Origin of the sequence: Blautia sp. DFI.9.10 (assembly GCF_024461705.1) — a bacterium.
Lineage (GTDB): Bacteria > Bacillota > Clostridia > Lachnospirales > Lachnospiraceae > Blautia_A > Blautia_A fusiformis.
This window is the reverse complement of the sequence record NZ_JANGAA010000018.1, coordinates 1-57,671: the sequence shown is the minus strand read 5'-3', so window position 1 is coordinate 57,671 and position 57,671 is coordinate 1. Positions and strand designations below refer to the sequence as shown.

The window sequence follows — 57,671 nt, the reverse complement described above, 5'->3', positions numbered from 1 at the left end:
CGAAGATTTGCTTCATTGCTAAGTGCAGAAAAATATTTACCAATGTCATTAAACGAATAATTTGTGCGTGCTTCTTTAAATTCTACAACTTCATTTTCAAAAGATTCTATCATGCGAACAATCTTTTCTTTTAATTGGCTATCCGTATATATCATATTCTTCCGCCTTTCAAAATTTTCTATGACTAAATTCTATGACTAATCTATGACTTTCTAGAACTAATTTTAACTGATTTTCAGACAGAACACAAGCAATAGCAAAAAAATAAAAGGCATCCCACGCGCTACGCAGGACACCCTCCATCATGTTTTGGTTCATTGGGAAGCTCATCCGCTGCTTCTTGTATTGCCTGTTCCACCTTACTTGCATTTGCTTCAATCAATATCTTTAACAGATAGTCGGCGGTTACTTCCGCTGTGTTTGGATTATGGAATCGATAATTAAGTTTTCTCTTTTTCATAGCGGAATTTCCACCTCCTCCCGTATATCCTTGTCCATAACTATGAAAATATTTTTTCAAATAGTCCTACCAAATGTCATTCCTGTTCAACTTAAATAGATGCCGGTCAAAGGGGCATCCCTGTTGTAAACCACCGCTGTAAACAAGCTCCAAAAAATCTAATTCTTTTTGTTTTTTCAGTTTTCTTTCCTCAATACCAAATTACTCTTATATATCTGTTTACTGTTTACAAATTCTACGACTCAAAGCAATAACCATAGATAAAAGCGTAAACTACACGCCAACTACCGTAAACCTGACTGGCTTTTTACCGGAAGGGTAACTCCATCTGCCGGGCTTTCTCCTCAGTAACCGGGTACCAGTCATTTTCATTTTTTAAGTCTTTTGCATCTCGTTTACAGTTTTCGTTTACACATACCCACGAACGCTGTGTACCGTAATCCTTGAATCTTGTCATCGTACCCTGTTTCCAACCCACAATGCTTGTATTCATAATTTCACAGATGCGGTCTGTCTCCGCCTTCTTCGGCTTTATATAAGGATTGTCCAGTGCCTCCTTAAACAGCATCAATGAACAGACTTTCCTATCCTCATGTTCATCCAGCCATGCCTGTATCATTCCGGCTTCCGTATCATCCGCCATGAACTCCTGCCGCAATTTATCAAGCTGTGCTTCTGTTTCCTTTGAAAACGCCAATTTAAAATTCCCATTACGGTACAACATCATTGCTTCCGCCCACACCTGATCAATATACTGTCTGGATTCCTTCTCATTTTCGAGGATATGAACCTCCATCTCTGCCCGGTTCGTCTGAACTGGAACGAATCTTCGATTTCCGGTACGGTCAAAAGGCAGGAATCGCTTTATATTGGATGTTCCTCCAAATACACATTGCCTCGGACGATCAAGAGCATATACTGCATAAGAATCCCGATAAGTCTCTTTCTGCCTGCTCAGAAAGCTCTTTGTTTCCTCAATACTCTTAGAGCGTGCCGTTGCGACCATTTCAGACATTTCAATCATCCAATGACCACGAAGCTGACAATAAACTTTTTCCGAATCCAGTTTGCCGATGTCATCGGTGAACCAGTCATCCTTTACTGCCATGAATCGAAAAAATGTAGATTTTCCTACGCCCTGACCACCGACCAGACAGAGCATATATTCAAACTTAATTCCAGGGCGGAACGCACGGGCAATAGCTCCCAGCAAAAACATTTTCATACTTTCATACGTCAACTCATCCACAGGTGCTCCCAAGAAATGATGCAGCACATAGCGGATACGCTCCTGTCCATCCCATTGCAGACTATTCAGATAATTCCGGACAGGATGATATTTGTTCCGATCTGCCTGATGGACAATACTTTTCTGCACAACCTTATCCATCGTCAAACCATACGTTTCTTCCAGATAAAGCATAATATAGTTCAAATCCATATCTGTGAATGCCGGGCTTATCCGTTCCCACCACACAGGTTTTACAAGGTCTGTCTGCTCAGTCAAAATATTATACCGGAATACACCTTTTAGCAGAGAATCATGTTCTAAAATTAGCTTACAGTTATGCCGATTGTTTTTCACAGCACCCTTCTGTGTTATTTCCAGTTGTTCTCTGATTTCCTCTACTGTCAACTCCGCTTCCATTATATCCATTACTTCGCACAATTCCTGTCGTGTCTGTGGCGTTAAAGTCCGAAATTCTCTGTTCAATCGCTGTCACCTCCTTCCCATGAGCTACCACTACGGCAACTCGTTCTTCTAATGTGCCTGATAATAATATATCCAGCAGGTACTCTATTTCTGATATTTTTTCCAATGCCTCCATAAACAACGGATGCCAGACATCTTCCATCTGTTTCGGCGGATACTCTTCTTTCCACTGTTTCAACAAATGCAGGTAATCTACCAATGCACGGAAATATCTATTTTCTGCCTGCAGATACCTCTGTTCCTGTGTTAGCTGTCGTTTGATTTGTTTTCTCTGTGGCGGGCTGTGCCCCATGTTCTCATAATATACAGAAAAATCCCTTACCAGTTTCTCTGCCGCCTCTTTCGGTTTTAAATTGTACAAGTGTGCCGTAAAATCAATCACATCCCCATCTGCCTGACATCCGAAACAATGAAAACGCCTGTCCACTTTCATGCTCGGATTCTTGTCACGGTGAAACGGGCAGACCGCCATTCCGTTCCTGTTTACCCGTATTCCATAGTATTCTGCAGCCTGCCGGGTAGTCACAGACTGTTTAACTGCTTCAAATATATTCATCCTTTTCCTCTTTCCTTTACATCACAACTCCATATCGTTTCTTCCTAATTTAATTCTTCCTTCGTGTTCCCATCGCTCCCGGTTCTCCTGTTCCGCAGTAATTTTCGCTTTTGTCAGCCTATCCAGAATGGAACTTCTGGCTTTTTTCTTAATCTGCTCGGTATTCGCCTTTTTGACTTCTGGTTTTATCAGCGTGGTCTGAATTGTTTTAACTGCTGTCTGCATAGCTTTTGTAATTTTGGTAATTACTCCATCCAATCGGCTTGCAGCATAAGTCCTTTCTTTTTGGGAAGCCTTGCGCTCAGGGGAAAGCACCCACGCCTTTGACTGTTCTACCAGACGAATGTCTTCTTTATGGGTTTCCACTCTGACCTCATCCGTCACAACCTCCACAGCTTTGTCGTAAGCAATATCTGAAACTTCATCGATCAGAGCTTCCACATCCTCAATTTTCAAAGTAAGTCTATCCAGTATTTCCGTCTGGTTTTTCATCTGTTCCTTTTGCTTAAACAGAATATAATCCTGTTTTTCAAGATAGTCACGCCCTCCATAAGACGGTTCTTCTTCCAGATGCAACCCGTATTTTCGGGTTATATCAAAAAGCATTATCCGGCAAATAGCATCAAAAGTCTGCTTTCGATTATTATTGCGGCCTTTGGGTTTATCCGGTTTTGGAAGTGGAATCCCTAATTCTTCCAGTGCTTTTTCCTGCTGAGGACAGATTTCCCCGTACTTATTCTCACAATCAAATACATGACGTTCATGGATGTGCGGTGTTCCCTCATCCAAGTGCAGTGCCCAGTCCAGAATATGTACATGAGAACCGAACCGATTTGTAAACTGCTTTGTAAAGTCCTGTACGACCGCAAGCAATATTTCATAGGAAACAGATTCTTCTACTGTTCCTATTTGAAAAATAGTTTCCTCTGGACAGGTTTTATTGTTTTTTAGTAAATCTTCCACAGATCGGTTACGCTCTGTATGACGGGTTCTTGCATTTCTTTCATTCTGCGCTTCTATATGCATTCCATAATGTTCCTGATAAAAAGTACATTCAATCTTCTCAAAACTGATATCCTGAGAATCTTCTTCCCTGCTCTGCATTGTGGTATAGCCACGGTAACAGTCCCAGTAAATATTTTTTCTGACTCTTCCAGCATCAATATGTTCACTGTTTTCCAAATCGAAACGGCGATCATTATGCCTGGGATTGTAAGTGCCATTTTTCCCGGAGCGTCCGTTGTGTCTTGTTGCTTTCAATAATTTTCTTTCCCTCCTTTTTTGCATTTTTTCTAAATTGAATAAAGCGGCGAAGCTGCAAACCTGCGTGATTTTGCGTCAGATAATACCCAGTACGAGTAGACGCACGCATCAACTCACTGGGCAATGGCTGCCGCCCTTAACCTGCACAAAAGACTGCGCTCTCCGCTCTGCTCCAGATTTAGTGACTATTTTCCGGCACCTTTCCATTTCCCTTTGCCATCCATTCGAAAAAAGCAATTTTACTAACCTTAATTAATCTGCCGCTTCGAAATGCCGGAAAACCGGGTGTATGAACCAGTTCATAAGCCGTTACTCTGGAAATCCCCATAATCCGCTGAATATCAGCCACATCCAGTACAAGAGGCAGTTCATCATAATTGTTTAATCTCTTATTTTCACTCATGTTGTTCCTCCATTTTTGATCTCATTTTTTTAGCTTCTCATTGCCGTTTTATCTTTCCTGTTTCCTGAGTCATACTGCTGTCAAGGCATACAACACGTCATCCATTCGGATGCGCTCACTTCTTTTATCGAAGATCATGGCGGTTTATCTCAGGTTAGACGGTCATAAAGTTGTCAAAGTACACTGCATAGTACGAAATTACCATGCAATCGTATCTTATCAATCTTATCTTGACTTTTCAATACTTTCGCGATACCATAAATGTAACTAATATTATATTTTTTAAAATTACCATACAAAACAGGAGCAAATAGAAATGGCTTATCAATTTATAAGGCAAGAACCTTGCTACGACCACATCCTCTTCGTTCTGGCATTGGATAGAGACAAAATGAAGGAGCGAATTTTAATCGGAACAGAACAGCAAATCCGTTTTCGACTGGACGGAAATAAAGATAACGATGTCATGCATGATATAACGCGCCCTCTCGGACGTTTTCTGATAGATTTTGAATATGATAAAGAGAAGAACTGGAATATATATGGACTCGCTCCTCTACGTGATGCATTGCACACTAACCGTTGGAAACAGCCTGCACTGGAACAGACCTCTGCTGATTTTCTGGCAAAAAAATATCTCACCGACGATCCGGTGAGAATATATGCTGCATTCCGTATTTGGAATGAATATCTTGTTACAAGGGAATATCGTGACCGTAATACTGCCTGTGATCATTTTATAGAAAAAATGCAAATTTTGACTCAGGCATTCCAAACAGAAAATGTCATGAATTTTAATTCTGATACTGGAAAACCTGAACGTTTTCATACTGGCAGTCTTTATTTCCGCAATATTCCTGCTGAAATTACCCGACTTGAGCTTTGGTTTCCGGATAATAGGCGCAGAACAGAATGTGTAGTTGCCTACAGCTCTTTTTATCCGCTTATCACTTATTACTTGAATCGACTGAATGACTGGGGCCTTTGTTTCCGTCAGTGCAAAGTCTGTGGAAAATATTTTCTGGCAAAAAGCCAGCGTTATGAACTGTGCAGTGATAAGTGCCGTAAAGCACAGGCACTTCAAAACAAAAGGGAGTTTGATGAACGAGCCAGAGAAAACAACTATGATCTGCTTTATAAAAATGAATGCCAGAATTGGCGTAATAAAATCAATAAATCCCAAAAAACTGCTAATTTTCCGATTGAACGCCTGGAAGAAATGAAAAATGCGTTTGACCTTTTTAAGAAAGAAGCTCTGCAGCGTAAGAAAGCTGTAAAGGCAGGAGCAACCAGTCCGACAGAATTCACAGACTGGTTGTATCAGCAGAGCAATATGATCTTAAAACTCAGCGAAATCTGAATCCATCCCTGTAAAGGAAAGGCAGCGAATTTACTCGCTGCCTGCCCTCTCATTAAACTTGTATCCTACACCCCAGACGGTTTGAATATATACCGGGTTGCCCGGATCATCTTCTATCTTCTCACGAATATGGCTGATATGACTCATGACAATATTGTAATCGCCAGAATAGGCTTCTTTCCAGACTACATCATAAATCTGCTCCTTACTAAATACCCTTCCTGGATTTTGTGCTAATAACTGCAGGATTTCAAACTCGGTGTAAGTTAATTCTATTTTTCTATTATCACGAACAACTTCCCTCCGTTTCAAATCAATCGCTATACCCTTATGCCTTATTTTCGATTGAAGTTGTATTTCCTGAAAAAGGAATTTTTCTCTGCCGGAATCTAACACGGAAATAACAGAATTTACCAACTCTTCCTCATCTCCCTCGAATGATACCAGCAATATTTTTCCCACTTAATCATCCTCGTTTCATTTAGCACTAACTTAATGCTTCGCCTCTGAATTATATTCCGCAAATGTTTCCGTTTCCGGATTAAATTCAGTAAATAATTCCTGCATTCTATTTTTGCTTACTTTTTGAAAGCTGCTAATCTTTCCACTTTTGTCTCTCGTTACTTCAATGTACATAGTGCCATTGCTGTTAGAAAAGATTCCCCTTCCCTCATCATATAAATCTGCTATAATCTTACCATCATAAACCCAGTTTCCTTGAGCATCACAGGATACTCCATAATCAGCATACTCCTGTGGAACAGCAATATTAAGACCTTTTCCCTCTTCACTGCTATATTCGCCCATGTCATCAGCCGCTATGTTCTCACTTCCTCCTTCTTCAAAAACAGATCCTTTCATTTCATCTGCAGTTACAGCTTCTCCGCCGGAACTTTCAACCAATGCCGCCGGTTCTGACCAAAAATCATCTGATAACGGTTCTGCCTTTACGTCTGTGATGGTGCCATAGTTTTCCCTTTGCACTTCAACTCGAAGCGTACCTCCACGTTTGGAACTTATTGTATAAGTACCCGGCTTAAACTCATCCCGGAAATATCCAATGGTCTTTCCATCATACATCAGAAATCCTGTTTCTTTCTGGTAAGTTATTCCCGCTTTTGCATATTCAGAAAGCTGTTCTTCGCTGAATACATTTTCATTACTGTCTTTATTTTCGGTGACCGTTTCTGCTTCCTGCTTCGCATATTCTATATTTTCCGGAGAATATGCCATTGTAATTCCCACTGCATCATCAGATGATTTCGACAACTTCATCCCATCTTTTATTTTTTGAAGATTATCCTCATAAAGTGCAATCGTCTCATCTACCTTTTCCTGTGTCCATACAAACCATCCGTCGCCGCCTGTATAAGCTTTTTCACCAATCATAGACTGCAGAACTTCTTTTTCCTCGTCCAGCCATTTCGCATACTCTTCTGCTGTCCACCATTCCACATCCGAACTTGAAAGTGATTCATCTTCCCGGATATTCACTTCGTTTAAAGCAACTGTTGTTTCACCGTTTTCTTGCGCTGTCTCTGTCTTTTTCTCCAAGGATGATGCGGAAGTTGCAAATCCACCTGTCACGCAAATTACCAATACTGCACTTATCATTACTGCAAACTTAGATGTCTTCTTTATCTTCATAATTGCTCTTATCCTCTCTTCAATCGCATTTTTACTGAAACTGTTACATAATGGTGTCAGTCCGCTCTTTTTTTCTTCCATAGATATTAAAGCAGTTGCATATACCGACTTTATATCCATTCCAAATCTACGGACTACGGTTTCGTCACAGGATAATTCCAAATCTCTGTTAAAAAGAATATACATTACCCACACAAGAGGATTAAACCAATGAATGCATACTGCAGCAATCATTATCAGCTTTGTAAGCATATCAAGCCGTCTGATATGCACATATTCATGTTCCAACACATAACGAAGCTGATAAATATTTTTCCATTCTGTATTTTTCGGCATTAAAATAACTGGGCGAATCACACCATAAGAAAGTGGTGCAGCTATGGTTTCTGTCTGCCGGATGGATAGACTCCTTTTTAGTGGATGTTTTTCCTTCCATGCTTCCAAAATATCATTTTCAACAGGCAGCGAAAATCGAAATTCCCGATAACATTTTATATAGGAAACCGCAAAAAATCCAAAACAAAGTAACAGACCTGCCAGCCATATTACACTCAAAATCGAAATGGATTCTGTTCTCTGTACCATAGCCTCTGATAATCCATTTGCTATCTCAGGCATATTCCCATGAATGGGTAAAAATGTTGTCGTTTGCGCCGTTCTCACTGGGTTTATATCAGAATAAATACTCTGCAACAGAGAATAAATACTTGTGACTGATTTTATGGAAAATGGAACTAATAACCGTATTAATGCAATCCACCATAAAATCAAAAATGTTTTCTTCGGTAATCTGTTGATAAGCACAGCCCTTAATACCACAATAAGTAAAATAATAACCGTTCCCAGAAAACTCATTTGCAGCAGGCTCATATACATCACCTCATTCCAATTCACTGACGATCTGCTTCAGGTTCTTAATCTGCTCCATAGAAAGTTTTTTTCTGCCAAGAAGTGCCGCAAACAACTTGTCAACAGATCCATCATATATCTTATCAATAAGTTCATCTGTTTCCAGATCCTGTACCTGTTCTTTTGCTATAAGCGCATGGCACATAAATCCCGGTTCCGTTCGTTCAATCGCGCCTTTATTGATACACCGCTTAATCAATGTATACGTTGTGTTTTTATTCCAGCCGACTTCTCTGTTTAAAGTATCTGCAACATATTTCGCTGGCACGTCACCATCCTTCCACAGAACATCCATTACCTTTAATTCCGAATCAAAAAGTTTGATATTTTCCTCTGTCACTTGTTTCGCCTCCTATAAGACTACAGTAGTCTGTTCTTGTTTTCAGACTACCACAGTCTTATAGCATTGTCAATCATTTTCTGTCGCTAGGAAAAGAAAAACAGCCAGCCTTTCGGCTGACTGCTCCATACTAAATATAAACCATTTCGTTCAGTACAATTTCTTCTGCTCTGTTTCTAATATTATTACACCGTTGTACCCAAAGCATAGCATCTTTCCGCTTCAATTCCTCCGTCACTCCCTCAGCCGCTTTCATCTGATCAACAATACACGTAAACCGTTCCTCCGCTTGTTCGTCCAAATCCTCCAGATAGCTCCAAAGTTTTCCGGTCAGCAGTAAACTGGAATATCTACCGTAGCACTGCTTTTTCAGATACTCCCTGTGCATTCGTCCCCACTTACCGATAGATCGCTTTTCCTCCGGCAGCTTCAAGTCTGGGATATAATAATCCCCGACAAGTACATAATCAATGCCATTCTCCGTAATTCTTGTTTTCAAATCCTTCATGGTTCGTTCCTCCTTGGTTTTTCTTATTCTATTACCCAAACGAACCGTTCTATATTGTTACTTCCATATGTACCGTGCTCTTACTGATCCCGAATTTCTTAGCTGCCTGCCGCACCGTAGCCTTTGTTTCAACAATATATCCTGCGATCTCAACTGCACGTTCTTCAATATAATCCTTCACTGCCAAGCCCCCGAAGACGCTTTTTTACAGTGTATGCGGAGGCTTTTTCAGGTATGAACCCTATTCTGTGCAAAGCTCCTTATAATAATTTAATTCTTTTTCGCCTGCTTATAAAGCACAAGACAGACGATCACAAACACAACCGTAACCGCTACGGTAAGCGGAAGGATCATAGAAGAGCCCGCCCCAAGCAGAAGGCCAAATCCCTGTCTCAGCGTCAGGATTCCAAAGATGGAAAAAATAACAAATGCAACTATATTGAGGATTCCCTCCGGTGCCTTGCTTTTCAGAAGATATCCGATCAGAAGTCCGATCACATCCGCTGCAAAAAGTCCCAGTGAACAGGCAAGCCATACCACAACCGCTGAACTCAGTCCCTCATTGGCACCAAATGTAATTGCGGTAAGCTGTGTCTTATCCCCCAGCTCCGCAACAAAAAATGTGCAGAATACAGACAGCGGTGCAAATCTGATCTTACGATCCTTAACATTCTCTTCCTCATCATCGTCACCCTTCAGTGTTGTCACCGCAAAAAACAGGAACGCTGCACCTGCGATCAGACGGATCAGCCAGGTAGGGACCACGGTACTGATAATACCTCCTGCAAGCACTGCCAATCCGTTGAGCACCAGGACAGCAACACCGGTTCCAAGCAAAATATCCTTCAGCTTGAACCTGGAAGTCATTGCCACCAGCATCAGCTGTGTTTTGTCACCCATTTCCGCAATAAACTGGGTAAAAAGCACTTTCATAAATAACAGCATTTTTCTTCTCCTTTGCATATTCATCCACTCCGGAGCCATAAAAAAAGACCCACGTATACTTTATCTCTGTAACAGAAATAAAATATACATGAGTCTCATTCTTTAAGATTTGCCAGGTGCATGCACCAGTATGTTGACAAACCACGTCTACACGCGAATTACTCCCTCACGGAATTGATTTTCGTCATTGTAGCAAAGTTGAGAAATTTTGTCAAGAGCATTAAAAAGCTCCGCCTGTGCTGTACAAGAGAACCGGCGATTCATGCCGACACCACTAGAAATCCCTGCCTGCACCGCCACCGCCGAAGCTTCCTCCGTCTCCGGAGTTTCCGCTGTCGTAGCTGTCATAATCATCATCTCTGTCATCGTCATTACCGGAACTTCCGCCGCTGCTTTTTCCCCCTCTTCCCAGGGTCCAGCTCAGCGGAAACAGGGAATTAAAGAGCCGATGCAGTACACTCATACGGCTGAAATTCTTTTTCCAGTAGTCTGCGGTATCCTTTCCCGACAATTTCATTATCAGGCCCTTCAGAACCAGAACTATAGTTACGATAAGAAATACAGGCAGCATCACGCACAGCAGATATGCGCCCACCATGAGCAAAACGATCATCACAAGCCCCAGTGCGATCTCCCAGACAGTTCCATCCTCCTCATCGTCGTCCACATCCTGCTGCACCTTCTCATACCTGGGAGCTGTTATCTTCTCCAGGCCGTATTCCTCACGGATCTCATTTAGCAGTGCATAATAAAGCTCCACGGTACCTTTTTCAAACTGATTGTCTTTATAGGAAGGAACTGCATATTCATCCAGAAGTCGTCCGGTCTTTGAATCAGGCAGCTTTCCCTCAAGACCGTAGCCAACAGATACCCAGACTTTACGGTCCGAAACCGAAAGGACGATCAGGACACCATTATTTTTCTTCTTTGAACCAATTCCCCATTTGCGACCGGTTTCCACTGCATAATCACTGATGTCTTCCCCATCGGTGATATCCACGGTAAGGACAACCAGCTGGGCTGTGGTATCCTCATACAGCTGCTCACCAGCCTTGCAAAGTTCTTCCTTCCAGGTATCGCTGAAAACCCCTGCATAATCATTAACATAGAATTCTTTTGTGGCAGACGGGATCTTCCCGAAGGCTGCCAGCGTACTTCCGGACAGCGTCAATACAAAAGCCAGCAGCACAGCCATCCGTCCGATCCATTTTTTCATAGGATATTCTCCCTCTATCCGTTCTTTCATTTCATCAGAACAATGGTCTGATCTTATCACTCTGCCAGCATATCCCCTACATCCGGCGTATCTGCTGCTGAATCATCGGCCTCAAAATATGACGCCTTCTCAAAGCCAAGCATGGAACCAAATACATTCCCAGGGAATTTCACAAGCCTTGTGTTATAAGCTTTCACAGCCTCATTATAATCTTTTCTCGCTACAGAGATCCGGTTTTCACTTCCGGACAGTTCATCCATCAGGCCCACATAAGTAGTATCACTTTTCAGTTCCGGATAATTTTCCACCACAACCTTCAGACCGGAAAGTGCACTGTCCATCTGCTGATCTGCCTCAGATTTCTCTTCCACAGTATCCGCATTCATCAGCTGGTCCCTCGCCGCCAGAACCCTGTCAACAACCCCCGTCTCATGCTTCGTGTAACTTTTTACCGTGCTGACGAGATTCGGGATCAGATCTGCACGTCTCTGCAACATGGTATCCACATCAGCCTCTGCAGTTTCCACAGCTTCTTTATTTCCGGCAAGCCCGTTGTAACTGAGCATAAGTCCTCCGGCAAGGACCACGATCACTGCAATAACAGCCAAAAATACTTTCTTCATCTCTTTTCCTCCCTTCCGGTATCACAGATAACCTTTCAGCCTGCGATACAGGATTTTTTATATCCCCATTGTACCAGAGCATACAGGATTCCACCAGAAAAGCTCACCTTTTCGGTCAGAATTTTTCTGCTATTTCCATAAGGCCCTGATATATTTTTTCGGAAAGCGGAATGGAAACACCAAGTCTCTTCGCTTCTTTCACAATATAGCCGCTGAAGGTTTCCAGCTCCGTCTGTTTTCTCCGGATGCGAAAATCTCTCTGCAGGGAGCTGGTTGCATTATCTGCATGTACATAGCGGAATTTATGGATCACCTCATTGATGTGCTCATCCGTCAGCGCAACCCCCTTGGCCTGACCTACACTGGCAGCTTCCCATACAAGCTTCTCATACTGCTGCGCTTTCACCGGATCTCTGCGAAGCTCCCCGATGGTATTATCATAAAAAGCAGTCATCACATTAAAGGCACAGTTGAGGATATACTTTCTCCAGATCTCCACCTCGATATCTCCCTGATCCTTATAGTCAATATCCGCACCTTTCAGGATCTCTGCCACTTCTGCAACTTTCTTCTGCTGCTGTTCATCCGCATCTTTGATTCCAATACAAAGCCACGTAAACGTATCCTGCTGGGAAATGGAAAAATCCTCATTGGCAAAAGCCACCGTATAGATCAGCGAATCCACAACCGTTCCCTTACCAACCAGACGGCGGATGTTTTCTCCCGGGTCCACACCATTCATCACAGGAATGATCACTGTGTCATCCGTGACCATGTCCCGGATACTTTCGCACACCTCAGCCAGAGAATAATTTTTTACACAGATAAAAATATAATCCTGCTGTCCCATATCCTGAATTGGAACTACCCGCTCTGGCTTTGCCACGATCTCACCTTTATAATCACTGTGGAGCACCAGGCCTTTTTTCCGGATGCTCTCTGCCCTGGCGCCACGTGCAACCATCGTCACATGAGGATACGCCTTCGCCAGCAGCCCGGCTATGTAACCACCAACACCACCAATTCCGATCACTGCGATCTTTTTCTCTTCTGTATTCATATTTTCTGTTTCCTTTCCTGCTGTTTCTCCCTGAAAACTTACCCGCCCGGGAAAATGTGGATATTCACGATTCGCATTGACAAACAGCATGGATATTCACAATCTACATTCGCTACCTGCTCATTGTATCAAATATTCCCATACATTTCTAGAAAGCAATTTTCAGTAATATCCTGTTCAAAAAATATAGAAAAATACAGAAACTTTTTATCCCGTCTTTTTTTGTCCCGGATTCTGGTGTATACTGGATATAAATTTTTTACGAAAAAAGCAAAAATGTGAGGTGACAAAAATGGATACCAAACCCGTTTTTCACGGAAGTGATATAGAAAAGATCTGCAACTACTACAATCTGAAAAAAGAAAACATCGTCAAATTCGGTGCAAATGTCAATCCTCTGGGACTTTCCCCAAAAGTCGGCAGAGCCATTGCAGAACACGTGGATATCCTTTCCTCCTACCCGGACAGAGAATACACATCCCTTCGGAATACGATTTCCAGCTACTGCAATATTCCCGCTGATTTCATCCTTCCGGGAAACGGCTCCAGCGAGCTGATCTCCCTTCTGATCCAGGAGCGTGCCCCGAAGCATACTCTGATCCTTGGACCTACCTATTCTGAATACTCCAGAGAGCTCTCTTTCTCCGGAAGTACCCAGGAATACTACCACCTTCAGGAAAGCAATGATTTCGAGCCGGACATTCCGGATCTCTGCCGGAAGCTGGAGCAGGGCTATGATTTTCTCATCCTCTGCAATCCCAACAATCCGACCTCCTCTGCCATCACCCAGGAAGAGCTTCGCAGACTTATCGGTTTCTGTGCAGAAAAAAATATCTTCGTGATGATCGACGAAACCTATGTGGAATTTGCCCCGGATATCAACGCCATCACCGCAGTTCCGCTGACACGGGAATTCACCAATCTCATGGTACTCCGCGGCGTATCCAAATTCTTCGCTGCTCCCGGAATGCGCCTGGGCTACGGCATCACCGGAAATATGGAATTTCTTGCAAAAATGCGCGAAAAACAGACACCATGGTCACTTAACAGCCTTGGTGCCTTTGCAGGAGAGATCATGCTACAGGATGAAGATTATATTAAAGAAACCAGAAATCTGATCCTTTCCGAACGCGACCGGATGATCCGGGAACTGAGGGATACAAACACCTACAAAATCTATCCCGCCTATGCAAACTTTATCCTGCTCCGGATCATGAAAAACGGACTGACCTCCTATGACGTATTTGAAGCCTGCATCAGACAAGGCATGATGATCCGTGACTGTTCTTCCTTCCAGTGCCTGGACGGGGAATTTGTACGATTCTGTATCATGATGCCGGAGGATAATTCACGGCTTGTTAAAGTGCTGAAATCGCTGTAAAAGCTGTACAATACGATCCGGGATTTCCGGATCCCCTGTTTTATGTCTCCGGTGCCTGACAGACTCGGCTCTACCTCAGTGATGGGATACATGACAAATTCTACATCAACGTAGTAGCAGTTTTCATCGATCTTCCGCCCCGCCTGTCTGGCAGGCTCCGTCCCTTCCGTTTCAAGGCAGTCCACCAGCCTGCAGAAAGCATCCCTTTCTACCCAGTCATCACTGTCCAGGATCTTCACATACTCACCGGACGCCATCATAAGACCTGTGTTGATTGCTGAACCATGACCACCATTCGCCTTATAAATGATCCGGAAGGTATCCGGATACTGCTCCACAAACTCATACGCGATCTCCGCAGAACCATCCTTGGAGCCATCCAACACCACCAGCACCTCGATCCGGTCCAGCGCCTCCCCGATCACCAGAGATTCCAGACACTGCCGGATATATTTTTCCATATTGTAGACAGGTACGATCACCGTCAGAACTTTGTCCATACTGCTATCCATCTCTCTTCCCTTACACGAACTCTGATCTGCCAGCCAGCTTCTTCAGATTCAGATCTCATCAACTCCTGAAACTGCTTTATCTGCGTATATTATCGGGATGGAAAAATTGGAATACAATGGACTTTGCGAAGGTTGAATGAAGATTTAACGTGGGGTTAACATTAAGGGGGGGGGAATGCCTCGAAGAATCTTGCTTTACACTGGTTAGTCAGCCCTCGGTTAACATTAAGGGGGGGGGGGAATGCCTATGTAAAAAATTGTTCTTAATCTTTGACACTCCATAATGTTTCTATTAATACAATCTTCCGGATTTTTTCTCCTTCTTTTTTTAGCAGCTTTACATTCCACAATGTTTCTATTAATACTCTGCTCTTCGGTCAGTTTTCTCGGGGCTCGTAAATTCTTTACATTCCACAATGTTTCTATTAATGCCAAGACCGTAACGCTTATAAATGCGATTTGCATACGCCTTTACATTCCACAATGTTTCTATTAATACTGAGTCTGATTCCAGTTTTGTGTAACCAGATGCCACTTTACATTCCACAATGTTTCTATTAATACGTACCAGGTTTCCGAATTCTGCTGTTGACTGATACACCTTTACATTCCACAATGTTTCTATTAATACCGCTGCGTCGTAAATCATTAAAGAATCCGCATCCTCCTTTACATTCCACAATGTTTCTATTAATACCAGGCAATGCTGGGCGTAGAAGCTGACGGACAGTTCTTTACATTCCACAATGTTTCTATTAATACGACTGCTCGCGTGGATTAAACCGCCGGACACAGGACTTTACATTCCACAATGTTTCTATTAATACGAAACAACGGTAAGTGTTGAATTGTAATCATTTACCTTTACATTCCACAATGTTTCTATTAATACAGAGTAAGAACAGACATCGACTGTAGAGGGCTCTGCTTTACATTCCACAATGTTTCTATTAATACCGGAGTAACCCAGGAAGCAATGCAGACCATGATCACTTTACATTCCACAATGTTTCTATTAATACAAGTAACGGTTTTGTCGTCATAAAAAATCAAAATGTTCTTTACATTCCACAATGTTTCTATTAATACAACCGTGTAACCAATGTAACCAAGGTTTTCATATCTTTACATTCCACAATGTTTCTATTAATACCTGCCGGTTCATTACATCATTAAAGGCTCTGAGCACTTTACATTCCACAATGTTTCTATTAATACCAGTGATGCCACATCAACCGCAACGGAAAAAGTCCTTTACATTCCACAATGTTTCTATTAATACTTCGTTTCATGCCATTATATCACTAATGTTTGCCCTCTTTACATTCCACAATGTTTCTATTAATACATACGACGTCTGAAGCTTCAGATAAGCATGAATCTCTTTACATTCCACAATGTTTCTATTAATACAGTTCTTCAGGATGAAGATACCTATCCCTTCTATTTCTTTACATTCCACAATGTTTCTATTAATACATGTTTCTGTCAAAGCAAAAGATGACGTTGAGCATCTTTACATTCCACAATGTTTCTATTAATACCCGTGCTCCACATTCGCCTATAATACATCGTTTATTTTACCATTTTCTGTCGACCTTGTCATTTACAATTATTTTATACACAAAATAGATATTATAACACTCTATAAAACTTCCATTTTCCTTATAAATAAAGGCTTTGTCAACCTCCCGGGATTTTTCCCGTATCGTAGGTTGACAATTACAAAATAAAACTGGTTGCATCATCTTTCCGTCCCCAGAATTCCTTATCCAACCATTTTTCCTGCCTTGATTTAAAAATAATCACAGAATCCAATTCTTTATCTATACAGAACTTAAGTTCCTGTTGTAACTTTGCCAACTGAGCCTTAGAAATTTCACCTTCAAAAACAGAATTCTGGATATGCGTTAAATACCTTTTACAAATCTTAAAAATCCTCGACCAACGCTTCGAACCATTTTCCTGCTGACTCACATCATAAACCAAAACTACATACATAATTCACCACCATATTCTGAACCCTTCATATTCTTTTTCACCAAGCAGATGCTTTATCAACTTATAGCACTCCAACCGAAGTAAATACTGATAAGAAACCTGCCTTCCCAAATTCTTGTGCATCACAGTCTTTTTAAGATTCTTTTCAAGTTCAGATACAATCAGTTTAGAAGCATCTTTTTTCAAATGAAGAAAATTTAGTTCCTTCGTAAAACTATCCTCTGTAATCTGATTTCGATTCAACAACGAGAAAATCAATCTGTCACCAATCAATGGTTTAAACACTTCCGCAATATCCAGACTCAATGAAAATCGTCTTGCTCCAGGTTCATGCAGATAACTGATCGTAGGATTCAACTGTGTATGATAAATCTCGCCAAGCACTTTCGTATAAATTAATGTATTTACAAAAGAAATCAAAGAATTGATCATGTTATCTGGTGGATGCATTACACGCTTTTCAAACTGAATCTCCTGATTAACAATCACATTCCACGCAGCATAATATCTTCTCCTGATGTTCCCCTCAATTCCCATCAGTTCTTCAATCGTTGTCACACTACTTAGCTGTTTACGAAGAGAATCCACATCTCTGAGATATTCCGACACATCTTTTCCCCGACCATTATAATACCGAAGATTCCGATAAATACTATCTGCTGCCGCCTCTATAAATTTTCTTGCAAGAACCAGCCTTTTCTCATAATCTGTATAATAGCTGACCTGTTTCACCAACAGCTGGCCCGCTAGCAGACTTTCTCTCGGATAATAACTTCCCATATAAAAATTATAATAATTGAAAAAATGCATCGGAATCCCATACTGAGATATGTAATCAATAAACTTCGTATTAAACGACATCTCAGACATAACATAAATATCTGAAATCCGCTCAATAGGAATATCCCGCTTTTCACCATCATAATTTGTAAACTGAAGCGTATTATCTTTCCGTTTCAAATCCCCGTTATTATAAACATAAAAACTTTGCTTCATGCTTTTCCCCCTATACAAATCCAAAGTTTATATAGTACATAAATCATAATAAGCACATTTTTTGCATAATTTACTATTACCAGAAACCGGCAGAATCTCCTGATGTTTAATATCTGTAATCTCAATAATAATCCGCTCCAGAATTTCCACATCTTTTTCTGACAATTCAACAATTACCGACTTCTTCAGCAACGGATAATCAATCTTCCCTTTAAGTCCGCTCACCCCTCGTTTCTGCAAATAATAAAGATAATACTTCACCTGCCAGATTCCAGCATCTTCCACAGCCTTACTCTTCTTAATCTCATGCAGTTCCTTATGCTCACTGATAAAATCAATATTTATAATATCATCGATATTTACATGTTTATCCTTTTTCTTATAACTACTCTCATCCAGAATCTTACCAAGCATTACATCTTCATTCTCCGTTTCCATCCGAATATCATGACAAAAATACCATAATTTCCGCTTACAAACGAAATAATAGTAAATCATCACACCAGTGATTCTCTCATCCATACATTTTCTCCTACATAAAATATCCACACTGCTCAAGAATCTCAGATGTCAACAATCCCTGACCTTTTCCTGTTCTGGGATCAAATTCATATTTATATTCTGTACGATGAATATCTGTAACTTTTTTGCAATCTTTAAAACCAACAGAAACTCTGTCTACATTTTCTGGAAATTTATTATTATAAATACTCAAATTTAATGTCATATCCTCCAGTTTAGATCTTATAAGACTTTTCGTTTCTTTACTTATATTAGATTTCCGCAGAAAATCTGTTCCATATTCAAACAAATCCATTTTCTCCTGATAAATGTCTTCCGGTACAACTGTTACACTATCAATTTTTCGTATTTCAGCTTCTTTCAGTTTATAATCTACAGGATGAATTTTTGAAAGTCTTTGCAGACAATCTTCTATTTCTTTATAATAGCTCGTTTTTTTTATTTTGTCCGGATCATAAACCTGATTCATATATGTCGTTTTCATTCTTTCTACAAACTCTAAATTTTCATACTGAGCAAGCAAGTCCAACGAACGATCATACATAACCGGATCATAAATGCAATTTTTCCCAACACCATTTCTATTATCATATATAAAAATATTTGCTTCTTCCGGAAAACACCTTCCTTTTCTGTTACAACGTCCCATTCTCTGCAAAAGGCTGTCTGCTGTACACATTTCAGTATGTAGTATATCAAAATCTATATCCAGACTCGCTTCCACAATCTGCGTTGTTATCCATATTCCGTTTTCTTCTGACTCAGCAAAATCCATAATCTGTTTTTCCAGAAAAGCTCTGTCTCTTCTTATGTAACGCGAATGCAACAAATAAACATTTTCTGATTTCTCTTGCATTTCTTTATAAATTTTTTGTGCCCGGGAAACTGTATTACAGATAATCAAAACCTTTTTATTTCTGCCCTGCTCTAATATTTCATCAATATCCATTTCTGATTTTCTAATCTGAATCTTATGCCTTGCGACCTGATTTGTTGAGTATTCCTCTCCTGTAAAATCCTTAAAAAGATACTGTTTATTTTCTATCAGGCCATTTTCTTCCATAAAATGTTTGAGAACGGGCGGAAATGTTGCCGTAATAATTGCAAAACGCCCGCCCATTTCCTGGATTGTTTTCAATCCATATATAATAATCGCAATAACTGAAGGTTCATAGGATTGAATTTCATCTAATATTAATTTAGAATATTTCAAAGTTGCTGCAAAAATTTCCGTTCCCAGTGCTTTATATACAAATTTAAATAGCTGATCAACCGTACAAACAGTTAATGGCTGCGCCAGCATTTTTGCACGATCATATTTTACATTGATATCCAGTTCATTTTCTTCAAACTCTTTTAAATACATTGACATGCTATCAGAATGTAACAATGCAACATTTTCATAAGAATAATTATTTTTAATACGAGAATAAATCGCATTAGAAGATACCTTCAGGGGAAGTGTATAGAATCCCTTTTCTCCATCAAGCCATAACAATGCAGCTTCTGTTTTTCCGGAACCTGTAGGTGCTACAACAACCAGATTTTCATTTTTATGTTCCATCATAAATTTCTGTGCAGGCCGCAACTCTTTGTTCTGAAGATAAGTTTCTATATTTTTCCTTAATTTTTTCTCACGCAGATCCGGCTCAATTTCTGCCCTCTCATACCCTGCACTTACTGTGTAATCAAATTTATTAAGCAAGCCTTTGATCAAAAGATACTCTTCCCAAACTTTAGGTTCAATTGGTTCTCGGCGGGCATAAGAATTATTGCGATACAATAATTTAGACTGGTTACTGCAATATAATTTCTTGATATCTCTTTTCAAATATTTCCTTATCTGTTCTATATAATACTTTTCTGCATATTTCCGAATATCATCTCCCTCATAAACATCTTCCCGATCGTGATGATGATATATTGCTGTAATAAACGGTCTGAAATCTTTTTCTGATAATAATTCTGATAATTTTTTAAATTCCTTTCCTGATATAGTAACTGCACTTAAAAATCCATGAGGAATTTGTGTAATCCGGCTTATATGCGAATATGTATCTTTTACCTGAACTGAATTTACTAATCCCTGAAAAACCAGATTTGCTTTCCCCCAGTCATGCATTCTGCAAGCTTCTATAACCAGATGTTTTTCTTTTTCTGTAAAATATTCTCCGTATTCTAAAAAAAACATCTCTGCGCATCTTACAATGTCGTCCTGATGTTCCTTTAATGTTTTCTGTTCCTCTTCTTCTATATTCTGCAAATGAGCTATATTATTTTTAATAATCTTAAGATCTGTCTCTGTAAATTCATCTTCAAGATTTATTATAAGATTTTCCAATTCAGCTCTGACTTTATCTATTTCTCTCTGAGACAAAATCTTTTTTCTGGATTTTGCATAATACTCCATAGCTTTCTCCTTCCGGAGGCAGAGTATCTACTCTGCCTCCTCATAAGCCTGTCCATAAAGCTACTGCATTGCAAAGGTAATCGTCATTTCTTATTCAATCAGCAAAATATCAACGCTGCATCTTTCTCAAAATCATCTACATATGCTCCTTCACCTATTGAAGTTTTTGCTGAACAATAATATGCCTTTACTCTTCCATTTTCTTTTTTCCAACGACGCAGACCTTGCTTCGTAATTTCATATTCTTTTGTAAGATTATATATTGTTCCACGTTTGTCTCCTAAGTCGATTCCATAGTTCACCGGTATATACATATCTCTTTTCGTTTCCACTTCATCTTCCTGATGGATATTTACAATATCCACCCGTTCAATATCCAACAGATCTTCATATCGTCCCAATGATAAATATCTTGGCGGATATTTCAGTGAATTATATACTTTCTCAAAATCATCCTCTTCTGGAATCACATGTATTACCATATCATTGTCACAAACCAGTTCAACATTGGCAATTCCCCTGAAAATTCCGTATTTATCTCCATCTTCAACACAGATCTGATGCCGTCCTTCTTCATATTTCGTACCTGCTGAAAATGAATATCTTGTATAAAGCTCCGATACCGTTCCACTGTTTGTTCCCTGTATGCAAAGCTTCATTGGATGAAACTCTGTATAACCACAGGCTGCATGGATCATTCCAAGGACTGTAGAGTATGGTGGAAGAGGAAATGTCTCTTTAATAATAAAGCTGCTTGGTTTCTTATAATTTACCAGGTTCTGAAAACACTTAATCCTGATTGCCCTCTCCATAATACTGCTCCACTTCCTCTTTCAGATGATTAAACACTGAACCTACAGATTCTGTTTTTAATGCTTCTTTTAATTTATCCTCATTATCAAAAATACCAGCTGTAACACCTGCATACGTATAATTTCTGATATTATCATCCTCAAGTAATTCCTGCAGTGTACTTACATTGATCTTATTCTCATCTACTTTTACTCTGTTCTCAAAAAATGGATTTTTTCTGCTGTATCTACCTCCAATTATAAATAATGGACTGAGATTTTCTCTTCTTCCTTTAATATCTCTGTACAAATAATGAACAGAATCCAGGAGAACTTTCACTCTTTCTGCTTTATCCTCTTCTGCAATATTGATCTCACCATCTACACCAACTCTGTCCAGATCTATCGACATAGTATAAGAATAATAAGAGCGATGGATCTCACTCTGTGCAATACCATTCTGCAGATTTCCTCTCACAGCAAGTCCCATATTGGTCAAAAATTCAAGATTTCCCTGAAATGGTTCCAACGCAATGGCATTACTGAGTCTGGCAACTGCACTTCTCGTAGAAGCTCCACCTGTCTGATCTTCTCCCTTAGAAGTTGTTTTCATATATCCAAACAGATCGATCTCCGGATAGTCTGCAATTGTTGCAGAAGGAGCAAACTGTACTACTCCACTTTTTCCATCTACAGGTGTTGTATCCCAGCTTGCCTGCTGTACCATGTTATATCTCAGTGCCTGTCTGGAAATATATGAATACTCTTCGTAATCTCCTCTGGTCATCTTTTTCAGTGATGAAATATTTCCAATTCCCTCTCCATAATTTGCGCTTTCCGCCAGAAAAATCACTGTAAATGTTAAACCTTCTCTTTTCATAGTCATGCTTCCTCCTTTTTAGGCTCATAAGATCCCACTAATCCCATTACAAACGCATATCCATATTCCGTGAATTTCTGTTTATCATTTAACATCTGAACAAATCCTGTTGGTATCAGGAGTTCATGTCCATCTTCATTTCTCCTGGAACCATATGCACTGTATAAACGCATCACAACATCCATAAATTTATTTACATTTCTCACAGCTAACGCATTTAACAGCTGATATTCAATACCTCTAAGGCCTTCACTGGAAGTCATTCCCTTTGCAGTCATGATTACTTTTCTCAAATCCGCTCCACTTTTTTTCATAGCTCCACAACTCATAGAAATCTCCTTTCTTTTACCCACATTTGCAGGATATGCAACTACAAGTTCCGTCCAAAGTTGCACCTCATATACCCAGAAAATATAAAAATTCTTTGATTCCTCTTTTATATTTTCTTTAAACAGCTGATTTAATAACTGATACTGCTCCCGGTACTGCAAAAGATTCATAACTACTGTTTCATGTACATTTATAAAATTATCTTTAACTTTAGTGATCGGAGCTTTAGCTAACGCAGTTAATGCATCAGATACTCTTTTTTCCTTGATAATTTCCACTATTCTTCTGCGAATAATACTTAATTTATACCTGTCATCTGCACCTACTCCACGCAAGATCACCTGGGCATTTGATATTTCCTGTTGCTTTTCTCTTAATAAAACATTGATTGTCTCTGCAAACCACTGAGAATATTTTTTGTTCTCAGTTTTTTCTCCTTCTTTATCAATTCTTCCTATTTTAGAATTTGTATATAATAAAGTATTAATGCTGTCATTTGTATTTACAAAAACAAATTTATTTGCATACAAACGAAATCCCAGAGGGCTTAGAGCATATATAAAAGCACAACCCGGGCAAAGAAATGCATCTACTTTACAGTCCCAAAATGCAGAACGTTTTCTTGTAAAATCATCTCCAACCTCATTCATAAATGCTATCGAAACTTTTTCTTTCGGCCCTGTTGGATTGCCACAATCAATGCAGAGATCTTTCACCTTTTTATGATCTGTATTCAAATATTTTCGGAATGGTTCGGAGAAATCTTTTTCAAATACTTCTCGCATATCTTTCTTTGCATTAGGACGTAAAAGAAAACATTTTCCATTCCAGAACCTATTTATATAAGTATATATAATACTTTTCATTGCAAAGGTTTCGCTGCATTCTGGCTGATTTATAAACTCCTGAAGTTCTTTTAACCGGGTTTTTAATTCTTCTGATGTCAGCTTATCACTGAGTTTATTTTTCTTTAGTTTCTCATATATTTCTGGATTTTCAATCCTCTTTTGAATATTTGCAAAACCAGCCTGATAGCTGTTTGATAATAGCTTATCATTTATAAATTTCAGATCTTCTTTTTCCTGTTTTCCTGAATTCCAGTTTTCACTTTCTATCTTTTCAAGACATGATTGAATTTTATCTTTAATTCCCTGATATGTGCTGAATGGTCCAAAATATCTGATAAAAGCTTTAAAATACATATCCGTCCAATCTGCATTCTGTGCATAGTCCATGCTGACCCACATTGCCTGATTATCATCGGTATATCCAAAATCAACTTCTTTCTCAGCCCCCGCAGTTTCAAGCATGTAATGAAATCCTACAATTCCAGCATTCTTCAGGAAATCACCAAGAGTAATCACATATTTTTCCATGATGGTTTACCTCCTAATATATGACTTCCCACATCCCTTTTCCAAGTGATCTTCTTGTCCCCAATCCTGCTACACGCAGAAAATTTAATAGTTCCAGATTTCCTGTTATCTTATATACTCCGATGCTTCCATCTACTAAGCGGCTCCACGTCCTTGTTACCACTTTTTTCCCCTTCAATGGAGTTATAGAAAAATCACTGATATCCATTTCCAAATTCAATTTTTCAAGAAAAATACTCAGATTTTCCTTCACCATTTCTCCAAATTCCAGATCTTTACATGTGTAATACTTATCACTATTATTTATAGAATCATGCTTACGAACAATAAGTGCACTCCTCATTTTTATAATAAGTTCTGTATCCTGTATTTCTGGAATGTTTCGTATCTTTACTGCCATCAATCGCATAGAGTTCTGATTCATAGAATATGGCTTATATTTCATAAGTATAAATGCATTATAAAATTCAATCAGTTCCCCTATGTCTGCATCTGAAAATGTCATAGTAAATCGGTTCTGGTTAAGTAATATTTTTTCCTGTGTAAATCTTGCCCCAGGCAGGTATGTTGCCCAGGTATATTTTTTTAATATGGACGAATTTTTATTATAAAGCTTTTCAAAAAGTGCCGGAGAATAATTCTCTATTGTTGCTTTCAGAAAGCTAACCAAAACCTTGTCCAGTTCTGCCGGAATTTCAGTTGTCTCCAACTGAAATTCCAATTTTAATTCATTCATCTTGTTCCTCCCTTCTATGGTAATTAATTAAATTGTTTTCCTTCTTCTAAAATATCATATATCACAGCCTAAATCAATACATAAAATAAATAACATTCTAATGGAAATAATATTTTTTTCTTTAATTTTATACTTATGTCATATATAATATATAAAGAATAGGATTATCATTTTGGAATGTAAATTTAGATTGTTAATTATTAATCTATAATTTCTATAATAGCCCCATATTGGAACCCTGACAAAAGAAATTCCCCGTGGTGGTAAACTTTCGTGTCAACCATGCGCCGCCGGTACTGACAAGAGCTTTCTTTTAAGTTCTGAGAGATGCAGGAGAATGGCACGCCTGCCGGGTGATTTCCTTGTTGATCTGAAAAGGAGTCGTTGTTAAACAGATGTTTCATCTACTATACAACGGCTCCTTCTTCATTTCATATTACTAAACTCAAATGAACATTCGGCTATTTGCTCATAACAAAGCACTTTTTCCCAAGTTTATCAAATTAAATTCAACACCTTCATCGCATTACTCTCCGTCACAGCCACAACCTCCTCGCAGCTGATTCCCTTAATCTCTGCAATGGTTTTCACAACCTCCGGCAGATACAGGGAGCTGTTTCTTTTTCCACGGTTCGGCACAGGTGCCATGTACGGGCAGTCGGTTTCCAGCAGAATCTGATTCAGCGGTGCATACTCTGCCACTTCCTTCAGCTTCCGGGAATTCTTAAAAGTAACCACTCCGCCGATTCCGAGATAAAGTCCCATATTCAGATACTCTCTTGCAATTTCTTTGCTATAGGAAAAGCAATGGATAACTCCACCATACATCCCGTCCTTCATATATTCTTTCACGATATTCAGCGTATCCTCCGCGGCGTCACGGCTATGAATGATAAACGGAAGCTGTTTCTCACGGGCAATGTCCATTTGCTGGCGAAATACCTTCTGCTGAAGAAGATGCTCCTCCTTCTCCTTATGCCAGTAATAATCCAAACCGATCTCACCTACAGCCACAGTCTTTTCCATGTCGCAATATCTGCGGATCTCATCCAGAACTGCATCATCCACCTTATCCGCATCATCCGGATGAATACCCATTGCGCCATAAATAAAAGGATACTTCTCCACCAAATCATAAACCCGGTCAAAATGTCCCACAGAAGCACACACATCCACAATATGCCCGATCCCATTCTCCTGCATGCTATCCAGCATGTCAGAACGATCCTCATCAAAAGCTTCATCATCGTAATGTGCATGAGTATCAAAAATCATAGCTTTATCCACAGTCATCTCGTCACCGACGGAAACTTTTCCACCTTTCAGCACTCTTGTAAACACACCTTCCCGGGGCATGATGCACTCACCCATCTTCTGAAAAATAGCACAGCCATTGTGGCACTCCTTTCCGATCTGAGTCAGCTCCAGCACAACCTCACCACAGCGAAATCTGGTGCCAACCGGAAGCTTTGCAAAATCAATCCCTTCCACAACCAGATTCTCACCAAAAGCACCATCCTCGACCTCTGCGCCCTTCGCACGAAACGCATCGATCTTTTCACCGGAAAGAAGACTCACCTGCCGGTGCCACTTTCCGGCATGAGCATCCCCCTCAAGCCCCCAGTCCTCCACAAAAACCGCAGACCCAACATTCTTCTTCTGTGTTCCTTTCTTCTCACTGATACAAACCGCAAGTACTTTTCCCATAGCAAACTCCTATTAATCACACATCATTACCAAATTTATTCCTATATCATACCAGCAATATTGATTTCCAAAACCTACCACATGTAACTCTCAAGCCTCAGGAATTATGAATCGCTGGAGATGAATTTTAATCATAAAACCTACCACATTCAACAACCAGCCCAACGGAGGCAGGGCCAGTGCGGTGACGTTAGCGGAGCGGCCGTCGAGAGGCGAGTATAGCTGCTGCCACCGAGCGCCCTGTTTGAATACAAGCAGCATAAGCTGCTTGTATTCATGAGGAAGTAGCGAAGCGGATTCCGAATGTCCTCTGTCTCCAGCGAGTTGGCGCGAATGGCAGCAAACCAGCGACGCAGCCGAACAGGCCGCGCAGCGTGTCACCGTACTGGCCCTGCCTCCGTTGGGCGTCCGTTCGTTAGTCTAAGTATACACCACACACTACCGTCCGCATTCTCCAGCATCGCCGGTCAAAATCTCAATCCCATGCCCCAACGCCTCAATAATAACCTCCAGGCACTCCTTGACAGCCTTAGGGCTCCCCGGCAGATTAACGATCAACGTCCCCTTCCGGATCCCGGCCGTAGCTCGGCTCAGCATCGCCCGCTTCGTAATCGTCAGACTAAACGCCCGCATCGCCTCCGGAATCCCCGGCACACGCCGCTCGATCACATCCTCCGTAGCCTCCGGTGTCACATCCCTCTGAGAAAACCCGGTACCACCCGTAGTCAGGATCAGCTCCGCAAGCCCCAAATCTGCGATCTCAGCCATCCGGCTCCCAAGCATCCCACGGTCATCCGGCAAAACATCCACAGAAACAACCTCATACCCGGCCGCCTCCATAATCTCCTTCACAGCAGGACCACTAAGATCCTCCCGCTCTCCTCTGTACCCCTTATCACTAGAAGTAATCACAGCAACTCTCTTCATCACTCAACCTCCGATCTGAGCCATACAAAGCTTCTCCGTCTTATCATCCTTCTGTTTCTCCAGGCCTACGCCAAAAGCATGCCCGTCCGGTTTCTCCGCCAAAGCCTCCAGGATCACAGCCTTCAGCACCTCATCCGAACCACCACTGCGGATCACCTCCCGAAGATCCCTTCCCGCCGCATACTGCAGACAGGTCTTCAAAAAGCCCTGAGAAGTCAGCCGGATCCGGTTACACTCCCCACAAAACTTATGGCTCACCGCGCTGATAAACCCGATCTTTCCGGAAAAACCATCCACATCATAATAATGACACGGTCCATTCCCAAGGGGCTCCCCAACATACGGCGAAAACCGCGGAAGCTTTTCCCCAAGGATCCGAAGCAGTTCCTCCTCCGACACCCCATGAAATTCTTTTCCCATCCCAATGGGCATCATCTCAATAAACCGCACATGCACCCTGTGATCCCTGGCCAAAAGCGCCACCCGGCAAAGATCCTGCTCCGGGATCCCAAGAGGCACACAATTGATCTTCAGCGAAATCTCCGGATACTTCATTGCCTCCGAAATTCCTTCCAGCGTCCGCCCCAGTTCATCCCGCCGCGTGATCCTCCTGCTGCAGGCCTCATCCAGCGTATCCAGGCTGATATTCAATCCGTCCAGCCCCGCCCGGGCAAAATCACTCATCTGATCTTTCAGAAGCACACCATTTGTAGTCAGAGTCACCTTCTCGATCCCCGGCATATTTTTCAGTTTTTCCACCAGCTGAGGCATCCGCGGCCGTACAAGCGGTTCCCCACCGGTCAGCTTGATCTTCCGGATACCCAGCTCTGCCATCACCCGGCAGATCCTCAAAATTTCCTCTTCCTGCAAAATGAGGGAGCGCTCCACATGCTGCACTCCCTCCTCCGGCATACAATAAATACACCGCAAATTACATCTGTCAGTTACGGAAATCCTGAGATAATCAATATTTCTTCCGCACCTGTCTATCATTATTTTTCCTCAAAACGGAAATCTCCGCTTTTGCCTCCTGTTTTTTCTTCCAGATGGATATCAGACATAACCATGTGCTTGTCAATTGCCTTGCACATGTCATAAATGGTAAGAAGCGCCACCTGAACACCCGTCAGCGCCTCCATCTCCACGCCTGTTTTTCCCTCTGTTTTTACCGTGCAGAATACACGGATCACTCCCGCATCCTCATCGGTCTCAAAATCCACAGAACACTTCTGGATGGGAAGTGGATGGCACATGGGGATCAGCTCAGAAGTACGCTTCACACCCATGATACCTGCCACACGGGCCACACCAAGTACATCACCCTTTTTCACATTTCCGCTTTTTACCGCGGCCATGATCTCCGGGCTTACCTGAATGGAACCCGTGGCTGTTGCCGTACGGTGAGTGACCGGTTTGTCGGACACATCCACCATAACAGCATTGCCGTTTTTATCAAAATGATTCAATTCCATATCTGTCTATACTTAACAGATCTCAGCGCCTGCAGGCATCTCTTTCTCCGGTACCATCAGGGAAAGATTTCCGTCTGCATCCTCTGCACAGAGGATCATACCCTCGCTGAGGATTCCGGCAAGCTTGGCGGGCTTCAGGTTTGTAACGACCATAACCTTTTTGCCCACCATTTCCTCTGCGGAATAATGAGCCTTGATTCCGGATACGATCTGACGAACCTGACTTCCGATCTTAACCTGAGAGCAGAGAAGCTTTCTGGATTTCTTAACCTCCTCACAGGCGATGATCTCACCAACCTGGAACTGCAGCTTCTCAAAATCATCGAAAGTGATCTCCGGCTTTGCCTCGATATCGATCACATTCTCTGTTTTCTCCTCTTCTACCTCTTCCTTCGGCTCTTCTTTCGGCTCTTCTTTCTTCGGATGAAGCTTCTCAACCTTCTCAAGAACCTCTTTCAGGTCAAGTCTCGCAAAAAGGATCTCCGGTTTGTCGGTTACGCGGTTTCCTGAAGGATAAAGACCAAACTGCTCCATCTCCTCAAGAGTTCTCTCGTTTGCGTTGAGCTGTACAAGAATACGCTCTGTTGTACGCGGCATAAAGGATTTCAGAAGAGATGCGCCGATGCAGATTCCCTCAACCAGGTTATAGAGAACGGTTGCAAGACGATCCTGCTTTGTCTCATCCTTTGCAAGTGCCCATGGCATTGTCTCGTCGATATATTTGTTGCAGCGTTTGAACAGAGAGAATACCTCTGTGATAGCATCTGCCACACGAAGCTTGTCCATTTTTGCGGAAACGTTCTTCGGAACCTGAAGGATAAAGCTCTTAAGATCCTCATCAACCGGCTCAGTAACATTCTTATTCTCAACGACTCCGTTAAAATATTTGTTGGACATGGAAATTGTACGGTTTACAAGATTTCCAAGTGTGTTTGCAAGGTCGGAATTCAGTCTCTCAACCATCAGCTCCCATGTGATCACACCGTCATTCTCAAATGGCATTTCGTGGAGTACAAAATAACGGACAGCATCTACACCGAAGAACTCAACCAGCTCATCTGCATAGATTACATTTCCTTTGGATTTACTCATTTTCCCATCGCCCTGAAGCAGCCATGGATGTCCGAATACCTGTTTCGGAAGCGGAAGATCCAGAGACATCAGGAAGATCGGCCAGTAAATGGTATGGAAACGGATGATATCTTTTCCGATCAGGTGAAGATCTGCCGGCCAGTATTTGTTGAATTTATCGCTGCTGTTTCCGTCGCAGTCATAGCCGATACCTGTGATATAGTTTGTCAGGGCATCCAGCCATACATATACAACATGCTTCGGATCGAAATCTACCGGGATTCCCCATTTAAAGGATGTTCTGGATACACAGAGATCCTGAAGTCCCGGAAGAAGGAAGTTGTTCATCATCTCATTTTTACGGGACTCCGGCTGGATGAAATCCGGATGTGTGTTGATGTAGTCAATAAGCTTGTCTGCATATTTACTCATTTTGAAGAAATATGCCTCTTCCTTGGCAGGTACGCATGGACGTCCACAGTCCGGACATTTGCCATCTACAAGCTGGGACTCTGTGAAGAAGGACTCACATGGTGTACAGTACATTCCTTCATAATGACCCTTGTAGATATCTCCCTTTGCATACATTTTTTTGAAGATTTTTTTGACCTGCTCTTCATGGTTTTTATCTGTTGTACGGATGAATTTATCATAGGATGTGTTCATCAGATCCCAGATGCGTTTGATCTCACCGGAAACGTTATCTACGAATTCCTTTGGTGTAACACCAGCCTCCTCAGCCTTCAGCTCGATCTTCTGGCCATGCTCATCAGTACCTGTCTGAAAATATACGTCATAACCCTGCTGTCTTTTAAAACGTGCGATCGCATCCGCAAGAACGACCTCATAGGTATTTCCGATATGCGGTTTACCGGATGTGTACGCAATGGCAGTGCTGATATAATATCTCTGCTTTTCCATCTTTTCTTTCCTCCATAAATATAAAAATAAATTGTGTACTTACTCATAACGGACTGAAAATATATTCCGTCAAAACAGGAAATTTCCTGTCCGGGGACATTGGAAGATTACCAAGTAATTCTCAGCGACATAAAAAAACGTCTTCTCATACCATAATGATATGAGAAGACGAGTTATTACCCGTGTTACCACTTCTTTTCGTTCCTGCCTCGCGGCAAAAACCTCATCAGGTACAGCAAGCTCTATACCCTTCCGCTATAACAGGCGGTCCTGTCACTGCCTACCGCTGTCCGTTAAATCGGGCATTCGTACTTCGCTTATCGCGTTTAAACCGGTTCAGCAATGCCTCTCCGAAGCCATCTTCCATCTGCGCCTGCACATCCCTCTCAGTCTCGGAACTCCTGCATAAAGTGAACCTTTACCATTCACTCTGCCGCAGATCTATGACATCAACTGCGTCACAGCCTGCATCTAAAAAGTCCTCCGGGGATTTCCCTGTAGTACGGTGTACACATGTACTCTCTTCTTCCATGAGTTTTCCATATGGGAAAATCGTAACACATTTCCGATGGTTTGTAAACGGGGAATTTCGATACTGTATTACATTCTCCTCTGCCTGTACATCCACCGCCACGCCATCCGGAACGCAATGGTTGTCAGCGTCATTCCTGCTGCCATGCTCACCGCAAAAAGGATCGTATAGATTCCGTCTTTCTGGAATTTTGCCCAGTCCTTCATCAACATCCAGTTCATTGTCCGGTAAAGTGCTGCTCCCGGAATCAACGGAATTGTCGCGGAAACCAGGAATACAGTTACCGGCGTTTTATGAATTCTTGCCATACATTCTGCATACAAAGTAATAGCTACTGTTGACCAGAAACCGCACGCATACGGACTTGGCGTTATGAACTCTACTGCCAGATATACAGCCCAGGACAGACATCCACCCAATGCCGCAAACCAGAGTTTTTTTCCATGGATATTAAATAATGCCGCAAAGCCGAGGGATCCTGTGAAGGATACGACCAGCTGTATGATTTCCCGCATATTTTCCTCCTGAATAAATCATAACTACTATCAAATGCTCCCATTATCTGCTGCATTTCGCTACTCCGCAATTGATACAGTATGTGAACTCCTCATTCACTGCTTATTGCTTTTCGCAACCTTCAAGAGAACTTCCCTGATTCGGTTAAAACAACAGATTCGCCACCGTAAAACCAAGGCCCACGACCAGTGCCAGCAAAAGTGCCTCCATACATCGGATCAAACCTGTAATGGTATCTCCTGAAAACATATCGCGCAATGAATTGGTAAATGCAATTCCCGGTATCAGAAGCATGATATTTCCGATACTGATCAGATCCGCATGATGTCCAAGCCCGATCAGAACTGTAAGATTAGAAAGTACTCCGCCGGCTCCGCAGCAAAGAAGCACTGTCAGCAGCGAGTTTAATGCGCCCTTTTTTACAAAAGCCTCAAACAGCTTCAGAACGATACCAATCAGCGCAGAAGCGATCATATCGTTGACATCTCCTCCGAAAAACACGGAAAAAGAACCTGAAATTACAGCATAGATCAAAATCTGCGTTTTAAAAGAATATCCTTGTTTATCCCGGATCTTTTCCAGCCCCTTCTGGATCTCCTCCGGCTTCGGCCGATACTCACAGATATATCTGGAAAGCTGATTCAGGTCATCCAGCCGCCCCAGGTCATTGGCCATTCCCGGCACACGCCGCGTCTGGGTGCAAATACCGAAATCCTCTCCATAAATAGTCGTCACAATACTGGATGTGATAGAAAAAACATCTGCCCGGGTGGCTCCATATGCCAGGCAGATCCGCCGTATGGTATCTTCCACACGTCCAACCTCTGCTCCGCAGCAAAGAAGCTGTTCACCAATTGTCATCGCATAATATAAATACTGTTCCGCTTCCTCCCGCGTCATCCGGCATCCCTCACTTTCCTGCTTTATTTCATTTTTATCTATTTTAGGACACGTAAATATTAAAATCAACAAGGATTTTTTGTCTTAATATTCATTTCTTCTATATTTCCTCAAAGTAATAAGCAGATATTTTCGCTCAAAATAAAACACCACCCGGACAAAAAAGATATCTATCCCTTCTGTCCGGATGGTGTTTGTGTTTGAAAATCCAATGCTCTGCTCAGTTTTTATTTATTTGAAATCTAATAGATCTTATGCAAGTTTTCCGCCAAGTTCACGGCAAGCTGCAAGTCCTTCATCATCAGGTGTGTTGTTTACAATGAGTCCTTCATCATCAACAAGCTCTGCGCCTGCGTCTTTTGCTCTGCCGCACCATGTTCTCATCCACTCTCCGTCGCCCCAGTCATAGGAACCGAAAAGCGCAACTTTCTTACCGGAAAGTTTACCTTCCAGATCAGAGAAGAATGGCTCGAACTCACCCTCCTCAAGCTCCTCATCCCCCATAGCCGGACAACCAAGAGCCAGAACATCAAAAGAAAGCGCTTTATCCACATCCGCATCAGCCACTTCCATAATCTCAACATCCGCACCGGCAGCCTTGGCACCTTCCTCAACAGCCTGTGCCATTGCCTCTGTGTTGCCTGTGGAAGACCAGTAAATAATTCCTACCTTGCTCATCTTAAAAACCTCCTGTTTTTAAACTTTATATTATACGCACATCTGAGATGTACAGAGATGCTTCATACCAACAACCTGCAAAATCGAATACCCCGCACGGATCTGCGCCGCAGTAAACTCCCGGCACTTATCATAGCTGTCAAAAATCCTGCGAGCCTGCTCCACATCATCATAAACCTTCCAGTAACCACACATCTTGCAGCCACTGCCTCCGAACTTCCGGAAGCCCTTCACGTCTTCAATGGGATAACCCAGGAAAAGTCCGATCTCATGAGGAAACTCCGTCTTATGAAAAAATCTCTCCTTCAAACGGGCGATCATCTCATCCAAAGAACTATCTATATTATACCCATCCTGAAGCAAAAGTTTCCTGGCTTCATCCTGCTTAAGATATTCCTGCAGCATATCCGGCCGGTACACCAGAAGAAGATAATGCTTCCTGCATCCACAGATGATCTCCATACGGATACCTTCCCGTTCAAGACTCTCCTCATAATCCGAAATGATCTCCGGCAGCTCCGGCATTTTTTCCTTGGAAAAGGAAACAAGATTCGCCGGTTTCATTCCCATTAATACAGGGGAACAATGATAACCCATGACAGATTCAAATTTTTCACAAGTCATTTGCATTCTCCTTTACGTTTTAGTTAGATTCTTCTAACTATTGTAAATATACCGCCAAAGTTAGTCTTTGTCAACTTATTTTTAAAAAATTTTCCTTGCGGACTTTTACTGATAAAATCCTATCATTAAGGGCACAATATTCCTTATAACAAACACTCTGTCAGACATCCGACTGCCAGTTCTCACCATTTAACCGAATCAAGTAAGTCCTCTGCAGGGTTGCAAATATCCCCTACACCCGCAGCGTAAAAATACTCATTTACATCCAGCTCATAAAATGAAAATATTTCAGGATAATCATATCCAAACCTCTTGACAAACTTCCCTCTGTCATATATTATAATATCAGTAATAATTACTATTACTGATAGGAGGAAACATTATGGCAGCACTTAAATACAGCCGTCAGCGAGAATCCATCAAGGAATTTCTGAGATCCAGAACAGATCATCCAACGGCAGATACAGTATACGAGAATCTTCGACAGATCTACCCGAATATCAGTCTCGGAACTGTCTACCGTAATCTTTCTCTTCTCAGTGACATCGGTGAAATCCGGAAGCTGACCAATTTCGGAAGCGCGGATCGCTACGATGGAAGGGTCGCACCACACTCACATTTCATGTGTACCAGATGCAACCGGGTGATCGATATGCAGTCAGACAGCCTTAACGGAATTCTTGAACAGGCAGCTGCAGAATTTATCCACGGAAAAGTCTTTGACGTAGATGCAAGCTTCTATGGAATCTGCAAGGAATGCCTGAAAAAAGAAGAAAAACAAGCTTGACAAAATAAAGATCACATGGTATCATAAAATAGTAATAATTACTATTATTATTTTAGAAGAAACAAAAACAAACAATATATTTCAAAAAAGAAAAGGAGATCATTACTATGGCTAAATGGGTATGTACAGTATGTGGATATGTTTATGAAGGCGAGCAGGCACCGGAAGCCTGTCCAGTATGTAAAGCACCAGCTTCTAAATTCCAGAAACAGGAAGGCGAGCTCTCATGGGCAGCTGAGCATGTTGTAGGTGTAGCTAAAGGCGTGAGCGAGGACATCCTTGCAGACCTGAGAGCGAACTTCGAGGGCGAGTGCTCCGAGGTTGGTATGTATCTTGCAATGGCTAGAGTTGCTCACAGAGAAGGATATCCGGAAGTTGGTATGTACTATGAAAAAGCAGCTTACGAGGAAGCAGAGCATGCAGCTAAATTCGCAGAGCTCCTTGGTGAGGTTGTAACAGACAGCACAGAGAAGAACCTTCAGATGCGTGTAGAGGCTGAAAACGGCGCTACAGCAGGTAAATTCGACCTTGCAAAACGTGCGAAAGCAGCTGACCTTGACGCAATCCATGACACAGTACATGAGATGGCTAAGGACGAGGCAAGACACGGCAAAGCATTCGCTGGACTGCTTAAGAGATACTTTGGTAAATAAGAAATCCGCATAAAATCGGAATTTTTACAAGAGGGAACCACGTAAAATGGTTCCCTCTTTTTTAATGTTTCTGATGGAGATGTGCAAATTAGTGTACAGATTTTTCAATCTTCCGCACACTATCTGCTCTTACCTGCTCCCGAAGCTCCGTCAGATAATCTGAGAATTTCACCTGTTCATTTCCGTAGGTCATCTGCAGGTTATATTCCAGTGGGATCCAGGTTTTGATGTCGGATTCATTGTGCTGGATCAGCGCTTCCAGTTTGTCCAAAGCTTTGTAGATTCTGGATTCCAGAGTCTGCTGTGCTTCCATTTCCTGATACAGTTCTGCCATCTCTTTATCAAATGGTTCCGGCAGAGTTTTCACCCATTCACCCAGCACATCGGCTTCTTTTTCTGAATCTTTTACTGTTTTTTCAAAAGCTGGGATATCCCCGGTAAAAGCTTCTCCCATATCATGGATCAGACACATTTTCATGATCTTCAGAAGATCTGCCTCCGGAAACTCGTCGCTGACAAAATATGCCATCAGAGAAATTCTCCAGGAATGCTCCGCAACACTCTCCCGCCTGCCTCCGGATGTATAGCAATGACGCACTGCATCTTTTAATCGTTCTGCAACAGAAAGTACTTCAATCAGTTTTTCTGGTTTCATATTCGTTCTCTCTCCTCCGTCTTTTCATAATATTTTCACTGACACCAATTCTGTTCATTACTATACCATATCTCCGGTCATGGAAAACAGATGAAAAACAGAAGATTCCATTCTGAAAAAATTTGTCTCAACTAATTTATAAAAAAAATATAAACTTTATTGCATTTTTCTCCATAATCGTCATAATGAAATTATAAACAAAAGAAAGAAGGTGATTGCCGATGGATATCACGGTGTCGGATGAGGTCTCACAGGAATATCATGCGCTTGTGAAGAACATCCTCTGTAACAGAGAGTTCCTGAAGCTGAGCCTGTACACCCACCACCAGTGGACCACACGGCTCATGCACAGTATCAATGTTTCTTACCTCTCCTGGTTCATTGCCAGGAAGCTGGGATGTGACGAGAAAGCCGCCGCAAGGGCAGGACTTCTCCACGATTTCTGTCCCTATGACTTCAGGGCGAAGACACCGACCGGTGAGCATCAGGCGTTTTATCACCCGAAGGCTGCCGCAGACAACAGTGCCGCACACTTTGATGTCACAGACAGAGAGCTGGATGCGATACTCTCACATATGTTCCCTCTGGGACCTCTTCCACGCAACAGGGAAGCCTGGATCATCAGCTTTGCCGATAAAGCCTGCGCCATCGCGGAAGGCTGCCATATCGCCATTGCACTGGCCAGACGGAACCGGATCGTCATCAATCCGGCATAATTTCCACACAAAAAACAGGGCCGTCGCCACTTCTGACGCGCCCTGTTTTTGTGTGGAAATTTATTTTATGGTAATACTTTGCAGATTACTTTCTATATCTTAGTTCTCTTTCACAACAACCTTATCCAGATGCCAGATATCATCTACATACTCCTGGATAGTTCTGTCGGATGTGAACTTACCGCTGCATGCTGTATTGAGAAGTGCCATCTTAGCCCAGCGTTTCTCATCCTTATATGCTTCCTCAACACGCTTCTGTGCCTCTGCATAGGAACGGAAGTCGCCAAGGATGAAGTACTGGTCAGGTCTCGGCATGTTGCGTTTGTCGAGAAGTGAATTGTAGATGTCACGGAACATCTCTGTATCACTGGAGAAGGTTCCGTTGATCAGCTGCATCAGTACCTGACGGATCTCCGGATCTGTGTTGTAGATGAAGTCCGGATCGTAACCGCCGTTGTTCTCATAGTTGATGATCTGGTCGGAGCTCATACCAAAGATAAATGCATTCTCCTCGCCAACCTCCTGTACGATCTCAACGTTAGCACCATCCATGGTTCCAAGTGTCGGAGCACCGTTCAGCATGAATTTCATGTTACCTGTACCGGAAGCCTCTTTACTTGCTGTGGAGATCTGCTCGGAAACATCTGCTGCCGCAAAAATGATCTCAGCGTTGGATACACGGTAGTTCTCGATGAATACAACCTTCAGCTTGCCGTTGATGGAAGCATCATTGTTTACAACATCTGCCACACAGTTGATCAGCTTGATGATCTTCTTTGCACGTGCGTAAGCTGCGGAAGCTTTTGCACCAAAGATAAATGTTCTTGGATAGAAATCCATCTCCGGATGTGCCTTGATCTGGTTGTACAGATAGATCACATGCAGGATGTTAAGAAGCTGACGTTTGTACTCATGAAGTCTCTTAACCTGGATATCGAAGATAGAGTGCGGGTCAACCTCAACACCATTGTGCTCCAGGATATATTTTGCAAGACGCTCTTTGTTCTTGAACTTGATGGTCATGAACTCCTGAAGAGCCTTCTCATCGTCTGCGTAAACTTTAAGCTTGGAAAGCTGGGAAAGATCTGTGATCCAGTCCGGTCCGATCTTGTCTGTTACCCAGTCAGCCAGAAGCGGGTTTCCATGAGCAAGGAAACGTCTCTGTGTGATACCGTTTGTTTTATTGTTGAACTTCTCAGGCATCATCTCATAGAAATCCTTCAGCTCCTGATTCTTGAGGATCTCGGTATGAAGGCGTGCAACACCGTTTACAGAGTAGCCTGCAACGATCGCAAGGTGAGCCATCTTAACCTGTCCGTCATAGATGATCGCCATCTTCTTGATCTTCTCGAAGTTTCCAGGATATTTCTGCTGGATCTCAAGAATGAAACGACGGTTGATCTCCTCGATGATCTGGTATACACGCGGAAGCAGTCTGGAGAACAGCTCGATCGGCCATTTCTCAAGTGCCTCGGACATGATGGTGTGGTTGGTGTAAGCACAGCATTTTGTTGTGATATCCCATGCCTGATCCCAGCCAAGACCTTCCTCATCGATAAGAATACGCATCAACTCTGCAACTGCAACTGTCGGATGAGTATCATTCATCTGGAATACAACCTTCTCATGAAGCTTGGTAATGTCGTCGTGTGTTTTTTTGTATTTGGCAATCGCTGCCTGAAGGCTGGCAGATACGAAGAAGTACTGCTGTTTCAGACGAAGCTCTTTACCTGCCATATGGTTATCATTCGGATAAAGCACCTCTACGATAGTACGTGCAAGGTTCTCCTGCTCTACTGCGTTGTGATAATCACCCTTGTCAAAAGAGTCAAGGTTGAAGTCTACGATCGGCTCTGCATCCCAGATACGAAGTGTGTTTACAACATCGTTGTTATAACCTGTGATCGGCATATCGTAAGGAACAGCCTTAACTGCCTGATATCCTTCATGGATGAATTTATTCTCGTTCTTCACCGGATCCCACTCAACGCGTACATATCCGCCGAAATGAACCTCTTTTGCATACTCCGGACGACGGAGCTCGAAAGGATAGCCGTTCTTCAGCCAGTTATCCGGTGCCTCTACCTGATAACCGTCACGGATCTCCTGCTTGAACATACCATAACGGTAACGGATTCCGCATCCGTATGCACAGTAGTTGAGAGTTGCAAGAGAATCCAGGAAGCATGCTGCCAGTCTTCCAAGTCCACCGTTTCCAAGAGCCGGATCCGGCTCCTGGTCTTCGATGCAGTTAATGTCAAGTCCAAGCTCCTCAAGAGCCTCCTTAACCTCGCCGTATGCACCAAGGTTGATCAGGTTGTTTCCAAGGGCACGGCCCATAAGGAACTCCATGGACATATAATATACGATCTTCGGATCCTGTTTTTCATACGCCTTCTGGCTCTTGAGCCAGTTGTCAATGATCACGTCCTTCACAGTGTAGCTTACAGCCTGAAAGATCTGCTCCTGTGTAGCCTCTTCCAGTGTTTTTCGATAAAGGAATTTTACGTTTTCTTTTACACTTTTTTTGAATTCCTCTTTCTCAAACTGCTTGTCAATCATTAGTTTTCCTCCTGTACTTTGGATACTCCCAGTGTTACAGCCTCTTTATTGATGTTCCACTCCTTGGTGTAACCCTCTGCTTCTCCCAGAATAATGTTTTCTGCCAGTACTTCACGTTTGATCTCATCCTGGTTTGCTTTCATGATATCCATGATCTTATCGTTATCTTTTGCATAGACAATGATCTTGTCCATGACTTCGAAACCAGCCTCTTTACGCATGGTCTGAACCTTGCTGATGATCTCGCGGACAAAGCCCTCCTGGATCAGTTCGGGTGTAAGGTTTGTATCAAGGACAACGGATGTCTCACCGTCTGTCTCTGTCACATAGCCCTCGCTCTGGGCTGTTTCGATCAATAAGTCTTCCTCTGCAAGCTCGACTCTGTTTCCGTCAATGTCAAGAACGAGAACACCATTATCTCTCAGCTCTTTCATTGCTGCGGTTCCGTCGATCTCGGAGAGTGCGGTACGGATGCCGTTCAGAAGCTTGCCGTATTTCGGTCCTACTGTACGAAGCTGCGGCTTGAAGCTGTAGGAAATGAAGGACTCTACATCATCTGCGAATTTCACTTCTTTTACGTTAAGCTCATCTGCGATGATATCTGTGTAGAATTTATCCATAGCTTTCTCAGCTTTTACATACATGGTTCCGATCGGCTGACGGTTCTTAATGTTTGCGGTATTTCTGCATGCACGTCCGAGAACAACGATCTCAAGAAGCTCTTCCATGTTTGCCTCAAGATCCTTGTCGATCCATGCCTCGTTTACCTCCGGGTAATCGCAAAGATGGATACTCTCCGGAGCATCTGCATCAATGCTTCTTACAAGATTCTGGTAGATATCCTCAGTCATGAACGGGATCATCGGAGCTGCAGCCTTGGCAACTGTTACCAGTGCTGTGTAAAGTGTCATGTAAGCATTGATCTTATCCTGCTCCATGCCCTTTGCCCAAAAACGCTCACGGCTTCTTCTTACATACCAGTTACTCATATCGTCAACAAATTCCTGGAGTGCTCTTGCAGCCTCCGGAATCTTGTAGGAATCAAGATCCGCATCGACAGTCTTCACCATGGTATTCAGCTTGCTGAGCAGCCATTTATCCATAACCGGAAGCTTATCGTAATTTAAAGTATATTTAGTCGCATCAAAATTGTCAATGTTCGCATACAGTACGAAGAATGCGTAGGTGTTCCACAGAGTGCTCATGAACTTTCTCTGTCCCTCTACAACTGCCTTGCCATGGAAACGGTTCGGGAGCCACGGAGCACTGTTGATGTAGAAATACCAGCGGATTGCATCTGCGCCGTATTTGTTCAGTGCATCAAACGGATCTACTGCATTTCCCTTGGACTTACTCATCTTCTGTCCGTTCTCATCCTGTACATGTCCCAGAACGATTACATTCTTATACGGAGCCTTATTGAAAAGCAGTGTGGACTCAGCAAGAAGGGAGTAGAACCATCCTCTTGTCTGGTCAACAGCCTCGGAGATGAAGTCTGCCGGGAACTGCTGCTCGAACAGGTCTTTATTCTCAAATGGATAATGATGCTGTGCAAAAGGCATTGCTCCGGAATCGAACCAGCAGTCGATTACCTCCGGTACACGGTGCATGGTCTTGCCGCAATCCGGACACTTCATGGTGATATCATCAATGTATGGACGGTGAAGCTCGATGGTCTTCGCACGCTCGTCACCACTCTTCTCATAGAGATCCTGGCGGCTTCCTACGGATTCCATATGTCCGCACTCACACTGCCAGATATTCAGTGGTGTTCCCCAGTAACGGTTTCTGGAAATACCCCAGTCCTGAACGTTCTCAAGCCAGTCACCGAAACGTCCCTTACCGATGCTCTCCGGAATCCAGTTGATAGTATTGTTGTTACGGATCAGATCATCCTTTACTGCAGTCATCTTGATGAACCAGGACTCACGTGCATAGTAGATAAGCGGTGTGTCACATCTCCAGCAGTGCGGATAATCATGCTCGAATTTCGGTGCATCAAAAAGCTTGCCCTCTTTGTCAAGGTCTGTGAGGACCATCGGGTCCGCTTTCTTTACGAATACGCCTGCGTATGGTGTCTCTTTGGTCATGTTGCCCTGTCCGTCTACGAACTGTACGAACGGAAGGTCATACTCACGTCCGACACGGCTGTCATCCTCACCAAATGCAGGTGCGATATGAACGATACCGGTACCATCACTCATGGTAACGTAGTTGTCACAGGTTACGAAATGAGCTTTTTTGTGCTGTTTTGCTGCTGCCTCTCCTGCACATGCAAAAAGCGGCTCATATTCTCTGCGCTCAAGGTCTGTTCCTTTATATTTCTCAAGGATCTCATATGCAGGCTCATCATCCTTTGCAAGCTTGCCGAGAACCTTGTCCAGAAGTGCTTCTGCCATGTAGTAGGTATAACCATCTGCTGCTTTTACCTTACAGTAGATCTCATCCGGGTTTACACAAAGTGCAACGTTGGATGGAAGTGTCCATGGTGTTGTTGTCCATGCCAAGAAGTATGCGTCCTCACCAACAACCTTGAAACGTACGATCGCAGAGCGCTCTTTAACAGTCTTGTAGCCCTGAGAAACCTCCTGTGCGGAAAGAGGAGTTCCGCAGCGTGGGCAATAAGGAACGATCTTAAAGCCTTTATAAAGAAGACCTTTTTCCCAGATCTCTTTCAGCGCCCACCACTCGGACTCGATGAAATTGTTGTCGTATGTTACATACGGATGCTCCATGTCAGCCCAGAAACCAACGGTAGATGAGAAATCCTCCCACATTCCCTTGTATTTCCATACGCTCTCCTTACACTGCTGAATGAACGGCTCCATTCCGTACTCCTCGATCTGCTCCTTGCCGTCAAGGCCAAGCTTCTTCTCAACCTCAAGCTCAACCGGAAGTCCGTGAGTATCCCATCCTGCTTTTCTCGGAACCATGTACCCCTTCATTGTACGGTATCTCGGGATCATATCCTTGATAACTCGTGTCAGAACGTGTCCGATATGTGGCTTACCATTTGCGGTAGGCGGTCCGTCATAGAATGTGTATGTCTCGCCCTCTTTACGGCTGTCCATACTCTTTTCAAAAATCTTGTTGTCTTTCCAGAATTTCTCGACTTCTTTTTCACGGTCAACAAAATTCAGATTCGTGTCAACTTTACGATACACAATATTTACCTCCTGTGTCTGATTACTGGCTGCTGCCTCATCTGTAAGGCCACAGCGGATTGTTTCTTCACAGATACCTGTTCGTGCCAATGCTTCGGGCACTTATAAAAAAAGACCCCATCCTGTAAAAGGACGAAGTCTGATTCGCTGTACCACCTGTTACATTATACGGGCCTGTGTCCGGATCCCTGCGTCTTCTGCTGTGTTCTTATGCTCTGTGTTATGGCGCGGGCTGTTGTTCCATGTCTGTTCATGGCGGACAATTCTTTGTATCTGCCGATATATGTTCCCTGTAACGGAGGAAATCCGTCAGTTCTTACTTAATGATCATCTGTATATCAGATATTCTTCCGGCTGCTGCCGGACAACTTCGGAACTGAAGCTCAGGAGTGATATTCCGCCATATTTACTCGTCCCGGGCTCACACCATCCCCGGTTCGCTGCAAGCTTTCTATATGGCCTACTGTCTCCATCACAGCTTTTTCTATATACGCTGTCTATTATAGGTTGGGGAAAATCCATATGTCAAGTGTTTTCATGGATTTTTCTTATTATATGTCTGTTCACTTCTTCTTAATGGAATTTTCACAGACTGCAAGTGGTTTTTCCGGGAGGAAAGTGGTATACTACTACAGAATCTTGAGGGCAAAAATACAGCGTTTCATTAATACAATGCTATAATTAATGAAATACTGCACCTCATCACAAAACGGGCAAGATTTTTTCGGTTACTGATTCTCAAATGAATAATAACCTTCTCGCCCGGATTTATCACTGAAAGGTATCTTGTTATGAAAAATATGAAAAAACGATCCTTGCGCCGGATCTTTGCAGGCATTCTCGGCATAGGGATCCTGCTCACAGGCGCAGCTCCCTGCGCGGCGACTGCCTATGGATACGATGAATATGGTGATCCTATCGTCACTGCCACACCGGTTCCTGATGGTCAGGCCGCAGCAGTCACGCCTGCTCACTCCAGCTATTATTCACAGGCTGCCGACACCGATTCCATTGACGGGTGGCCCAAAGGTCCCGGCATCGAAGCACAGGCTGCAGTCCTTATGGACGTAAATACAGAAGCCGTTCTTTATTCCAAAAATGCGGACACACAGCTCTACCCTGCCAGCATCACGAAGATCCTGACTACACTGCTTGCCTGTGAAAATCTGAATGCTAAGACAAACATTACCGTATCTGAAAAAGCTTCCACCAGTGTAACTGCCGGAGATTCCAGTATTTATGCTGCTCCCGGTGAAAAATTCACCAGGGATCAGGCCCTGATGGCTGTCATGCTCCAGTCCGCTAATGAAATGTCTGTCGCCATTGCGGAAGAAGTTTCCGGCTCTGTAAAGAAATTCGCAGAACTCATGAACTGGCGCGCCAAGCTTTTTGGCTGCAAGAACACACACTTTAATAATCCCAACGGTCTTCCGGATGAGAATCATTACACCACAGCCTCCGACATGGCAAAGATCGCCAAATCCGCCTGGCTGAATCCTCTTTTCCGGCGATACTGCACCAAACGTTATTACGAGATCCCGCCTACCAATAAATTTGCGGAAGCCCGCCAGCTGCTCAATCATCACAAGATGATGAAAAACGGCGAATATTATTATGAAGGCGTCCGTGGCGGAAAAACAGGTTACACGGATGCATCCGGCAACACACTTGTCACCTACTGCAAACGAGGAAATATAACGCTGGTAGCCGTGATCCTGAATTCTACTTCCGCGGCAAATGCTTACAGCGATACCGCTTCTCTTTTTAATTATGGTTTTGAAAATTTTGAAAAGGTGGATATGAAGGTGTCCATGGAGCCAGTCCCGTTTAAGGTACTCCCTTGTGACAAATATATCCTTAAGAATAACGGAAACACCTATCCGTTTTATTATCAGACAAAGGTTTATGTGACTCTTCCAAAAGGTATCAAAAAATCACAGCTTAACAAACGCCAGGCCGTTCTTCAGAATGCTGTCGGCCCACTGCGTCTGAAAAGCAAATATTATTATAAGAAACAAATGGTCGGATGGGGAATGCAATACGAACGAAACATCGTATCAGATCTTCTCCTGGCTGCGTAACATTTTCCTGCGGCGGAGAGATTCGTGCTTTTCACGGATCTCATCCGCCGCTTCTGTATCTTCTGCTCTCAGGGTCTTCACCCCGAAATATTTTCCCTCATCGGTTTTTCGAATCCGGATCTTTCCGGCAACAGGTCCATGCTCATGGCAAAGGGCAAGGCTGTAATATACCTTGGAATTGTTGGTACTGAACCAGCGGATCTTCCTCTTGGCAGGGCATCTGCAAATGGGACACATGGTACTTACCATGGTACGGTCCTTCATCAGACGCTCCTTTGATACAAATTCCCTGGACACAAACTTGTCATGGTCTGTATAGGAAATATAGATCTCGCTGTCTCTGGATTTTGGATTCTGATATACATCCAGGGACGGATGGCGGATCATGCAGGCTTCATCGATCTCCAGGAGTATCCTGGCAGTATAGCTGGCGTCTGTCAGTGCCCGGTGAAAATCCCGGTTTTTGGGAAGCTGCAGGTAGTCTGTAGCATATTCCAGGGAACGCCTGGATATTCCATCCTCAAATTTTATGCTGAAAAGTTTCTGCACATCGTAGTAATGCACCGGCCCTGGCATCAGCTTCAGAAGATTATAGTATTTCATATTGCGCTGAAGTTCCATCACATCCTGGTCTCCCCAGGTAAAAAAGCGATACTCCTCCCCGCACCATTCCAGAAATCTGCGGATTGCCCTTGGAAAAGGGATGCCTTTTTCCAGTTCATGATAATCCACGTGGATCACTTCGTGGATACTGTCGTGGATCCAGTGGTACACTTTGGGCTTGATCAGGCACTGAAAGGTATCAACGATCTCTCTTTTTTCATTTAATTTTACTGCCCCGATCTCTATGATCTCAAACGGGAGCCGACTATCCGGATGTCTTCTTCCATCCGGATTCTGGTTCCATTCCAGGTCAAATACAATATAGTTCATGGGTTTTCTGTCCTCTTATCTGACTGCTCAGCTGCTTCATAAATGCAGCTGTTTCCGGATCGTTGTCCGGCTATTTCATATTTTTACATTCGGACACAGAATAAATCGCTTCAAACAGCTCCTGCTGGAAGCTTTCTGTATCTGCATCTGTCAGAATCATATCTTTCATTTCGTCTTCTTCGTGTAGCCACCAGCGGAAATCGCATAATGTGGCACCCCGTCCGGCACCGTCTGAACAATCCACATCCAGGAATACTTTTTCTGTTTTAAAGAACTCCGGATGGATGAGATACATAAACGGTACAGCAGCATGGATACTTGCCACGCAGCGATATTTGGAAAAATTTTCAAGTACGTAGCCAGCCATATCTCCACAGGCTCTGGCTGCCGGATCACCGGACTGGCACAGCTTCATGATCTGGTTTCTGGTGAGATTACATTTCAGGGTAGCATCCAGTCCACACATGATCAGTGGAATTCCGGAATCGAATACGATCTTTGCCGCCTCCGGATCTGCGTAGATGTTGAATTCCGCTGCCGGTGTGATGTTTCCGCCTTTTGCTGCACCGCCTGTAAATACGATTTTTCTGATCTTATTCTTTATTTCAGGAAAAACCTTTAACAGAAGTGCAAGATTAGTCATTGGTGCAGTTTCGATCATTACTACCTGCTCGCCCTCAGGAATGGCATTCAGAATGTCACGGATAAAAAGCACTGCATTATCAGAAGCAGCCTCTGATTTTGCTTCCGGCAGTACGCAATGGCCAAGCCCTGTCTCTCCGTGGAATTCTTCCGCATAAATTGCCGCTTTCACAAGAGGACGGTCCTGGCCTCCTGCCACCGGAACCTTCAGTCCGTAAAAATCCACCAGCTCCAGTGCATTTTTGGTCACTCTTTCTATCCTGGTACTTCCTGCAGATGTCGTCACTGCAAGCAGCTCCAGTTCATCCTGATGTGCTGCCGCATATGCCAGTGCGATCCCGTCATCGATTCCGGGATCACAGTCCATGATAACCTTGATCTTATCTCCCATATATTCACCTCTGTAAAAACTCTTTCCCCAATTTTATAGTATTGCCGAATTTCCGCTGTTTACCTGTTCCAAGTATAACAGAGTGAGGAAAGAGTGTAAAGTTAATCAGAATTCGTTACTGTTCACTCCGTTCTCAGCAACACGCTTCGCGGAATATTACCAGTAAACAATAATCAAAATTCACCTCTGTACTTCAGGCTGAAACGTAAAGAACCCCTCTGCCAGGCATTGGCAGAGGGGTTGAAAAAAGGGGGTTATATTCATTTATATAAACAAATGCGATGTGCAATTTGGAGCTTTAATATTTGCAATATCCGTTTGGGTTGTTCCGGATATTGTTATTATGCTATATCCCATCACCCGGAGCTTGCAATCCAGTACCGGGGCTTCACAATAAATGCTGATCAATCAATAGAAACAAATTTCTTCTCTTCTGCTTCTTTCTTGGTCTCTTCCTTCGGGAAGGTTACATGAAGGATTCCGTTCTCATATTTCGCATGGATATCTTCATGCTTAATGCTCGAGCCTACATAAAAGCTTCTGTTGCAGGTTCCTGTATAACGTTCTCTGCGAACATATTTACCTTTATCATCCTTCTCGTCTTTCTTCTCTTCTCTGGTTGCCTGAATGTTCAGATAACCATTCTTCAGCTGGATCTTCACATCCTCTTTCTTAAATCCCGGAAGATCGATCTCCAGTTCATAATTGCCATCTACATCACGGATATCTGTCTTCATCATATCCTTCACCTGAGGATAAGCATTGGCAGCTGCCTGACGGCCTGTCGGATATCCCATAAAATCATCAAATAAATCTTCTCCGAAAATACTTGGCATTAACATAACTCATTCCTCCTGATCTATATTCGCTGCGTGCTGCGCAGGCGTTTTTAATTTACTGTTTCTGAAAACATCTGCAAATTCTGTAAGAACTTTCTCCGGAAGATTTCTTTTTTCTCTCTTCCTTTGTTCTGTATGTACTATAACACGCATTATTAGCACTGTCAAGAGGCGAGTGCTAGTTTCACACTTTCTTCACATTTTCCGTAATTTTACGATCCATTTTTCCGATACATATGTCTTAAGCGCCGAAGATAGAAGGACTCCCAGGATCAGAAATGGAACTGCCTGAAAAAACACTCCCATAAATACATAAATATAATAACTGCTTTCATAAAAAAGAGCCCACGTCTGCTGAATACAGAAAAGAACATCTGTATCGGGACCATGGATTCCGTATTCAGTGCAGTGGAGATATGCTTCATGAGATCTGTCGAATAATACATTTAATCGATACCGGGACGGTAATAAGGCAGGCTACCGCACCAGATAGCATGGCTGCAACATCCTGGAATAGGAACTGGGAATTAAGAATGATCTCTAGGCTATATTGCTGTGTCTGAATGTATGAAAATAATAAAATAGTTCCTCCAAGATAAGCAAACAGCAACGTATTTACCGTTGTACCGATAATTTCTTTCCCAACCTGATAGCCAGAAGCTGTAAGCTCTTTCGCTGTCAGACTGTTTTTATGAGTCCAGACTTCATATACAGAAGATGTTACAGATAATGCTGTATCGATAACAGCCCCAAGAGTACTGAAAACAGTTACAAATATTCCTACATGAAGCATGTTAATATGAAGGTCCGTACTGTAATAATACATAAAATCGTCTTCCGAAATCTGCAGCTCATTTAACCCGTAACTTCCTGATCTCCATGTAATAATATAAATCGGAATAAACAAAAGTAACATTACCAGCAGTGTAGCCAGAAAAGCCGCCCGCGTCTTTGGATTATTTCCGTTCTGATAAAACAGAGAAATATAACAGACACCTGCACCTGCCACCAATATCAGGAGCAGTACAGGAAAACCGGCAGACATCAGCATAATTGAAAAAAATAAAATTACAATATTCCCCGCCAGTGTCATAATTGACATGGCTCCACGCTCTCCGCCAATCAAGATCACCAGAAAAATTAAAATCAATGCAAGAAAAATGATCATTCTCTGACACCCCTTTTCCGTGATGGTATTTTCATAATCACTGAAGCAATAAAAACAGATACCGGTATTGCCAGTACAATTCCAATACTTTCTATCAGAAAACGACAGATATCATATGGAATGTGGTATCTCACGATCGTTACAAAGCTTATATCATTATTCATCTTAAGTATGAACATGGGAATCATGCCGCTTGCCAAAACAAACAGCAGTACATTTATCATGGTTCCCATAATATCATATCCGATTTCACGACCGGAATGTATCAGTCTTCTCAGAGAAACCGATGGATTTTTCCGCACGATCTCTCCTACTGCTGCGCTGATCGTCACCGTCACATCCATAATTGCACCAAGTCCTGTCAGCATAATATCTGCCCAGAATATATCTGCTGAATTGCCTGTACTTCCAAGGTATTCCAGATTGGAATAATCCAGATCTCCGTACATATAAATAGAAAATTCAAACAATGCCATGATCAGAAACAGAACACACAGTGTTGAAAGAACTGAGGAAAATGTTTTTCTATGAATTCCATTTAAGCAGATCAATGTAGTCAGTGAAAAAAGAACTGCGATGACATTACAGATATTTAAAATATTTTTCCCTTCTGTAAAAGCCTGAAATCCATACGCAAATATGACTGTATTCAGTATCAGTGATATGATCGTGTAAAATCCCTGCTTTCCTGTAATGCAGATCAGCAGAAAAAATAATCCTCCTGCCAGTAATGCCAGATACCCATCCCTTTTTACAGAACGTATCGTTTTTCCGGGGCTTTCCTTTGAACCGCTTAAAAGAACGGTGTCTCCTTTATGATATTTCTTGGTCTGAACCTGAGAAGATGTATATTCATTAGAGACCGTTATTTTTTCCCCTTTATGCGAACCGTTTAATATCCGTGCCGTAATATTCTGAGTATAATAATATTCTTTTGAGCCCCTGGTTCCTTCTCTGCTCAGAGTCTGTTTTTCTGTTACGGAACATATTTTTGCCAGCGGTGTATGATAAAATCGGGAATTACAGCAGGTAAACAGAACAAAAATAATATATATGCCGGCTAAAAGATATTTTTTGTGAAATATGCAGGATTTCATTAACTTCATTCCCCCTGTAGAAATATTGCAATTGTAAACGCACTGACCGGTTGCTTTTTATCGAAGTAACATTCTACGCTTTTTGAAAGTATTGGTCAATATAAGGTATACAAAAAACAGCAGCAGAACCGTTTTCACAGTTCTGCTGCCCCCATAATTATTTTAACAAATACCTAACTCCAAAAAAACCATTATTTACAAAGCGCAGAAAATGCATCTGCAACAAACTGAACCTTGGTTCCGATAATAACCTGTACAGAAGTTTTTCCAGGTTTGATCACGCCTGCAACACCTGCAGATTTGATCACCTTATCATTTACAGCTGTAATATCCTTAACCTCAAGTCTCAGTCTTGTGATGCAGTTATCGATGCTTGTGATGTTCTCTTTTCCGCCACAGCCTTCCAGGATCTTCGCGGCAATAGCAGTATAGTCATCATTTGCAAGCTCGATATTCTTCTCTGCCTCAAGATCGTCATCGTCTTCTCTTCCCGGAGTCTTCAGATCAAATTTCTTGATGGCAAAAAGGAATACAACATAGAATACGATAAATGCTGCAATTCCAAGAGGAAGGATGAGCCATGTCTTCTGTGCTGCCGGAAGTGAGGATGAGAAAAGTAAATCCATCGCACCGGCGGAGAAGCTGAAGCCTGCACGGAAGCCAAGAGCAACTGTGATCATGGTAAAGATACCGTAAAGTAATGCATAGATCACATAGAGGCCAGGAGCAAGGAACATAAATCCAAACTCGAACGGCTCAGTTACACCACAGATAAATGCACAGATCGCTGCAGATGCAACAAGACCGATGGCAACTTTTTTCTTTGCAGGTTTCGCACATTTAACCATTGCAAGTGCTGCACCAGGAATACCAAACATCATACATGGGAAGAATCCGGACATGTACATTCCAAGGCTCCAGGATACATCTGCAGAGGTTTCACCTGCCCAGAAGTGCTGAAGATCACCAAGTCCGATGGTGTCAAACCAGAATACATTGTTCAGTGCGTGATGTAATCCGGTAGGGATCAGCAGACGGTTCAGGAATGCATAGATACCTGCACCAACAACATCCATACCTGCAACTGCTTTTCCTAATGCTACAAGTGCACTGAAAAGTAATGGCCATACAAACAGTAATACAACAGATACAATAATGGAAACCACTCCTGCGATAATCGCTACGCAGCGCTTGCCGCTGAAGAATGACAGCCAGTCAGGAAGCTTGGTGCTCTTGAATTTGTTATAGCATGTAGATCCGATAATACCGGCAAGGATTCCGATAAAAGGATTCGCAATTTTGTCAAATGCAAGAGTTTTTGTTGCACTGTCAGCGATTGATGGCATGATGGTTGTAACAAATCCTGTAGAAAGAAGTGTTGTGAGCATCAGCCAGGATGCAAGTGCAGCGATTCCGCCGGTTCCGTCATTCTTTTCTGACATACCGACACCAACACCGATAGCAAAAAGGATTGCCATGTTGTCGATCAGAGCTCCGCCTGCCTTAACCAGAAACAGACCGATCAGATTGGCTGCGCCATGAATGTCTCCACCCTGCATGGTTGCCGGACATAACCAGTATCCGATACCCATGAGGATACCACAGATTGGCAGTACTGCCACCGGAAGCATTAACGCTTTTCCCAGTTTTTGAAGAAATTTCATATATTTCCCCTCCCTTAAAATAAATATATTTGACCGGATCACTCCGGTTATAACACCCCGAAAATTGCTACTATCTCCGGGCTGCTATAAGCCTGTCAGCTGCATGAAGATGATCATGAAAGCTTGAGGACGGCTTCATCCGCCGAAACATCCCCCTCCTTCTGGAGGCTTATCTTTCCGTAATCATCTGTGTTGCAGATCAGAACCGGGATAATCGTGTTTAAACCGGCTTTCTCAATTTTGTCCAGATCAGCCTCTATCAGAAGGTCACCCTTTTTAACCTTGTCACCTGCTGCAACGTGGGCTTTAAAGGGTTCTCCCTTAAGTGTGACTGTATCCAGTCCGATATGTATCAGTATTTCCGCGCCCTGAGTGCTTGTCAGCGTAACTGCATGAAGCGTATCAAATACCATTGCCACCTCACCGTCTGCCGGAGCATATATCCTGCCGTCTGCCGGGATCACGGCGAAACCGTCACCCAGTACCTTATCCGCAAAGACAGGGTCCGGAACCTCCGCAAGGGGAACCACTCTACCCTTACAGGGTGCATAGATTAAATTCCCTTTATCTTTTCCTTTAAAAAATTTCAGCATATTCTCTTCCTCCCGTTGTTTTCCCACTTCCTCAGGTATTGATATCCGTAATGTTGATTTGTAAATATATCTATATATTTTTTATCAACGCCGGGTTTATATTATATATTTCGCATAATTTTCATATTTTTGGTTTTGTCCACATTTTTATCGGTATTTTTCAAAAAAATAAGCTGTAGCACATTAATGCGACAGCTTATGCAAGAATATTCAGTTTACTTCAGCAGTTCTTTTTCAATCCTTTCTCTTGCCTCCGGAGCCTGTTTATTCATCTTCTCCGGGAAGCCGAACATGGATACACAGGCGATATTGTCACCGCCCACCTTCGGTGCAAGCTACAGATATCCCGTCATTTTTTTCCTGTATTTCATAAATTGTACAATATATGTAAAGCTTTGTCGGTCGCTTACTACAAAATTTTGATCCGTTTTGAAATAAGTTTCTTTACATTTATCCCAAAAAACTCCCTCACATATCAGTTTTTTCTGATACATGAGGAAGTTTCTGATTTATGACTGTGATTTATGACTGATCTATGATCTATTTTGCTTTATAACGGTAAACGGTTTTTACTGCTGTGCTGTCTTTACCGGTTGTCCAATCACTTTCGGAGGTTGTGGTCTGAGTCTGGAGTTTTTTGTTCTGGTACTGGTTCATGCGGTACCAGGCCTGGCCTCTGGCTCCGTGGCTTCCGTAGGCGCCGTTACAGGTAGTTCCGCTGGAGCACCATACCCGGCTGCCGTTCCCGTTCCAGTTCAGCAGATAATAGGTAATGCTCGGGTCATCTCCATCTGCGCCGGAAGCAGCTACGGTTACCTGACTGGCTGCCACACTGTCAAAATGTACATAAGAGCCCGTCTGTGCAAAGTTTACATTCTGTCCGGTATTCGGTCCACAGAAATGATAGTAATAATAGCCCACCAGCTGTCTGGAAGCAGATGTCTCCAGTGGTCTTTCAGACTCATAAACACCACCATCGTTGACATAGCTGGAGGTTGTTTTCTGATAGGTGTGTTTATACTGGATCGTATATTTATCGGAAGTGATATTCTTTGGAAGCGTATCCACATAAACCCAATTTTTAGGTTTCGCCTTGATCTTAAAGGTCTTTGTTACGGTTCCGCTGTAATTCCCCTTAAACTTCACCGTTACCTTATAAGTACCAACATTTTTTCTTCCACGGGAATATGACACCTTGTAATTGCCGGAACTGATGGTTTTTTTATTCACACCGGTTACTTTTACCTTCGGTGTTTTTACTTTTCCGTCGTATGTATAGCTTGTTGCAGAAAGCTTTATTGTCTTCGGATAATAGATTGTTTTCTTTCCGGTCACCGCACCGCAGGAGCAAAGATACTGGACATATCCGTTCCTGGATGTAGTTGCTTTCTTCACCTGTTTTTTGTAGCTGTGTTTATGAGCTTTTCCGGTAATCTTAAAGGTTTTTGTAACGGTTCCCGAGTAATTGCCTTTAAACCGAACTGTTACCCGGTAAGTTCCAACATATTTTCTTCCGGCAGAATAGGTAACTGTATAGTTGTCTGCACTGATCACCCTGTTGTTGCTGTCTGTAACCTTTACCGTTGGCTTTTTTACTTTTCCATTATAAGTATAGCTTGTTCTGGAAAGCTGTATTTTTTTCGGATAATAGATGATCTGTTTATTCTGTATACTTCCGCAGCTGCACTGCTCCTGTGTATATCCGTTGGCAGTGGTGGTTGCCTTTACTGTTACTCTCTGATAGCTATGTGTATGTGTGACCGGAGCTGCCTGGACAGTGAAATTCACAGAATCCGAAAATGTATATGCATACTGTGCATGATTCACAGATGCCACCGCTACCCTGTAATTCCCCGCCGGCAGTGTGCAGGACCAGCTTGTTCCATTCACTCCATACTGAAATTGCGTCGGATTGGATTCTCCTGCTTTATACACATATACATCATAATATCTGGCATAGCTTGTTGCATTCCAGGAAAACGTTGTGGTCTGATTCGCTTTTCCCGGATTCACGCTCACATATGGCTTGCCCGGTACACGAACGCCCGGATAGATAAAGCCAAGCAGCACCTTGTTGGAATCATAAGGGCGCCTTCCTCCGACTGCATTGGTCAGTGTATATCCATATGCAACTCCATGAGAGGATGTCTGATCTTTGTCCGTTCTTCCTCCCTCATCTACCGTAAATCTGTTGTTTCCAAGATTAGCTGTTACATAAGCAACATGTCCGTAATAATCTCCGCTCCATACAGCAATAGAACCGGGAACAGGCTCATTTCCTACTGCATAGCCCTGATTGATAGCATTTTGCCACCAGCTTACCGCATTTCCCCATGAAGGCAATGCAATTCCCTGTCTGTCATACACGCACTGCCATGCAAAGCGTGTGCAGGGAATCTCGTATAAGCCATCTCGATCCACATCCTGTGTTGTAGGATAGGGATTACCTGCTGCTGTTACCGTTGCTACCGGTACCGCACTGAAGGCAGTTACTGCGGACAGCGCAAGGACCATTAATTTTTTCAGAAGCTTCTTTTTCATAGTTTTCTCCTTTCCTGTGGTTTCATCCTTCTTACCGGATAATCCTGATCTGGCACGCCTCCATAGCTTTCAGTGCATTCTCATGACTCTCCGGTGTTACACCTGCGCAGCACGTGGCATCAACACAGATCGGCACTTCCGGAAGGGATGCTTTGATCAGCAGAGCATTGGAGATCACACAGATATCTGTGCAAAGTCCCACAAGAGTAATACTTCCGATTCCTTCATCTTCATCGATCATAGTCAATTCCCCGGCAAGATCAGTGGAGCCGAAGGTTTCTTTATCAATGGGTTCTGTTTTCCTTAAGGCGTCCAGCTCTTCCCGAATCTGCCATCCATCTGTGCCCCTGATACAGTGAGGAACCGGAAGGTTTTTCCCTTCCTGTGTCTCCAGATAATACGTTTCATGGGTATCCCTTGTAAAAAATACCTTTCCTTCAAAATTCCGGATCTTCTCCTCCACCTTCGGAACAATGGCAGCTGCCTCCTTCGTGCCAAGTGCACCGTCGATGAAATCATTTTGCATGTCTACTACAATGAGAATGTTCTGCATGTTTGTCACCCCTTGTTTCATAATTTATTTCTGTACGACAAGTTTATGATACTCTTATTGTGCATACTCTCACGGAAGATGTCAAGGTAAAGAAAAGTCTCTCAGACTTCAACGATCCATACATCCCACGCAGGAATGATCAGCTGTGACTCCGCTTTGATCGTCTCACCGGTAAGTACGTCTTCTCCATCACTGTATTTATACGCAACAGACTGCTCCTTTGCAGAATAATTCAGAAAATACCAGACAGTTTTTCCAAGATCATTCGTTCCTTCACGAACGATCACCGGATATTCATAACCGGATAACTTTACCTCTGCATCGCCAAGAGCAGCTTTTATCACATTCTGAAGTGTGGCATTATCTGTCATGCATCCCAGATAGTATGCCATACCTTTTCCATACTGGTTTCTGGTTATTGCAGCATATCCTTTCCAGTTATAATGTTCATATTCTGCAAGCACCTCTGCGCCTTCCGGTTTGAGAAGTTCCATAAAAAACCGCCCTTTTCTTCCATGCCAAAACATGAGAAAAGGGCGGTTCCTGTTTCATTTTTTTACAAAAACTGTTTTATTTACCTTCAGCAATGTCCTTAGTGATCTTCAGGAATTTATCGATATCATCTGTTCCATGGCAATGGAGCGGAGAAACACGAAGTGCACCATCAAGGCCAAGAGTCTCAACAATACGTTTGGAATACGGGCTGCTCTTTACACGCTCGAACAGAGTAACTCCATGCTCAAGATATCTTCTTGCACACTCTGCAAATTCAATACCCTCGATACCCATGGCAACGATCAGATCCTTATAAGTAAGATCCTCCATATCCACATAAACCTGAACCCCCGGAATATGACGAAGCCCCGGAACCTTATCGGTACCTTCCAGCATACGGTACAGAAGCGCTCTCTCCTGAAGATGAATGTGATTCATACCCTCAACAAAAAGCTCACGCTTATTATATTTCTGTGCGGAATCGCCTAGGAAATGTTTACCGATACTGCAAACATAATCAATAACAGCCATCATAGCCGCAAAGTTAGCCGGAGCCGGAGTACCAAGAGCCCATACATTATCATCCTTGCAGGTCAGCTTGATATGCGGCATCACAGCAACACGGTCAGAAACATAAGCATAACCGCAGCCACGTACACCAAAGAACTTATACGGTGCAAAGTTGCAGACATCCACATCCCAGTCCTCAACATCGATCACTGCATGAGGAGCATGCTGAACTGCATCACTTACAATGTAGATATCCGGGTTGATCTCTTTTGCACGACGTGCGATCTCCTTGATATCCATGATATTACCGGAAATATTGGAAGCAGCCATAATACTGAGAAGAACCGTATCCTTATCTACATACTTCATGATCTCATCCGGATCAAGGCCACCAGTCACCTTATTAGCCGGAACCTCACGAAACTCTCTGCCGGTCTTTTTACAGTAATACTCAACCGCATCATGAGCAGACGGATGCTCCAGAGCAGAAGTAACTGCGTTCTTACCCCAGTCAACACCTTCCATGATCGTACCAACCGCATGGAACATGGTCTGAGAAGCAGTCAGCTCAGTGATAAGCGCACCACTCTTCGCACCAAAAATAACCTCAAGGATCTCCTGCGTACCATTCTTAACATAATCAGCCAGATCAAAGCCCCTGCCACGGGCACGCTCCGGACAATCCGGAAATTCCTCAATCGCAGCCTTAGCCTCAACAGCCTTCTTAAGTCTCAGAGAACCACCGGAGTTCTCAAAGAAAAGTCTCGCGCCATACTGTGGATCCTTATCTGCATAATAAAACTGAGACTTCAGCTTCTTCTGATATGTATCTGAAAACAAAACGCCATGATTAAATTCCATAATAATATCCTCTCCTTCATCACATAAGCCCCGGCAACCCGGACAGCCAGCTATTCATGAACACTCTCATTTCATACGACTGTGTTCAGTATATATCTCTCATCAGAAGATAGCATAACACATTTACAAATAGTTATAAAATGAATAATGTAACTGTATTATATTAACATTGTTTATATTTTAACACAGCATAGCAACTCTGTAATACCGTCAAAAAGCAATATGCACTTTTTACATAACCACGAACATTACAAGTCTGCTTCTTCATATCGTTTCCTTATATCTCATCACATCCCCCACCTGTCATCCCAGGCATCCAGTATTTATAATTTATACTCCGAATACAACTCCCGTCTCCTTTATCAGGCAGCCTGAAATTTTCGCTTTTCAAAGCTGAAGAAATTGTGAGGGGGAAAGCACTCAAAGTTGCGAAGCCCGCTTTCAATGCCATTTAGTTAGAACATAGTATTCCAAAAGAT

General features: G+C 42.6%; 51 protein-coding genes, 4 pseudogenes and 1 CRISPR repeat array (1 of these 56 running past the window's edge). Of the genes and pseudogenes, 6 read left to right on the top strand and 49 right to left on the bottom strand.

The genetic code is table 11. The annotated features are described in order from the left end of the window. From NE671_RS11510 to NE671_RS11485, 6 genes are all read right to left on the bottom strand, one after another. Positions 1 to 155, bottom strand: partial view of an RNA-binding domain-containing protein gene (locus tag NE671_RS11510; protein ID WP_256163993.1) — the start only. It extends 1,525 nt beyond the left edge of the window; only the first 155 of its 1,680 coding nucleotides appear in the window; its start codon is at positions 153 to 155; its stop codon lies off the left edge, out of view. 128 nt (positions 156 to 283) lie between these two features. Next, positions 284 to 460, bottom strand: coding sequence for a hypothetical protein (locus tag NE671_RS11505; protein ID WP_171030313.1), 177 nt, complete (start codon positions 458 to 460; stop codon positions 284 to 286). A gap of 307 nt (positions 461 to 767) precedes the next feature. Beyond that, positions 768 to 2,117, bottom strand: a complete 1,350-nt coding sequence (locus tag NE671_RS11500) for a VapE domain-containing protein (RefSeq protein WP_158421674.1) — start codon at positions 2,115 to 2,117, stop codon at positions 768 to 770. Further along, the gene (locus NE671_RS11495; protein WP_118409215.1) at positions 2,026 to 2,730 is read right to left on the bottom strand and encodes a CHC2 zinc finger domain-containing protein; all 705 of its coding nucleotides are present in this window, start codon (positions 2,728 to 2,730) and stop codon (positions 2,026 to 2,028) included. Before NE671_RS11495 ends, NE671_RS11500 begins: the two co-directional genes overlap by 92 nt. A gap of 21 nt (positions 2,731 to 2,751) precedes the next feature. Continuing rightward, on the bottom strand, positions 2,752 to 3,990 hold the full coding sequence (locus NE671_RS11490; RefSeq protein ID WP_138344424.1) for a hypothetical protein: 1,239 nt from the start codon (positions 3,988 to 3,990) through the stop codon (positions 2,752 to 2,754). 181 nt (positions 3,991 to 4,171) lie between these two features. Then, positions 4,172 to 4,396 (bottom strand): helix-turn-helix domain-containing protein, encoded by a 225-nt coding sequence (locus tag NE671_RS11485; RefSeq protein ID WP_138344423.1) that lies wholly within the window; start codon positions 4,394 to 4,396, stop codon positions 4,172 to 4,174. Between the two features lie 316 nt (positions 4,397 to 4,712). Here NE671_RS11485 and NE671_RS11480 point away from each other — a divergent pair, with 316 nt between their 5' ends. Continuing rightward, positions 4,713 to 5,756: a hypothetical protein gene (locus NE671_RS11480; protein WP_256163992.1), complete on the top strand. Its 1,044-nt coding sequence runs from the start codon at positions 4,713 to 4,715 to the stop codon at positions 5,754 to 5,756. A gap of 30 nt (positions 5,757 to 5,786) precedes the next feature. Here NE671_RS11480 and NE671_RS11475 read toward each other — a convergent pair whose 3' ends face one another. From NE671_RS11475 to NE671_RS11435, 9 genes and pseudogenes are all read right to left on the bottom strand, one after another. Then, entirely contained in the window at positions 5,787 to 6,218 is a 432-nt protein-coding gene (locus tag NE671_RS11475; protein WP_022388636.1) for a winged helix-turn-helix domain-containing protein, read from the bottom strand. A 30-nt stretch (positions 6,219 to 6,248) separates the two neighbouring features. Then, entirely contained in the window at positions 6,249 to 8,297 is a 2,049-nt protein-coding gene (locus NE671_RS11470; protein ID WP_256163991.1) for a M56 family metallopeptidase, read from the bottom strand. After that, on the bottom strand, positions 8,284 to 8,607 hold the full coding sequence (locus tag NE671_RS11465) for a BlaI/MecI/CopY family transcriptional regulator (protein ID WP_044951768.1): 324 nt from the start codon (positions 8,605 to 8,607) through the stop codon (positions 8,284 to 8,286). The genes NE671_RS11470 and NE671_RS11465 overlap by 14 nt, the downstream gene beginning before the upstream one ends. A gap of 175 nt (positions 8,608 to 8,782) precedes the next feature. Further along, positions 8,783 to 9,160: a TnpV protein gene (locus tag NE671_RS11460; protein ID WP_008707145.1), complete on the bottom strand. Its 378-nt coding sequence runs from the start codon at positions 9,158 to 9,160 to the stop codon at positions 8,783 to 8,785. A 55-nt stretch (positions 9,161 to 9,215) separates the two neighbouring features. Further along, positions 9,216 to 9,341 (bottom strand): annotated as a pseudogene (locus NE671_RS11455) (sporulation transcriptional regulator SpoIIID); the annotation flags it as partial. 89 nt (positions 9,342 to 9,430) lie between these two features. Further along, entirely contained in the window at positions 9,431 to 10,105 is a 675-nt protein-coding gene (locus NE671_RS11450; RefSeq protein WP_110103083.1) for a TMEM165/GDT1 family protein, read from the bottom strand. 274 nt (positions 10,106 to 10,379) lie between these two features. Beyond that, positions 10,380 to 11,321: a TPM domain-containing protein gene (locus tag NE671_RS11445; protein ID WP_256163990.1), complete on the bottom strand. Its 942-nt coding sequence runs from the start codon at positions 11,319 to 11,321 to the stop codon at positions 10,380 to 10,382. 56 nt (positions 11,322 to 11,377) lie between these two features. Next, positions 11,378 to 11,944 (bottom strand): LemA family protein, encoded by a 567-nt coding sequence (locus NE671_RS11440; RefSeq protein ID WP_195274555.1) that lies wholly within the window; start codon positions 11,942 to 11,944, stop codon positions 11,378 to 11,380. 115 nt (positions 11,945 to 12,059) lie between these two features. Beyond that, on the bottom strand, positions 12,060 to 13,004 hold the full coding sequence (locus NE671_RS11435) for a ketopantoate reductase family protein (RefSeq protein ID WP_195274556.1): 945 nt from the start codon (positions 13,002 to 13,004) through the stop codon (positions 12,060 to 12,062). Positions 13,005 to 13,296: 292 nt separating this feature from the next. Between NE671_RS11435 and NE671_RS11430 the strand changes: the two genes are divergently transcribed. Next, entirely contained in the window at positions 13,297 to 14,385 is a 1,089-nt protein-coding gene (locus tag NE671_RS11430; RefSeq protein ID WP_256163989.1) for a pyridoxal phosphate-dependent aminotransferase, read from the top strand. 170 nt (positions 14,386 to 14,555) lie between these two features. Here the strand turns inward: NE671_RS11430 and NE671_RS11425 are convergent. The 19 genes and pseudogenes from NE671_RS11425 to NE671_RS11335 form a co-directional block, all read right to left on the bottom strand. Continuing rightward, positions 14,556 to 14,885: pseudogene (locus NE671_RS11425) on the bottom strand (glycosyltransferase family 2 protein); the annotation flags it as partial. A 281-nt stretch (positions 14,886 to 15,166) separates the two neighbouring features. Beyond that, positions 15,167 to 16,441: a CRISPR direct-repeat array (repeat unit 30 nt; unit sequence CTTTACATTCCACAATGTTTCTATTAATAC). Positions 16,442 to 16,619: 178 nt separating this feature from the next. Beyond that, the gene (gene cas2 / locus NE671_RS11420) at positions 16,620 to 16,898 is read right to left on the bottom strand and encodes a CRISPR-associated endonuclease Cas2 (RefSeq protein ID WP_015526369.1); all 279 of its coding nucleotides are present in this window, start codon (positions 16,896 to 16,898) and stop codon (positions 16,620 to 16,622) included. A gap of 3 nt (positions 16,899 to 16,901) precedes the next feature. Next, entirely contained in the window at positions 16,902 to 17,894 is a 993-nt protein-coding gene (cas1b, locus tag NE671_RS11415) for a type I-B CRISPR-associated endonuclease Cas1b (protein WP_178687408.1), read from the bottom strand. Positions 17,895 to 17,921: 27 nt separating this feature from the next. Continuing rightward, positions 17,922 to 18,416 carry a CRISPR-associated protein Cas4 gene (gene cas4, locus NE671_RS11410; protein ID WP_256163988.1) on the bottom strand — a complete coding sequence of 165 codons (495 nt, stop codon included), beginning with the start codon at positions 18,414 to 18,416 and terminating at the stop codon, positions 17,922 to 17,924. A 10-nt stretch (positions 18,417 to 18,426) separates the two neighbouring features. Then, positions 18,427 to 20,826 carry a CRISPR-associated helicase Cas3' gene (gene cas3, locus NE671_RS11405; protein ID WP_256163986.1) on the bottom strand — a complete coding sequence of 800 codons (2,400 nt, stop codon included), beginning with the start codon at positions 20,824 to 20,826 and terminating at the stop codon, positions 18,427 to 18,429. Positions 20,827 to 20,924: 98 nt separating this feature from the next. After that, on the bottom strand, positions 20,925 to 21,638 hold the full coding sequence (cas5, locus tag NE671_RS11400; protein WP_256163985.1) for a CRISPR-associated protein Cas5: 714 nt from the start codon (positions 21,636 to 21,638) through the stop codon (positions 20,925 to 20,927). After that, positions 21,616 to 22,497 (bottom strand): type I-B CRISPR-associated protein Cas7/Cst2/DevR, encoded by an 882-nt coding sequence (gene cas7i / locus NE671_RS11395; RefSeq protein ID WP_174095684.1) that lies wholly within the window; start codon positions 22,495 to 22,497, stop codon positions 21,616 to 21,618. The genes cas5 and cas7i overlap by 23 nt, the downstream gene beginning before the upstream one ends. A 2-nt stretch (positions 22,498 to 22,499) precedes the next feature. Next, a complete protein-coding gene (locus NE671_RS11390; RefSeq protein ID WP_237972100.1) occupies positions 22,500 to 24,203 on the bottom strand; it encodes a Cas8a1 family CRISPR/Cas system-associated protein in 1,704 nt (567 codons plus the stop codon). A gap of 13 nt (positions 24,204 to 24,216) precedes the next feature. Further along, positions 24,217 to 24,939, bottom strand: coding sequence for a CRISPR-associated endoribonuclease Cas6 (cas6, locus tag NE671_RS11385; RefSeq protein WP_174095685.1), 723 nt, complete (start codon positions 24,937 to 24,939; stop codon positions 24,217 to 24,219). A 498-nt stretch (positions 24,940 to 25,437) separates the two neighbouring features. Next, on the bottom strand, positions 25,438 to 26,214 hold the full coding sequence (locus tag NE671_RS16070; RefSeq protein WP_256163995.1) for a TatD family hydrolase: 777 nt from the start codon (positions 26,212 to 26,214) through the stop codon (positions 25,438 to 25,440). A gap of 24 nt (positions 26,215 to 26,238) precedes the next feature. Beyond that, positions 26,239 to 26,646 (bottom strand): annotated as a pseudogene (locus tag NE671_RS16065) (MOSC domain-containing protein); the annotation flags it as partial. Positions 26,647 to 27,084: 438 nt separating this feature from the next. After that, positions 27,085 to 27,573 carry a MogA/MoaB family molybdenum cofactor biosynthesis protein gene (locus NE671_RS11370; protein ID WP_256163984.1) on the bottom strand — a complete coding sequence of 163 codons (489 nt, stop codon included), beginning with the start codon at positions 27,571 to 27,573 and terminating at the stop codon, positions 27,085 to 27,087. Positions 27,574 to 27,576: 3 nt separating this feature from the next. Then, on the bottom strand, positions 27,577 to 28,566 hold the full coding sequence (gene moaA, locus NE671_RS11365) for a GTP 3',8-cyclase MoaA (protein WP_256163983.1): 990 nt from the start codon (positions 28,564 to 28,566) through the stop codon (positions 27,577 to 27,579). Further along, positions 28,566 to 29,045 carry a cyclic pyranopterin monophosphate synthase MoaC gene (gene moaC, locus NE671_RS11360; protein ID WP_021653088.1) on the bottom strand — a complete coding sequence of 160 codons (480 nt, stop codon included), beginning with the start codon at positions 29,043 to 29,045 and terminating at the stop codon, positions 28,566 to 28,568. Before moaC ends, moaA begins: the two co-directional genes overlap by 1 nt. Before the next feature lie 12 nt (positions 29,046 to 29,057). After that, on the bottom strand, positions 29,058 to 31,037 hold the full coding sequence (gene metG / locus NE671_RS11355; RefSeq protein ID WP_114002702.1) for a methionine--tRNA ligase: 1,980 nt from the start codon (positions 31,035 to 31,037) through the stop codon (positions 29,058 to 29,060). A 600-nt stretch (positions 31,038 to 31,637) separates the two neighbouring features. Then, positions 31,638 to 32,084, bottom strand: coding sequence for a threonine/serine exporter family protein (locus tag NE671_RS11350; protein ID WP_092073405.1), 447 nt, complete (start codon positions 32,082 to 32,084; stop codon positions 31,638 to 31,640). A 145-nt stretch (positions 32,085 to 32,229) separates the two neighbouring features. Next, on the bottom strand, positions 32,230 to 32,985 hold the full coding sequence (locus tag NE671_RS11345) for a threonine/serine exporter family protein (RefSeq protein WP_256163982.1): 756 nt from the start codon (positions 32,983 to 32,985) through the stop codon (positions 32,230 to 32,232). A gap of 252 nt (positions 32,986 to 33,237) precedes the next feature. Next, complete coding sequence (locus NE671_RS11340; protein ID WP_059086608.1) at positions 33,238 to 33,663, bottom strand: flavodoxin; 426 nt, start codon at positions 33,661 to 33,663, stop codon at positions 33,238 to 33,240. A gap of 30 nt (positions 33,664 to 33,693) precedes the next feature. Then, on the bottom strand, positions 33,694 to 34,287 hold the full coding sequence (locus NE671_RS11335; RefSeq protein ID WP_022426572.1) for a DUF3793 family protein: 594 nt from the start codon (positions 34,285 to 34,287) through the stop codon (positions 33,694 to 33,696). 382 nt (positions 34,288 to 34,669) lie between these two features. Between NE671_RS11335 and NE671_RS11330 the strand changes: the two genes are divergently transcribed. Both NE671_RS11330 and NE671_RS11325 read left to right on the top strand, forming a co-directional pair. After that, positions 34,670 to 35,074 carry a Fur family transcriptional regulator gene (locus NE671_RS11330; RefSeq protein WP_015526389.1) on the top strand — a complete coding sequence of 135 codons (405 nt, stop codon included), beginning with the start codon at positions 34,670 to 34,672 and terminating at the stop codon, positions 35,072 to 35,074. A gap of 107 nt (positions 35,075 to 35,181) precedes the next feature. Then, positions 35,182 to 35,727, top strand: a complete 546-nt coding sequence (locus NE671_RS11325; RefSeq protein WP_015526390.1) for an NADH peroxidase — start codon at positions 35,182 to 35,184, stop codon at positions 35,725 to 35,727. 88 nt (positions 35,728 to 35,815) lie between these two features. Here NE671_RS11325 and NE671_RS11320 read toward each other — a convergent pair whose 3' ends face one another. Next, positions 35,816 to 36,382, bottom strand: coding sequence for an HD domain-containing protein (locus NE671_RS11320; protein WP_118752642.1), 567 nt, complete (start codon positions 36,380 to 36,382; stop codon positions 35,816 to 35,818). A 221-nt stretch (positions 36,383 to 36,603) separates the two neighbouring features. Between NE671_RS11320 and NE671_RS11315 the strand changes: the two genes are divergently transcribed. Then, positions 36,604 to 37,098, top strand: a complete 495-nt coding sequence (locus NE671_RS11315) for an HD domain-containing protein (RefSeq protein WP_015526396.1) — start codon at positions 36,604 to 36,606, stop codon at positions 37,096 to 37,098. A 99-nt stretch (positions 37,099 to 37,197) separates the two neighbouring features. Here the strand turns inward: NE671_RS11315 and NE671_RS11310 are convergent, their stop codons facing one another. Continuing rightward, entirely contained in the window at positions 37,198 to 39,660 is a 2,463-nt protein-coding gene (locus NE671_RS11310) for a glycogen/starch/alpha-glucan phosphorylase (protein ID WP_021650270.1), read from the bottom strand. Next, on the bottom strand, positions 39,660 to 42,824 hold the full coding sequence (gene ileS / locus NE671_RS11305; RefSeq protein ID WP_114002504.1) for an isoleucine--tRNA ligase: 3,165 nt from the start codon (positions 42,822 to 42,824) through the stop codon (positions 39,660 to 39,662). Before ileS ends, NE671_RS11310 begins: the two co-directional genes overlap by 1 nt. Before the next feature lie 791 nt (positions 42,825 to 43,615). Here ileS and NE671_RS11300 point away from each other — a divergent pair. Continuing rightward, positions 43,616 to 44,905, top strand: coding sequence for a D-alanyl-D-alanine carboxypeptidase family protein (locus NE671_RS11300; protein WP_256163980.1), 1,290 nt, complete (start codon positions 43,616 to 43,618; stop codon positions 44,903 to 44,905). On the opposite strand, the gene NE671_RS11295 is transcribed toward NE671_RS11300, so the two are convergent. The 12 genes and pseudogenes from NE671_RS11295 to NE671_RS11240 all read right to left on the bottom strand — a co-directional run bounded on the left by NE671_RS11295 (position 44,882) and on the right by NE671_RS11240 (position 57,192). Next, a complete protein-coding gene (locus NE671_RS11295) occupies positions 44,882 to 45,838 on the bottom strand; it encodes a 3'-5' exonuclease (protein ID WP_256163979.1) in 957 nt (318 codons plus the stop codon). The genes NE671_RS11300 and NE671_RS11295 overlap by 24 nt on opposite strands. A gap of 70 nt (positions 45,839 to 45,908) precedes the next feature. Further along, the gene (locus NE671_RS11290; protein WP_021650274.1) at positions 45,909 to 46,871 is read right to left on the bottom strand and encodes a nucleoside hydrolase; all 963 of its coding nucleotides are present in this window, start codon (positions 46,869 to 46,871) and stop codon (positions 45,909 to 45,911) included. 404 nt (positions 46,872 to 47,275) lie between these two features. Next, on the bottom strand, positions 47,276 to 47,713 hold the full coding sequence (locus tag NE671_RS11285) for an Hsp20/alpha crystallin family protein (protein ID WP_015526401.1): 438 nt from the start codon (positions 47,711 to 47,713) through the stop codon (positions 47,276 to 47,278). Between the two features lie 418 nt (positions 47,714 to 48,131). Next, complete coding sequence (locus NE671_RS11280; protein ID WP_059086598.1) at positions 48,132 to 48,878, bottom strand: YibE/F family protein; 747 nt, start codon at positions 48,876 to 48,878, stop codon at positions 48,132 to 48,134. Further along, positions 48,875 to 49,975 (bottom strand): YibE/F family protein, encoded by a 1,101-nt coding sequence (locus tag NE671_RS11275; RefSeq protein WP_059086597.1) that lies wholly within the window; start codon positions 49,973 to 49,975, stop codon positions 48,875 to 48,877. The genes NE671_RS11280 and NE671_RS11275 overlap by 4 nt, the downstream gene beginning before the upstream one ends. Positions 49,976 to 50,166: 191 nt before the next feature. After that, on the bottom strand, positions 50,167 to 51,639 hold the full coding sequence (locus tag NE671_RS11270) for a PTS transporter subunit EIIC (RefSeq protein ID WP_250789732.1): 1,473 nt from the start codon (positions 51,637 to 51,639) through the stop codon (positions 50,167 to 50,169). 113 nt (positions 51,640 to 51,752) lie between these two features. Continuing rightward, complete coding sequence (locus NE671_RS11265; RefSeq protein ID WP_015526406.1) at positions 51,753 to 52,232, bottom strand: PTS sugar transporter subunit IIA; 480 nt, start codon at positions 52,230 to 52,232, stop codon at positions 51,753 to 51,755. A 215-nt stretch (positions 52,233 to 52,447) separates the two neighbouring features. Continuing rightward, positions 52,448 to 52,564, bottom strand: a pseudogene (locus NE671_RS16060) (sugar phosphate isomerase/epimerase); the annotation flags it as partial. A 208-nt stretch (positions 52,565 to 52,772) separates the two neighbouring features. Beyond that, positions 52,773 to 54,773: a CHAP domain-containing protein gene (locus NE671_RS11255; RefSeq protein WP_256163978.1), complete on the bottom strand. Its 2,001-nt coding sequence runs from the start codon at positions 54,771 to 54,773 to the stop codon at positions 52,773 to 52,775. A 31-nt stretch (positions 54,774 to 54,804) separates the two neighbouring features. After that, positions 54,805 to 55,326: a cysteine hydrolase family protein gene (locus tag NE671_RS11250; protein ID WP_256163977.1), complete on the bottom strand. Its 522-nt coding sequence runs from the start codon at positions 55,324 to 55,326 to the stop codon at positions 54,805 to 54,807. Between the two features lie 101 nt (positions 55,327 to 55,427). Next, the gene (locus NE671_RS11245) at positions 55,428 to 55,820 is read right to left on the bottom strand and encodes a beta-galactosidase trimerization domain-containing protein (protein WP_173739580.1); all 393 of its coding nucleotides are present in this window, start codon (positions 55,818 to 55,820) and stop codon (positions 55,428 to 55,430) included. A 76-nt stretch (positions 55,821 to 55,896) separates the two neighbouring features. Next, entirely contained in the window at positions 55,897 to 57,192 is a 1,296-nt protein-coding gene (locus NE671_RS11240) for an aminotransferase class V-fold PLP-dependent enzyme (RefSeq protein WP_173739579.1), read from the bottom strand. Positions 57,193 to 57,671: the final 479 nt, after the last annotated feature.

Coding starts and splice junctions, on each gene's coding strand:
- NE671_RS11280 (WP_059086598.1), bottom strand. CDS start 48,878: ATGATCATTTTTCTTGCATTGATTTTAATTTTTCTGGTGATCTTGATT.
- NE671_RS11300 (WP_256163980.1), top strand. CDS start 43,616: ATGAAAAATATGAAAAAACGATCCTTGCGCCGGATCTTTGCAGGCATT.
- NE671_RS11345 (WP_256163982.1), bottom strand. CDS start 32,985: ATGACGCGGGAGGAAGCGGAACAGTATTTATATTATGCGATGACAATT.
- metG (WP_114002702.1), bottom strand. CDS start 31,037: ATGGAAAAGCAGAGATATTATATCAGCACTGCCATTGCGTACACATCC.
- NE671_RS11505 (WP_171030313.1), bottom strand. CDS start 460: ATGAAAAAGAGAAAACTTAATTATCGATTCCATAATCCAAACACAGCG.
- NE671_RS11340 (WP_059086608.1), bottom strand. CDS start 33,663: ATGAGCAAGGTAGGAATTATTTACTGGTCTTCCACAGGCAACACAGAG.
- NE671_RS11315 (WP_015526396.1), top strand. CDS start 36,604: ATGGATATCACGGTGTCGGATGAGGTCTCACAGGAATATCATGCGCTT.
- cas5 (WP_256163985.1), bottom strand. CDS start 21,638: ATGGAGAGGGCAATCAGGATTAAGTGTTTTCAGAACCTGGTAAATTAT.
- moaA (WP_256163983.1), bottom strand. CDS start 28,566: ATGATAGACAGGTGCGGAAGAAATATTGATTATCTCAGGATTTCCGTA.
- cas7i (WP_174095684.1), bottom strand. CDS start 22,497: ATGAAAAGAGAAGGTTTAACATTTACAGTGATTTTTCTGGCGGAAAGC.
- NE671_RS11295 (WP_256163979.1), bottom strand. CDS start 45,838: ATGAACTATATTGTATTTGACCTGGAATGGAACCAGAATCCGGATGGA.
- NE671_RS11460 (WP_008707145.1), bottom strand. CDS start 9,160: ATGAAGGATTTGAAAACAAGAATTACGGAGAATGGCATTGATTATGTA.
- NE671_RS11370 (WP_256163984.1), bottom strand. CDS start 27,573: ATGAAGAGAGTTGCTGTGATTACTTCTAGTGATAAGGGGTACAGAGGA.
- NE671_RS16070 (WP_256163995.1), bottom strand. CDS start 26,214: ATGATTTTTGATACTCATGCACATTACGATGATGAAGCTTTTGATGAG.
- NE671_RS11440 (WP_195274555.1), bottom strand. CDS start 11,944: ATGAAGAAAGTATTTTTGGCTGTTATTGCAGTGATCGTGGTCCTTGCC.
- NE671_RS11270 (WP_250789732.1), bottom strand. CDS start 51,639: ATGAAATTTCTTCAAAAACTGGGAAAAGCGTTAATGCTTCCGGTGGCA.
- NE671_RS11480 (WP_256163992.1), top strand. CDS start 4,713: ATGGCTTATCAATTTATAAGGCAAGAACCTTGCTACGACCACATCCTC.
- NE671_RS11350 (WP_092073405.1), bottom strand. CDS start 32,084: ATGCGGGAAATCATACAGCTGGTCGTATCCTTCACAGGATCCCTCGGC.
- cas2 (WP_015526369.1), bottom strand. CDS start 16,898: ATGTATGTAGTTTTGGTTTATGATGTGAGTCAGCAGGAAAATGGTTCG.
- NE671_RS11500 (WP_158421674.1), bottom strand. CDS start 2,117: ATGGATATAATGGAAGCGGAGTTGACAGTAGAGGAAATCAGAGAACAA.
- NE671_RS11320 (WP_118752642.1), bottom strand. CDS start 36,382: ATGAAACCAGAAAAACTGATTGAAGTACTTTCTGTTGCAGAACGATTA.
- NE671_RS11285 (WP_015526401.1), bottom strand. CDS start 47,713: ATGTTAATGCCAAGTATTTTCGGAGAAGATTTATTTGATGATTTTATG.
- NE671_RS11290 (WP_021650274.1), bottom strand. CDS start 46,871: ATGGGAGATAAGATCAAGGTTATCATGGACTGTGATCCCGGAATCGAT.
- NE671_RS11430 (WP_256163989.1), top strand. CDS start 13,297: ATGGATACCAAACCCGTTTTTCACGGAAGTGATATAGAAAAGATCTGC.
- NE671_RS11450 (WP_110103083.1), bottom strand. CDS start 10,105: ATGCTGTTATTTATGAAAGTGCTTTTTACCCAGTTTATTGCGGAAATG.
- cas6 (WP_174095685.1), bottom strand. CDS start 24,939: ATGAATGAATTAAAATTGGAATTTCAGTTGGAGACAACTGAAATTCCG.
- NE671_RS11465 (WP_044951768.1), bottom strand. CDS start 8,607: ATGGATGTTCTGTGGAAGGATGGTGACGTGCCAGCGAAATATGTTGCA.
- NE671_RS11495 (WP_118409215.1), bottom strand. CDS start 2,730: ATGAATATATTTGAAGCAGTTAAACAGTCTGTGACTACCCGGCAGGCT.
- NE671_RS11240 (WP_173739579.1), bottom strand. CDS start 57,192: ATGGAATTTAATCATGGCGTTTTGTTTTCAGATACATATCAGAAGAAG.
- NE671_RS11485 (WP_138344423.1), bottom strand. CDS start 4,396: ATGAGTGAAAATAAGAGATTAAACAATTATGATGAACTGCCTCTTGTA.
- NE671_RS11435 (WP_195274556.1), bottom strand. CDS start 13,004: ATGAATACAGAAGAGAAAAAGATCGCAGTGATCGGAATTGGTGGTGTT.
- NE671_RS11255 (WP_256163978.1), bottom strand. CDS start 54,773: ATGAAAAAGAAGCTTCTGAAAAAATTAATGGTCCTTGCGCTGTCCGCA.
- NE671_RS11335 (WP_022426572.1), bottom strand. CDS start 34,287: ATGACTTGTGAAAAATTTGAATCTGTCATGGGTTATCATTGTTCCCCT.
- NE671_RS11310 (WP_021650270.1), bottom strand. CDS start 39,660: ATGATTGACAAGCAGTTTGAGAAAGAGGAATTCAAAAAAAGTGTAAAA.
- moaC (WP_021653088.1), bottom strand. CDS start 29,045: ATGGAATTGAATCATTTTGATAAAAACGGCAATGCTGTTATGGTGGAT.
- cas4 (WP_256163988.1), bottom strand. CDS start 18,416: ATGGATGAGAGAATCACTGGTGTGATGATTTACTATTATTTCGTTTGT.
- NE671_RS11245 (WP_173739580.1), bottom strand. CDS start 55,820: ATGGAACTTCTCAAACCGGAAGGCGCAGAGGTGCTTGCAGAATATGAA.
- NE671_RS11390 (WP_237972100.1), bottom strand. CDS start 24,203: ATGGAAAAATATGTGATTACTCTTGGTGATTTCCTGAAGAATGCTGGA.
- NE671_RS11275 (WP_059086597.1), bottom strand. CDS start 49,975: ATGAAATCCTGCATATTTCACAAAAAATATCTTTTAGCCGGCATATAT.
- cas1b (WP_178687408.1), bottom strand. CDS start 17,894: ATGAAGCAAAGTTTTTATGTTTATAATAACGGGGATTTGAAACGGAAA.
- NE671_RS11265 (WP_015526406.1), bottom strand. CDS start 52,232: ATGCTGAAATTTTTTAAAGGAAAAGATAAAGGGAATTTAATCTATGCA.
- cas3 (WP_256163986.1), bottom strand. CDS start 20,826: ATGGAGTATTATGCAAAATCCAGAAAAAAGATTTTGTCTCAGAGAGAA.
- NE671_RS11325 (WP_015526390.1), top strand. CDS start 35,182: ATGGCTAAATGGGTATGTACAGTATGTGGATATGTTTATGAAGGCGAG.
- NE671_RS11445 (WP_256163990.1), bottom strand. CDS start 11,321: ATGAAAAAATGGATCGGACGGATGGCTGTGCTGCTGGCTTTTGTATTG.
- NE671_RS11250 (WP_256163977.1), bottom strand. CDS start 55,326: ATGCAGAACATTCTCATTGTAGTAGACATGCAAAATGATTTCATCGAC.
- NE671_RS11330 (WP_015526389.1), top strand. CDS start 34,670: ATGGCAGCACTTAAATACAGCCGTCAGCGAGAATCCATCAAGGAATTT.